Raw genomic sequence first — 57,008 nt, 5'->3', positions numbered from 1 at the left:
ATTTTGATAATTTATTCAGCCTCAGTGGTTTTCTTTTTCGGACGACGGCAGCGACGTTTGGGTTTGCCATCAGTTGATCCACTTTGTTTCTGACGTTTGTGATCATTAGCCGCAGTCATTTGCTGGCGTGCTTCCTCATCGGCATGTTGGAAAGTTGTCCACCAAGAAGCCATCTCTTTATCAACCTCGCCAACCTCGCTACGCAAAATCAGGAAATCATAAGCAGCTCGGAAACGGGCTTGTGATAGCAGACGATATGGGCGTGCGCCGCGCATATTGTCAAATTGCGGCTGAAATTGCCAGATTTCACGCATGGTTGCAGAAAATCGTTGCGGAATGCCCCAACCTTTCTCCACCGTATCGCGCATGGTGTTCATCGCATCCATCAACGCAGGGACAGGTTTTTGACCATGGCTTTGATTGCGTTGCCAAATGGCGTTTAGTGTCGGCCACAATACCGCCGCCAATACAAAACCGACGGAAACAGACTTATCCGCACGAAGGCGCTCATCGGTATTTTTCAAGGCCAACATAATCATACGGTTTTCAGCCGCTTCAGCAGTTTTCAAGGCATCTAAAAGCGGATGGATGCCTTCGGGAATACCCAACTCGTTTAGCCTTTTCAAACAGGCACGAGAATAACCGGAAAACAGAATTTTCAGAATTTCGTCAAAAAGACGAGCAACAGGCTCATTTTTCAGACGGCCTGCATATTCTGCAATCGGCAAAGCCGTTTGCTCTTCCACTTCAAAGCCCAATTTACCCGACAAACGGACGGCGCGAAGAATACGGACAGGATCTTCCTGATAGCGTTCGGCAGGATCGCCTATCATCACCAATTTTTTATCAGCAACATCAGCCACGCCCTGATGGAAGTCCCAAATCTCCTCTTTAATCGGGTCGTAATACAGCGCATTGCAAGTAAAGTCGCGACGCATGGCATCTTCTTCAATGCTGCCGTAAGTATTGTCCTTCATAATGCGGCCTTGCGCATTTTGCTGAACCTTATCGTCGCCGCGGAACGTTGTCACTTCAATGGTTTCAGGGCCGATCATCACATGAACGATTTGGAAGCGGCGGCCGATAATGCGGCTGCGGCGGAATATTTTACGGATTTGCTCCGGCGTGGCATCGGTTGCAATATCAAAATCTTTGGGCTCGACCCCGAGCAACAAATCCCGAACAGCACCGCCCACAACATAAGCCTGAAAACCGGCCTCATGCAGGCGTTTGGCAATTTTCTCCGCGGCAAAGCTCAACATATCCCCGCGGATACCGTGTTGCTCAAGCGGGATAATTTCCTTTTCGGGCAACGATTTGACGTGTTTTTTAGGCAACACTTTATGCAGCCATTTTTTTAACATAAGCAGCTCTTTTCACAATAAAAAAGGCCGTCTGAAACTTGTCCGGCTTAAGCCTTTGCACAATATTCTGCCGCAGAAGGGGCAAAACATTGAGCAAAGGCTTCAGACGGCCTAAAAAAGACGTGCCATTATACCTTATGGAAGTTCGATTAATTAGCGTATTGGCAAAAAATATCGGCTATAATGACGGTCTGACAACGATTCAGGCAGAGAACATCATGTACCACTACAAATCCGAAGCTACCCAATTCCTCGACAAACTCATGGAAGACAATCCCGAAATGGAAGCGCAACGCCTCGAAAACCGCCATTTGCTGTGGGATGTTACCCTCAATCCGGCCGAACAGGCTGAATTTGAAGCGGCCAAAGTCAACAAAAAACCTTACACCTATTATCAAGACTAACCCGTATCGGTATGACGACCAACACCCACAATACCGATCCGGCGTTACAGCAGTACCTCAACAGCATCGGTCAATCCGAACATCCCGTTTTGACCGCATTGCGCGAGCGTACCCAATCACATCGTCTGGGAAAGATGGCCATCGCACAAGAGCAGGCAACCATGTTGGCGTGGTTGGCCAAATTATTGAATGCCAAAAAATATTTGGAAGTTGGCGTCTTTACCGGTTACAGCAGCACCGCCATGGCGCTCGCCCTCCCCGAAGACGGCAAAATCACGGCTTGCGACATTAATGTAACCTTTACCGATATTGCCCGCGAAACATGGCAGGCAGCAGGCATAGCGCATAAAATCTCGCTTCATCTGCAGCCGGCTTTGCTGACTTTGGATGATTTGATTGTGCAAGGCGAATCGGAAAGCTACGACTTGGCGCTTATCGATGCCGACAAACCGCCTACGCCGAAATATTTTGAACGCTGTTTGCAACTGGTACGGAGTGGCGGCGTGATTGCCATCGACAATATCTTATTGGGCCGTCGCGTCATGAATGAAGCTGCCGAAAACGATCCGCCCAGCTTGGATATCCTGCGCCATTTCAACCAAAATCTGCCGCACGATACACGCATTATTCCCATTACCCTGCCTATCGGCGACGGTTTGACACTGCTACTAAAAAAATAAAACAACACAATCCGATGAAAACATTATCACGTTCCCTGTTTCTTTTACCGCTTACTCTATTGGCCGCATCATGCGCCGTTTCCCATCCCCATCAACCTGCCGACAATCCCAACTTTGTCCTGCCGGATATTCCACGCGAGCCTTTGCATGAAAAAAGTATCCCCTATCCACGCTTGGACGCACAAACCCAGATTGACCACTTGGGCATACAAATCGCCCGACTGGAACGTACGGTCGAAGAATTAAATCAACGCTTGCAAACACTAGAACAACAACGAAACAGCAAACGTCCGACTACTTCGGCCTCCAAACCCAAAGCCCAGCGATTGGACGACCGCAAGCTGAAAATGAATTATTTGGCCAATGGCGGCGGCGTGCCGTCTGAAACAGACTCAGATTCGCAAAACGAACTGCGCCTTTATAATCAGGCGCAAAAATACTACCAGCGCAACAACTTCTCTGCCGCAGTAGCCATTTTGAAAGAGGCAGACGGCGGCAACGGCAGCGAAATTGCCCGCCGCAATATGTACCTCCTCCTGCAAAGCCAACAACGTCTGGGGAACTGCGAATCCGTTATCGAAATCGGCAACCGCTACGCCAACCGATTCCGCAACAGCCCGCAAGCTCCCGATGCCATGTACAGTATCGGTCAGTGCCAATACAAACTGCAACAAAAAGACATCGCCCGCAGCACATGGCGTAAACTGATACAAAGCTTCCCCAACAGCGAAGCGGCAAAACGCGCTTCTATCAGTCTCAAACAAAGATAAACGTTCAGACGGCCTTGTCATCCCCAAGGCCGTCTAAATATTTTTTACCCTTAATCCATTCAAGCAAAAGGAACTCCTCATGATCCAAGTCGGCATTATTATGGGCAGCAACAGCGATTGGCCGGTGATGCAGCAGGCAGCACAATTTCTCAAAGAATTCGACATTGAATACGAAGCGCGTGTCGTCTCTGCACACCGTACGCCTGATTTGATGTTTGAATACGCCGAAACCGCACGCGAACGCGGCATCAAAGCCATCATTGCCGGAGCAGGCGGCGCAGCGCATTTGCCGGGCATGGTAGCTGCCAAAACCACGGTACCCGTCTTGGGCGTTCCCGTTCCCAGCAAATATCTGCGCGGCGAAGACTCCCTGCTTTCGATTGTGCAAATGCCCAAAGGCGTTCCTGTTGCCACATTTGCTATTGGCGAAGCCGGTGCGGCCAATGCAGCGCTGTTTGCCATTTCACTTTTAGCCAACGAAAATCCTGAATTGGCTGAAAAACTGGCCGCTTTCCGTGCCAAACAAGAGCAAACCGTTCTAGCCATGGAATTGCCTGAAGCATAACCATCGATGTCGTCGGGAAGGTCGTCTGAAAAGCAAATAGAAATCTTTGTATTCTGACGACCATACCAGCTTCGTTTTTTATATTGTGTGAGACAATTGCTGGGTATAACTGCTAATCTGCATCAGTCCCAAACCAAATATTTTTAATTATATCCAAATTAGAAGAAATTTTTTTATAGTCATCTTGAATTTTCGATACTAAAGAATTTAATTCTGCATATAACTCATTACTGAAATCTATATTTATATTTCGTTCTTTACCACCCAATACCTCCATATTCAGTATATTATTTTTCTTAAATTTTATATTTAATATATTATTTCTTTTACGTATCTTAGTAGTAAATGATTCAAAACTTAATTCATCTTGATTGTTATCTAAGATAAACTCTATAAAATCCAATAAATTGCCATAATCTTCTTCACCGGCAATATATAGAGACAGACTATTTCCTAAATTAATATAAAAACAAGAATCAATATAGATTTGACCATATTTGTTAAATTTTTCTAAATACAGAAAATTAAATTCCCAATTTATCTCAAAAAAGAAATTATATTGATTTAGCGAAAAATTATATATACTACTTAAATTCATTTTTTTCCTTTATCCTTTATAACCTAAAGATTTAACTATCTTTCTAAATTTATCTTCCATTATTTCGTTTAACTCATTTTCAGACAACTTTTTTAATCACTTAACCCCTGCAATGAACAAAACTTTTGCTTTCGTCCTACTCTCCACCCTGCTTTGCGCCTGCCAAAGCCCAAGCATTCCTACTCAATCAACTGCTATTCCATCTCAGCAACAAGCCCAAGATACTACCGGCAACCTGATTATCTTCTATGATGCCCAAACCGGTTCTGCGCCATTGCTAAAAGCAGTGAAAGCCTCCGGCGCAAGTTTGATTTATGAATACAAAAACCTGAACGGCATTGCTATTCGTCCGTCCTCCAAGACCAATATTGAAGATGCCATTGCCTATTTCAAAAAAGTAGACGGCGTATTGTCTGTCGAACAAGACCGACTGCTTAAACTTCAATAAACAAACTATTTTTTGACCAAATAAAAAAGGCCGTCTGAAACATATCACTACGATTTCAGACGGCCTTTACTTGTTCAAAAAATTAAATCATGCCGCAAATCAAATCATGCCTCTGCCTTGCGCTTTTGGCTTGGCTTGGCCGAATTCCAATTTACTCAGCGCAGACAAATAGGCTTTGGCAGTTGCCACCAATACGTCGGTATCCGCACCTTGGCCGTTGACCACACGGTCGCCACGTTGCAGGCGGACGGAAGTTTCGCCTTGGCTTTCTGTACCTTGAGTTACCGCATTGACAGAGTAAATCTGCAAGGTTGCGCCACTTTGTGCTACGCTTTCAATGGCTTTGAAGATGGCATCAACAGGGCCTGAGCCGCTAGCGGAAGCGTGTTTTTCTTCACCGCGAATACTGAACACAATATCGGCGCGCGGTTCTTCGCCGGTTTCAGTGCTGATTTTTTGGGAAATGAATTTGTAGCTTTCGGTATTCATATTGCCCATTTCGTCAGACACCAAAGCGTGCAGGTCTTCATCAAAGATTTCGCGTTTCTTATCCGCCAGCTCTTTGAAGCGTGCAAATGCCGCGTTCAACGCCTCTTCACTTTCCAATTCGATACCCAAATCTGCCAGCTTGGTTTTGAAAGCATTACGGCCGGAGAGTTTACCCAAAGTCAGGCGGTTGGTTGACCAGCCGACTGATTCGGCAGTCATGATTTCATAGGTTTCAGGGTGTTTCAACACGCCGTCCTGATGAATGCCTGATTCGTGTGCAAAGGCATTTGCACCAACTACTGCTTTATTTGGCTGAATCGGATAGCCGGTAATGGTGGACACAAGTTTGGATACCGGCACGATTTGCGTGGTATCGATGCCAGTTTCCAAGCCAAACAAATCATGACGCACTTTCAACGCCATCACGATTTCTTCAAGGCTGGCATTGCCCGCGCGTTCACCCAAACCGTTGATGGTACATTCCACCTGGCGCACACCTGCCTGAACAGCAGCCAATGAGTTGGCAACCGCCATACCCAAGTCATTATGGCAGTGGGTCGACCAAACTACTTTGTCGCCATTGGGAACGCTTTTGATGATGTTGCTGATACGCTCGTACCATACGGAAGGGATGGAGTAGCCGACAGTATCGGGAATGTTGATAGTAGTCGCCCCCGCTTCAATAACCGCTGTAAAGATTTTGGCAAGGAAGTCCAAATCCGAACGCACTGCGTCTTCGGCAGAAAATTCCACATCGTCAGTGTATTCTTTGGCAATTTTTACCGCTTTGACCGCCGCATCGATGACCTGCTGCGGCTTCATTTTCAGTTTGTGCTCCATGTGGATCGGGCTGGTGGCGATAAAAGTGTGAATACGTTTATTCGGCGCAGGGGAAACAGCTTCGCCTGCTTTGCGCACATCGTTTTCAACGGCACGAGCTAATGAGCAAACTGTAGATTTGGTAATGATTTTGGCAATCGCATTAACCGACTCGAAATCGCCCGGACTGGCGGCGGCAAAACCCGCCTCAATCACATCCACTCCCATTTTCTCCAACTGGCGGGCAATGCGGATTTTCTCCTCTTTGGTCATGGATGCGCCAGGCGACTGCTCGCCGTCGCGCATAGTGGTATCGAAAATGATAACGCGGTTGGTTTGTGTCATTTCTGTTCTCTCCAGAGATTCGTTTTTTTGTAAAAAAGCATTCAAATCAAGCGGTCTGCCTTGCGCTTCCGCCAAAGCGGTCAGTTTTTGCAACTGAGCCAAAGGCAGAGAACCGCGTGTACGCCATTTGTAGATAGCCGCAGTTGTCGCAGCATTTTCCGGGTCGTGCTGTTTCAGGGCTTCGGCCAGCGCGTTTACGCCGCCAAAATAGGCAACCAAACGGTCAATGTCTAATTGCATGATGTTCCTTGTCCAAATCTAATTAAGATTATTGTGTTCTGGTTTTGCATTATACTCATTTTAGACAAAACGACAATCTATTTTTATCAAAATATTGGTGCAAATTTTAAAAATAGAGAAATTTTTATACATTTTGTCTAATTTAGACTATTAATAGCCCCTCTCAAACCGAACACATCCTAAATATAGTAAACTAATCCCCTATTTCCCCGATTTGAAACACATTATGCCCCATACTATCCCTACCAACCGTTCCGACATCGAATGGCGCAACGAAAGCACACAAAAGCCGCCTAAGCAGGCGGTTTACATACAAGAAGTAGGCGCAGCAGAAATCTTAAAAAATGCCCACACGCAAACTGCAACTGTTTGGACTGGCGATTTTCACAATGCTAAGCAAGTCTTGGCCGCAATGAAAAAGCGTATCCGCAGGCCGTCTGAAAAAAAGAAAGGCGCACCCGCCGATATTCAGACGGCCTTCCACGCCCACCGTATGAAACAGGCTCAGCAAAGCCGTTTGCTCAATATGCTTGCCGTTGAAATCCAACCGAATTTTCAACTGGACAATGCACGCGCACCCGACATCTACGCCGCCCTTCGCGATGTTTACGGCACACCAAACGACAAACCGTTTCTCTTGCCGCTGAATCAACTGCTAGGCTTTATCGGTGCACACGAATGGCACAAAAAAGGTATAGGCATTCCGCAGCTAGACGGAAAAATCCATGTTCCTTTTGGCGTATTCTCTCCACTGCGTGGCGAATATTTGGGTTTAATCGCCCAAGCGCCACTCACTCCCAATATTCAGACGGCCTTTGACATCGGCACCGGTTCAGGTGTTATTGCCGCAATTTTGGCCAAACGAGGCATACCTAACATCATTGCCACAGACACCAACCCCAAAGCAATTGCCTGCGCCACAGCAAACCTTGAGCATCTAAGCCTGGATAAAGCTGTCAGCATTCAATCGATTGATTTATTTCCTGAAAGTTGCGCCGACCTTATCGTCTGCAATCCGCCTTGGCTGCCGGCAAAACCGACCTCCGCCATCGAGACTGCCCTTTACGACCCCAATCATGCCATGCTGACCGCGTTCCTCAATGGCGTACACCAGCACTTAAATCCAAACGGCGAAGCCTGGTTGATTATTTCCGACTTGGCAGAACACTTGCATTTGCGCGATAAAGACTTTCTAAACCAATGCTTTCAGACGGCCTCGCTCAATGTAGTCGATATTTTGAAAACCAAACCGCAACACAAAAAAGCAATAGATGAATCCGATCCTTTGGCGTTTGCCAGAAACAAGGAAACTACTTATCTATACCGTTTAAAAGCGATATAAAATCAAGGCCGTCTGAACATTCAGACGGCCTTTAAACATTTCCATAAAAGAAAACGGCATATCCGTAAAGATATGCCGTTGATGGGAGCAGGGACTGCTATATTTGGCAGTGGTTTGTGTTTTAGTCCTCTTGCGCCGCTGTTTGCAGGTAGTTTGGCAAACCAACTTTGCCAATCAATTCCTGCTGAGTTTCGAGCCAGTCAATGTGTTCTTCGTTGATGTCTTTTTGTTTTTCCAACAAATCACGGCTGACGTAGTCTTGTTGCTCTTCTGCAAGAGCGATGGCTGCAACCAGAGCATCATGTTTTTCATACTCTTTTTTCAGATCGCAAGCAATGATTTCTTCGGTAGATTCACCGATCAACAGTTTACCCAATTCTTGCAGATTAGGCAGACCTTCCAAGAACAAAATACGCTCGATTAAATCGTCTGCGGATTTCATTTCGCGGATGGATTGTTTGAAGAAGTGTTCGCCCAATTCTTCAAAGCCCCAGTTTTTCAAAATGCGGGCATGCAGGAAGTATTGGTTAATGGTAATCAGCAACAAACCTAAGTTTTTGTTCAGCTCGCGAATAACTAAGCGATCGCCTTTCATATTCAGCTCCTTATATGTTATAAGCTAGATTACAGTTGGCTTTGGTAGTAGTTGCCTTCGCCGACCAATTCGATCAGACGCAGTTGTTGTTCCAACCAGTGAGCGTGATCTTCTTCAGTGTCTTTCAGTTGGGCAACCATCAAATCGCGGGTAACGTAGTCTTGAGCTTCTTCGCACAATTTGATGCCTTTTTTCAACGCATCGCGTACTTCGTATTCAGTATTCAAGTCTGCTTTCAGACAAGAGACTACGTCAGTACCGATGTTCAGTTCGGCACGGGTCATTTTAGGCGTACCGCCCAACATCAGGATACGACGGATGAAGTCTTCGGCGTGAGTGGTTTCTTCTTCCATCTCGTGGCTCAAACGTTCGAACAATTTGGTGTAACCCCATTCAGAGTACATGCGAGAGTGGATAAAATATTGGTCGCGAGCAGCCAACTCACCAGACAATAATTCGTTCATGTAATCAATAACTGCTTGGTTGCCTTGCATAATTCTTTCTCTTTCTTTTAAAAGTTGATAATCACGAATGAAGATTCGTGTGTTGTTATGGAATGAGGTAATTGTATGCACAAGTAGCACTTTTGACAAATTTTCTATTTAAAATACAAACAATTATCAAAAAATTTAACCTGCCTAAAAGGCCGTCTGAAAAATTAATCCCCTGTTTTTAATAACAATTTTTTGACATTAATATTAAGAATCCATTGCATTATTCAAAAACATTTACATTCGTTAACCATAAATAAAAGCAAATAATCCAACACAAAATCAATCAAATTTAATTATGAATTATTCTCAACTGCTTTTGCCTTATTTTTTTGAATCTTCTACTCGGTCAATACTTAGGAATCGTGCTATAATTACCAGTTATCTTTTTTTTAAGCACCTAGCTGAAACACATAAATCATCATGAAACAAATCCGCAATATTGCCATCATCGCCCACGTCGACCATGGCAAAACCACATTAGTTGACCAATTGCTGCGTCAGTCCGGCACATTCCGTTCCAACCAGCAAGTCGAAGAACGCGTCATGGACAGCAACGATCTTGAAAAAGAACGCGGCATTACCATTCTCGCTAAAAATACCGCCATCGAATACGAAGGCTACCACATCAACATCGTAGATACCCCGGGACACGCCGATTTTGGTGGCGAAGTGGAACGTGTATTGGGCATGGTTGACTGCGTCGTACTGTTGGTTGACGCACAAGAAGGCCCTATGCCGCAAACCCGTTTCGTGACCAAAAAAGCCTTGGCTTTGGGTCTGAAACCTATCGTTGTTATCAACAAAATCGACAAACCGTCTGCCCGTCCAAGCTGGGTTATCGACCAAACATTCGAATTATTCGACAACTTGGGTGCAACTGACGAACAATTGGACTTCCCTATCGTCTATGCTTCCGGTCTGTCCGGCTTTGCCAAACTGGATGAAAACGACGAGAGCAGCGATATGCGTCCTCTGTTCGAGACCATTTTGAAACACACGCCTGCACCAAGCGGCAGCGCGGAAGAAACGCTGCAACTGCAAATTTCCCAACTGGACTACGACAACTACACCGGCCGACTCGGTATCGGTCGCATCCTGAACGGCCGCATCAAACCCGGCCAAGTCGTTGCCGTTATGAACCATGAAGAACAAGTTGCCCAAGGCCGTATCAACCAACTGTTGGGTTTCCAAGGCTTGGAACGCGTACCTTTGGAAGAAGCTGAAGCCGGCGACATCGTGATTATTTCCGGTATCGAAGACATCGGCATCGGCGTAACCATTACCGACAAAGACAATCCTAAAGGCTTGCCTATGTTGAGCGTGGACGAGCCGACCCTGACCATGGACTTTATGGTCAACACTTCTCCTTTGGCCGGTACTGAAGGCAAATTCGTGACTTCCCGCCAAATCCGCGACCGCCTGCAAAAAGAATTGCTGACCAACGTTGCCCTGCGTGTTGAAGATACTGCCGACGCTGATGTATTCCGCGTTTCCGGTCGTGGCGAATTGCACCTGACCATTTTGTTGGAAAACATGCGCCGCGAAGGCTTTGAATTGGCAGTCGGCAAACCGCGCGTGGTATTCCGTGAAATTAACGGTCAAAAATGCGAGCCTTACGAAAACCTGACTGTGGACGTACCTGATGACAACCAAGGCGCCGTTATGGAAGAGCTTGGCCGTCGCCGTGGCGAATTGACCAATATGGAAAGCGACGGTAATGGCCGTACCCGTCTGGAATACCACATTCCTGCACGTGGTCTGATCGGTTTCCAAGGCGAATTCCTGACTTTGACCCGCGGCACCGGCTTGATGAGCCACGTTTTTGACGACTATGCTCCGGTTAAACCTGATATGCCCGGCCGTCACAACGGCGTACTGGTTTCTCAAGAGCAAGGTGAAGCCGTTGCTTACGCCCTGTGGAACTTGGAAGACCGCGGCCGTATGTTCGTTTCTCCAAACGACAAAGTCTACGAAGGGATGATTATCGGTATCCACAGCCGTGACAACGACTTGGTGGTAAACCCTCTGAAAGGTAAAAAACTGACCAACGTCCGTGCCAGCGGTACAGATGAAGCCGTACGCCTGACTACGCCGATCAAATTGACTTTGGAAGGTGCAGTTGAGTTCATTGACGATGACGAACTGGTTGAAATTACGCCACAATCCATCCGCCTGCGCAAACGTTACCTGAGCGAGTTGGAACGCCGACGCCATTTCAAAAAACTGGACTAATCCTGTTTGATTGACATGCTTTAAAATCAAGGCCGTCTGAAAGTGTACTGGAAATTCTAGATTTCGTTTCACACTTTCAGACGGCCTTTTATGATTTGCTCAAATAAAATAAATCGGCATTTCTTCCGCCGGTTCCGCCGGTTCATCAGATCGGTCATTTTTACGATATTGCCCCGGCGATATCCCATATTGCTTTTTAAATGCCTTGCCAAAATGCGTTTCCGATTGAAAACCGACCGAAAGCGCAACCGATAAAACCGAATCGGCTGTCTGCTTTAACAATAACGCCCCCTGCTGCAAGCGGATACTGTTTACAAAAGCATGCGGGCTTGTTCCCGTCTGCTGTTTAAATACCCGCATCAATTGGGCGCGGGACAAATTGGCCATCGCAGTCATTTTCTCAATATTCCATTCTTCTTCCGGTTTTTCGACGACTGCCTGAAGCAAATTCCGCAAACGTTTATCCTGCCAACCATTCAGCAAACCGCTTAATTGCGCTTCCTCATTTTTCTCCAAACAGGCACGAAGCAGAAAGACCAGCAACACCGAAGCCAATGCATTCACAACTGCCACCGAGCCGGATAAAGCCTGATTGCTCTCATATTGCAATAAGGTCACCAAATACTGCAAAGACGGATGGTTAATGTTCAATAAAACGGTATCAGGCAGCCCCATCATCAAATCCGCCTGTGCTTCATATTCAAACCGTGCGCAAAAAAGATGCAAGGCAGCCTCTCCACCGGCATGACTTTGCTTGACTTTAAATGCACCATTCTCAGCCGTCAGCACGCGAACACCGAAATTTTCACAATTACTGTCGCTACTCAAAGTATGCCCAACGCTGCGGGGGAAGAAAATAATATCCCCCGCACTCAGCAGCCTGGCCTCTTGCTCCCCATCAATTCGGATATAGCCCGAACCGGCGGTTACGATATGCACCAAACCATGCGCACGCTTGGGCTCATGCCGCACATACCACTCCCCTTGAAACAGGCACTGAACATCCACACTGCCCTTTATCTGTGCCAATTCGACCAGTCTATCTAAAATATCCATAGTGTTTTTTACCAACAAATGAGATGTTTTGACGATTTAATTCGTCTGATTATTGCAATAATACACACACCAAACACAAACGGATAGGATTTTTTGATTCTTATCCGAATACATCAAGAAAGGAAATATCATGTTTAAAGATTGGCCTGAACATACAGCCTTGGTAAAAAAATCATTCGGTGAATTGGGCAAAAGCCATCCTAAAATGCTGCAAGCCTACGGCGCGCTGGAACAAGCAGCCGCTGCCGAAGCACTGGATGCCAAAACACGCGAACTGATTGCCATTGCCGTTGCCATTACCACACGTTGCGAAAGCTGCATCAGCGTGCACGCAGCCGCCGCTGCCAAAGCAGGGGCAACCGACAGCGAAATCGCCGGCGCATTGGCCACCGCTATTTCTCTAAACGCAGGTGCTGCTTATACCTACGCTTTGCGCGCCTTAGAAGCAGTAGAAACCCAACGCTAATCAGCTTGTAAAATCAGGCCGTCTGAAAGACGACTCCCCTTTCAGACGGCCTGATGAAATGCTAAACTGATATAGTTATTATATTATTTTCTATCTACCAGGAGATTGAATCATGAAGAAACTGCTGACCGCCGTACTTTTTGCCGCCGCTATCGCCACTCCTTTGGCCGCTTCCGCTGCCTCTATGCCTAAAGTTGAAAAAAGCGCGGCACAACCCGCAAAAGCAAAAGGCGTTTGGATTGATGTCCGCTCTGCCGAAGAATTCAAAGAAGGCCATTTGCAAGGTGCGCTCAATATTCCGCACGACCAAATCGTTGAACGCATCAAATCCGTCAGCCCGGATAAAAACGCACCGGTCAACCTCTACTGCCGCAGCGGCCGCCGAGCAGAAGCCGCGCTGACCGAACTGAAAAAAGCCGGTTACACCAACGTAACCAACCATGGCGGTTATGAAGATTTGGTGAAAAAAGGTTTGAAATAAATCTAGTTGATTTTAAAAAGGCCGTCTGAAATTTTTCAGACAGCCTTTATTACATTACAGACAGCAACTTCCAAATCTCAAACGTTTGCTGAGACCGGTTTCATGAATCAATTGTTTGATAACCAAAATATTGGTGTTATCGGCCAACGCGCGAATGCTGTGCGCCTCCATCGGCTCAAGACGGATAACTTGCAAGCTTTCGGTTTGCAAAACTTGATCCACCGTTTTGATTTCGGCCTTGCCGTTTAAAACCAAAAGCAAAATAATCGCATCCGTCTCATATGCCGGAATTTCATTATTCTTCTGCAGTGAAAGCTGAACAATCTCCTGATTGCCGTCTGAAGCAATCACGCCGCCCAATAAAGCTTTAGGGTCTAATTCATAATGTTTCATTATTATCCTTTCCGCCCAAACGTTGCCGATTCGTGGACAATCGCTCAAGCAAACCAGTACAATACCGCCCATTCTACCGATAGACACAATATTGTCACATGAACATATTAATCTCAAACGACGATGGTTATCTTGCGCCCGGTTTGGCAGTTTTGGCAAGAGTGTGTGCAGAATTTGCCAATGTCAGGGTGGTTGCGCCCGAACGCGATCGCAGCGGCGTCAGCAATTCCCTGACTTTAGACCGTCCTTTACAACTGAAACAGGCGGAAAACGGGTTTTACTATGTGAATGGCACGCCCACCGACTGCATTCATGTCGGCCAGCATGCCCTTGCCGATTTCAAACCTGACTTGGTCTTATCCGGCATTAACAACGGCGCAAACATGGGTGACGATACGCTTTATTCCGGTACGGTTGCCGCCGCAACGGAAGCCTTTCTGATGGGCATTCCCGCTATTGCCTTCTCTCTTGCCGATTCCAGCGGCCGTTATTGGGAAACCGCAGAAAAAGCCGCTTGGATGCTGCTTTCCTACTTTCTCAAACGCCCTATTTCCAAACCCATCTTATGGAACATCAATATTCCTGCCGTCGCACCTGAGGATATCCAAGGCATAAAAATAACACGGCTCGGCCGTCGCCATCATGAACAAAGCATTGTTCCCATGTATAATCCACGTGGCGAACAAATTTATTGGATTGGGCCGGTCGGCGATGTTTCCGACAGCGAAGAAGGTACCGACTTTGGCGAATGCGCGGCCGGCTTCATCACGATTACCCCCCTGCAAGTCGATTTGACTGCCTACGGACAAATGGAGCAAACCGCTTCCTTTTGGTCAGAAATCCCTGCGCCTTAACAGTCCCTAACAGCCGAACACTTGAGAAACAAGCATATTTTTATTATGATATGCCCCGACGAGAACAATTACCCGAATACGAAAGTCATTAACATGTTGAAAAAAAGTGTATCTTATGCCGGATCGGCAGCTTTGGTTTTATTACTTGCAGCCTGTGCCAGCCAACAACCGGCTCCTGTAGTCGTCGGCACACAAAGCGGTGGTTCAACAACAGGTTCTACCGCTGACAATCCTTACGGTGCAGCGCCTTACAATACCAACACCAGCCCAGCGGCAGATGCTCCATACACTCCGCCGGCAAGTACACCTGCGCCAACATACAACAGCGGCAGCACCGGCACTTACACGCCTTCTTATGCGCCTGTTGATATTAATGCAGCGACACATACCGTCGTTCGCGGTGATACCGTTTACAACATCTCCAAACGCTACAACATTACCCAAGACAATCTGCGTGCATGGAATAACTTGGCCGACAACACCATTAGCGTTGGCCAAACCCTGCGCGTAAAACCTGAAGGCTACGTTGCACCGGCAGCTTCTGCAAGCAAACCTTCTACGCCAACAACTACAACCACTGCTCCGGCTCCAAGCACGCCTGCCAATACACCGACCGTGTCTACCGGCAGCAGCCGCAACGTTAGCGGCATCACATGGCAGCGTCCGACTACCGGTAACGTTATTGCCAACTTCGGCGGCAGTAACAAAGGTGTAGATATCGCCGGTGCACAAGGTCAGCCTGTCGTTGCAGCGGCAGACGGTAAAGTTGTTTACGCAGGCTCAGGCTTGCGCGGTTACGGCAACTTGGTCATCATCCAACACAACTCCTCATTCTTGAGCGCATACGGCCACAACCAACGCCTGCTGGTTAATGAAAACCAAACCGTGAAACGCGGCCAAACCATTGCCCACATGGGTAATACCGATGCATCCCGCACCCAGTTGCACTTTGAAATCCGTCAAAACGGCAAACCGGTCAATCCGGCAAATTATGTTGCCTTCTAAGCTGATTCAAGCAACCTAATTTCAATTCAATCCCTGCCTAAATGTCATTTAGGTAGGGATTGTTTGTACCGGTTTCCCATGAAATTTCATCTTCCTCTTCTTTATTCCCTGCTATTGGGCGGTTGCGCCGCGTTTTTGCCATCACTGGACGAACGCACCCAAAGCAGTTATCTTGACATCCCTTCAACGCCACGACTGGACAGCACCTTAGGTATTCCTTCCGCCCCCTCAAAGGCCGATATTTCCCATATCTATCTGCTGAACGATGCCCATGAAGCCTTTGTCGCCCGAGCCGCCCTGATTGAATCCGCCGACCATACCCTTGATTTACAGTACTATATCTGGCACAACGACATCTCCGGCAAGCTTTTGTTCAACCTAATTCATCGCGCGGCCGAACGCGGCGTCCGTGTGCGTTTGCTTCTGGACGACAACAACACCAACGGCATGGATGATCTCCTGCTGGCACTCGACAATCATCCCAATATCGAAGTCCGTTTGTTTAATCCCTTTATTTTCAGAAAATGGCGTGCACTCGGCTATGTTGCCGACTTCCCGCGACTTAACCGCCGGATGCACAACAAATCGTTTACCGCCGACAACCGTGCCACCATTTTAGGCGGCCGCAATATCGGCGACGAATATTTCAAGGTTAACGACGATACCATCTTTGCCGACCTCGACATTCTTGCCACAGGCCGCGTAGTAACCGAAGTTTCCCAAGACTTCGACCGCTACTGGTCAAGCCATTCCGCCTATAACGCGACCAGTGTCATCAAACGGGGAAACCTGCAAAAAGGACTGGCCGAACTTAATTACACCGACCAAGATAAAAATCAAACGCTCATCCGCTATCGCCAAAGCATCGAGCATTCCAGTCTCTATCAAAAAATGCAGAGCAACCATATGGAATGGCAAAGCGTCAGCACACGCTTAATCAGCGACGATCCGGCCAAAGGCTTAGACCGTGACCGGCATAAACCGCCTATTTCCGAACGCCTGCAAGACGCCCTCAAGCAACCTGAAAAAAGCGTTTACCTTGTCTCGCCTTATTTTGTTCCCACAAAATCAGGTGTCAAAGCCATAGAAAAGCTGATACACAACGGCGTGGATGTTACCGTTTTGACCAATTCGCTCCAAGCAACCGACGTTGCCGCCGTCCATTCCGGTTACGTCAAATACCGCAAGCCCTTGCTCAAAGCCGGGGTCAAACTATACGAACTCCAACCCAATCATGCCGTTCCGACCACCAAAGACCGCGGCTTGACCGGTAGCTCCGCCACCAGCTTGCACGCCAAAACATTCATCGTGGATGAAAAACGCATTTTCATCGGTTCATTCAACCTTGACCCACGTTCCGCACGGCTCAATACCGAAATGGGTGTCGTCATCGAAAGTCCCGAAATCGCAGGCCAAATGCAGCGCACCCTCGTTACGACCACCCCAAACTACGCCTATCAGGTAACGCTTGGCAATTACAATAAACTATACTGGTATGACCCAAGTGAAAAACGAACTTACGCACAAGAACCAGAAGCCAAATTCTGGAAACGGGTTACTTCAAAAATCCTGTCCATCCTGCCCATAGAAGGATTATTATAGAGGCCGTCTGAAAACATAAATCATGCGGCCGGAGGAATTCATCATGTCTCGACTCATCTGCAAAACCCTATTTGTTTGTACCGCCGGCCTATTGTTGGCCTCTTGCGGCACCACCGGCAAACACAAAACCCACAAGCCGCAAACAACCGCCAGAAAAGTCCAACCTGTCCGCATTTCCCATATCGACCGCACACAAGGTTCGCAGGAATTAATGCTTCACAGCATGGGCCTGATCGGCACGCCCTACAAATGGGGCGGCAGTACCACAGCCACAGGCTTTGACTGCAGCGGCATGATCCAATTCGTCTATAAAAACGCCCTCAACGTCAACCTGCCACGCACCGCACGCGATATGGCCGCCGCCAGCCGTAAAATTTCCGATGACAAATTAAAAGCCGGCGATCTGGTCTTTTTCAATACCGGCGGCGCGCACAAATATTCCCATGTCGGCCTCTACATCGGCAACGGCGAATTCATCCATGCCCCCAGCAGCGGCAAAACCATCAAAACCGAAAAACTTTCCACCCCGTTTTACGCCAAAAACTATTTGGGCGCACATACCTTTTTTACTGAATAAATCAAGGCCGTCTGAAAGGTATCGCAACATCATCGATACCTTTTTAATCTATTGCTGATGAATGAAGCTTGGTTACAAGATAGGCCTGTGCAAAAATTTACCCATAACAAAACACCATCAAGGAAATATCATGCACACAGAATCCGTTCTAAACCTCCTCAAAACCCTGCAAAACCAAATCTGCGCCGCGTTGGAGCAAGAAGATGGCGAAGCCGAATTTGTGCATGAAGCATGGACGGGGAAACTGGGCATCGGCGAAACACGCGTATTGAAAAACGGCGCAGTATTCGAGCAGGCGGGCGTGAATTTTTCGCATGTGAAAGGCAGCAAAATGCCTGCTTCGGCGACGGCGCACCGTCCTGAATTGGCAGGCGCGGCATTTGAAGCTATGGGCGTGTCGCTGGTCATTCATCCGAAAAATCCTTATGTCCCGACCAGCCATGCTAATGTACGCTTTTTTATTGCCTATCCTGAAAATGCCGAGCCGGTTTGGTGGTTCGGCGGCGGCTTTGATTTGACGCCGTTTTATCCGTTTAAAGAAGATATTGTGCACTGGCACACCGTAGCGCGAGACGTATGCGCGCCATTTGGAGAATCGGTTTATTCTGAATTCAAACAATGGTGTGACGAATATTTCTACTTGAAACACCGTAACGAAACACGCGGCGTGGGCGGCCTGTTTTTTGACGATTTAAACCGCTGGAATTTCGATACCTGCCTGAATTTTATCAAGGCGGTCGGAGAAGGCTATATCACAGCGTATCTGCCGATTGTGGCCAAACGCAAAAACACGCCTTATGGAGAACGTGAACGCGACTTCCAACTCTACCGCCGCGGACGCTATGTCGAATTTAACTTGGTTTGGGACAGAGGCACGCTGTTCGGCCTGCAAAGCGGCGGACGCACGGAAAGCATTTTGATGTCCATGCCGCCTTTGGTGCGCTTTGAGTATCAATATGCGCCGGAAGAAGGTTCGCCCGAAGCACGCCTCAATCAATTCCTCATACCGCGCAACTGGCTGGAAGAAGTCGGCAGATAGTTTTACCTATCAAAGGCCACCTGAAAAGCGATTCTCACTGGTTGAGACTACCTTTTCAGACGGCCTTTGCTTCAATTGCTTTGAATTTGCATACCTTTGCCTATCATGCTGTTTCATCTCTATAGAGTTTTTGAGACAATGCGCCCATATAAAAATCACCTCACAAACCACACTAAAAAGGAATAATCGGTGAAACGCATTTTCTTGTTTATCGCAACCAATATCGCCGTTTTGGTTGTCATCCGTGTTGTTTTGGCCATCTTGGGCATCAACAGTACCGACCAAGTCGGCAGCCTGTTGGCGTATTCCGCAGTTGTCGGCTTCAGCGGCTCGATTGTCTCCCTGCTGATGTCGAAAACCATCGCCAAACATTCGGTCGGCGCCGTCGTCATCGACCAACCCCAAAGTGAAGAAGAAGCTTGGCTGTTGGCAACTGTTGAAGCGCAAGCCCGCCAATGGAATCTGAAAACGCCGGAAGTCGCCATTTACAACTCGCCCGAGCCTAACGCCTTCGCAACCGGTGCCACCAAAAACAGCTCGCTCGTCGCTGTCAGTACCGGCCTGCTCGACCACATGACCCGCGATGAAGTCGAAGCCGTTTTGGCGCATGAAATGGCACACGTCGGCAACGGCGATATGGTAACGCTGACGCTGATTCAAGGTATTGTGAATACTTTTGTCGTCTTCTTGGCGCGTATCATTTCCAGCATGGTGGCGCGCAACAATGACGGCAGCACTTCTCAAAGCACATATTTCATGGTCAGCATGGTCTTGCAGGTTGTATTCGGCTTCCTTGCCAGCATTATTGTGATGTGGTTCAGCCGCCAACGCGAATACCGCGCCGATGCAGGCGCTGCAAAACTGGTGGGCGCGCCGAAAATGATTGCTGCCCTGCAACGCTTGAAAGGCAACCCCAGCGACCTGCCGCAAACCATGACGGCAATGGGCATTGCCAGCGATGCCAAAGATTCTTGGTTCAGCACCCATCCTTCTTTGGACAACCGCATCAGCCGTTTGAAAAACCGCTAATCGAAAACATCAAGGCCGTCTGAAACATCAATTTCAGACGGCCTTTTTTTATTTCTTCATCAAAGCCCGTTTGATGATAATCATCCAGTCTTTCTTATCCAACAGCGGCCGCTGGTTAAACACGTCATATTTGCAACCGTCCAGTTTCTGCAAAATCAACTGGCCGCCGACAATAATCATGCGCAACTCAAAACCGATTCGTCCTTTGAGGGTTTTGCCCAACGGCGAACCGGCCTTCAGTATTTGAAAGGCACGTTGACACTCGTGTGCCATCAGTCGTTGAAAAGCAAAGTCGGCTTTGCCGGCCGCAATCTGTTCTTCGCTGACTTTGAACTTCTGCAAATCTTCCTGAGGGATGTACACGCGCCCTTTCTGCCAATCTGCCGCCACGTCCTGCCAGAAATTAATCAGCTGCAAGGCAGTGCAAATGCCGTCGCTTTGCGCTATGCTCACTTCATCGGTTTGCCCGTACAAATGCAACATAATGCGCCCCACCGGATTGGCGGACAAACGGCAATAGGCAATCAATTCGCCAAAATTTTCATAACGGTTTTTGACCACATCCTGACTGAACGCCGCCAACAAATCGTAAAACAGCTGCAACGGTAATTGAAACGGCTCAATCGCTTCGTTGTACAAACGCTGCATCAAAGCTGTTTGCGATTTCCCACCTTGTGTAATGCGGTCTAACTCTGCCTTCAGTTCGTCCAGTTGGCGCAGGCGTTCGACTGCTTCGGCATTGCCTTCGTCGGCAATATCGTCCGCCGTCCGCGCAAAAGCGTAAACGGCGTGAACCGGCTTGCGCAAACGGCGCGGCAGCACAATAGAGCCGACTGGGAAGTTTTCGTAATGATTGACTGACATGGGGAAATCCGAAAATTTAAAATAAAGTGTTTTTGCTGACAGGCCGTCTGAAATTCAGACGGCCTTACGTTTGGCCGCAAAGAAATCCTGCAATACGCTTTGGCATTCTTCTGCCAATATGCCGCCCAAAATTGCGGTATGCTTGTTCAGACGTTTGTCGGCAAACAAATCGACCACGCTGCCTGCCGCACCGGTTTTAGCTTCAGCCGCACCATAAATCACACGCCCGACCCGCGCCTGTATCAAGGCAGATGCGCACATGGAGCAAGGCTCTAAGGTAATGTACACGTCGCAGTCTTCCAAACGGTAGTTTTGCAAGGTCTTACCTGCGGCGGCAAGCGCGTTGATTTCGGCATGATGGCTGACATTGTGGTCGCCAATGCAGGTATTGTGTGTCGCTGCGATTGCCTCGCCTTGATATACGATGACCGCGCCAACCGGCACTTCGCCCAATACCGCCGATTGTTTGGCCTGTTCTATCGCCAACCGCATAAAGGTTTCCATATCGCTTTGCGAAGGGAAAACGGCAACAGGCGGATGTTTTTTCAAATCCTCGCACAGCTCCGTCTTTCTCTCCTCGGAAATACGCCGGGCATCCACACCTGAAACCAACGCAGCCAGTTGCCATAAGGTGCTTTTGGTTACGGTCAAACCCGACGCTTTCAGCAATAGAAATGCGTGGACTGCGCCGATTTCCTGTAAATCTTCCAGCGTACAAATACCCAATTCTTTTAGCGCGGTCAATGCTTTAGGGGCAAGTGGTGGCGTAGTCAGCATGGATTATTCCTGAAAATGCTGACGCGCCAAGGCTAAGGCCGTTTGAACATAATCGCTGTCTGCGTAAGGATCTAACGTGTGCGCCAAAGGAATTTTCCGCAACCAGGTCAACTGGCGTTTGGCAAGCTGGCGCGTGGCGATAATGCCTTTTTCGACAAAGGTGTCATAATCGGTTTCGCCTTCGAGATAATCCCAAGCCTGACGGTAGCCCACGCAGCGCATAGACGGCATATCGGCATGCAGTTGCGGATAATCGCGGCGTAAGGCGTGTATTTCATCTAGGAAACCGTGCTCCAGCATACTTAAAAAGCGTTTTTCGATTTGCTGGTGTAACAAATGGCGGTCTTCGGGGATAAGGGCAACCGTGCATAAATCCAATAAAGACGCAGCCTGCTTCTGCTCTGTGAAATGTTCGCTCAAAGGCTTGCCGGTCAGAAGATAGACTTCCAAAGCCCGCTCAATACGCTGGCTGTCATTGGCTTTCAGACGGCCTGCCGTAATCGGGTCAACTTCCTGCAAACGGCGATACAGGCCTGCCAAACCGTGTTCTTTTTTTTCCGCCTGAAGCTGTGCGCGCACCGCCGCATCCGCGCCGGGCAAATCGTTCAAACCTTCCGTCAGCGCATGGAAATACATCATCGTGCCGCCGACAATCAGCGGATAGCGACCGCGCGCATGTATTTCGTTCACCAAGCGCACGCAGTCGCCGACAAAATCCGCCGCGCTGTAACTTTCCAGCGGCGAGATAATATCAATCAAATGATGCGGTACGGCAACAAGCTCTTCGGCAGTCGGCTTGGCCGTACCGATGTCCATGCCGCAATACACCAGCGCGGAATCCAAACTGATGATTTCTACCGGCAACGATCGGGCAATATTTAAGGCCAGTGCGGTTTTACCGCCGGCGGTCGGGCCGAGTACGGCGAAGGCTTTGGGCGCGTTCATAAGAAAACGGAAAAATTAAAAATGCGATTATAGCAAACCCGGGCAAACCATATTTCAGGCCGTCTGAAACATTTGCTCTACATTATCAAAAGCGTTACACTTGCTGCGCCGTTTCAGACGGCCTTTTATATTGATTTCAAACCTGCTGCTGCCGTCATTGCGCCGGCGGTCAAGCCGTCAGCGACACTGCGTCGCTGTAAACACGAAAGAACACACTATGACCGTATCTCCCGTAGCCTTGCGCCGTCAAACCGAGCGCAAGCCGCATCCGACTGCGCGTTATTGGAAAAAATGCGATGTTGAGGCTTTGTTCGGACTGCCTTTCCTCGACCTCGTTTTCCAAGCTGCCGAAATCCACCGCCAAAACTTCAACCCGCGCGAAATCCAACTCTCCACCCTGCTCTCCATCAAAACCGGCGGTTGTCCCGAAGACTGCGCCTACTGCCCGCAATCGGCACACCACAACACCAATCTGGGCAAAGAGCAGATGATGGATGTGGACGAAATCGTTGAAAAAGCCAAAATTGCCCAATCGCGCGGTGCCAGCCGTTTCTGCATGGGCGCGGCATGGCGCGGCCCCAAACCCAAAGACGTAGCTGTCGTTTCCGAAATCATCAGCGCGGTGAAAGGCTTGGGCATGGAAGTGTGCGGCACCTTCGGCATGCTTGAAGACGGCATGGCTGAAGACTTCAAAAAAGCCGGTTTGGACTACTACAACCACAACCTCGACACCGACCCCGAACGCTACAACGACATCATCCACACCCGCAAACACGAAGACCGCATGGATACTTTGGGCAAAGTCCGCAACGCCGGTTTAAAAGTCTGCTGCGGCGGCATCGTCGGCATGAACGAAACCCGCGCCGAACGCGCAGGCCTGATTGCCAGCCTTGCCAACCTCGACCCTCAGCCCGAAAGCGTGCCGATCAACCAGTTGGTTAAAGTAGAAGGCACGCCGCTGGCCGATGCCGAAGATTTGGACTGGACGGAATTTGTCCGCACCATCGCCGTCGCGCGCATTACCATGCCGCACAGCTACGTCCGCCTGTCCGCAGGCCGCAGCAATATGCCGGAATCCATGCAGGCCATGTGTTTCATGGCTGGCGCAAACTCGATTTTCTACGGCGACAAGCTGCTGACTACGGGCAATCCGGACGAAGACGGCGACCGCCTGCTGATGGAAAAATTGAATTTGTATCCGCTGCGTTTTGAATTGGAAGAAGAATACAAAGCCGCTCAGGAAACGCCTAAAATCAAAGTTGATTATTAACCGCCATCATAAAAGGCCATCTGAAACTTTTTCAGACGGCCTTTTATCGTTATTCAACATTAAAACTTTCAATCTTCCTTATCCATTTTTCCTTTTCCGCCTCGCTCAAAAACGAAGCGCGGAACGAATTGGCGCACAAGGTTTTGATTTCTTCCGCACTCAAATCCAAAGCCTCGACAAGCGCTTCAAAATTGCGGTTCATATAGCCGCCGAAATATGCCGGATCATCAGAATTGACGGTTACCAACACGCCGCGTTGCAACATACGGCGCAAATTGTGTTTCGCCATTTCAGGGAACACTTTTAATTTCAAATTGCTCAACGGGCAAACGGTCAATGGCATTTGTTCTTTAATCAAACGCGCCATCAACGCCTCATCTTCTTCCGCCCGTACGCCATGATCGATACGGCGGATATGCAGCAAGTCCAAAGCCTCATAAACATATTCCGGCGGGCCTTCTTCTCCGGCATGTGCCACCGTCAACAAACCCTCCGCCCGCGCCTGCGCAAACACGCGCTCGAACTTGGACGGCGGATGCCCCTGCTCGCTCGAATCCAAGCCTACGCCGATGATGTGTTCTTTATAAGGCAAAGCCTGATTTAACGTTTCAAATGCGCTTTCTTCCGACAAATGCCGCAGGAAACACATAATTAAACGCGTGCTTATGCCCCATTGCTGCCCGGCTTCATGACAGGCGCGGACAATGCCGTTAATCACGGTTTCAAACGCCACACCCCGCGCAATATGGGTTTGCGGATCGAAAAATATTTCCGTATGCACGACATTGTCTTCACGGCAACGCTCAAGATACGCGCGGGTCAAATCGTAAAAATCCGCCTCGTGCAACAATACGCCGGCACCGGCATAATAAATATCCAAAAACGACTGCAGATTGTGAAAATCATAAGCCTGCCGTACCGCATCGACATTTTCATAAGGAATTGCTATATGGTTGCGCTTGGCGATTTCAAACATCAGCCCCGGCTCAAACGTCCCTTCGATATGAACGTGCAACTCGGCTTTGGGCAGGGCTTGGATAAATTGTTTGATATTCATATTTTCTCTGATTTTCTGTTTATATTTAATATTGAAGGCCGTCTGAAACTTTCAGACGGCCTTTGACCATTTATCTGTTAAAAACCATTTTCCATCATGATTTCGCCGGGGATGCGGTTGCGGTGCATAGCGTAGCCCAAATCCATCAAGGCTTGGAAAGTGTCTTTGACCATTGCCGGATTGCCACAGACCATAAAGCGCGTATCGGCCTTGGTGAACTTGAAGCCGACTTTTTCTTCCAAGCCGCCATTCTTCAGCAATTCGGGAATCCGTTTGCCACTCAATGCGCCTTCCGTTTCCTCACGCGTGGTGACCGGAACAAAAGTGAATTTATGGAAATATTCTTCAATCAGCGGATGCTCTTTCAAATCGGCAAGGCGCTGGTTGAAAATCAACTCGTCGGCGTAAGAGACGGAATGCGCCAAAACCAAACGGTCGAAACGCTGCCAAATTTCAGGCTGCTCAATAATAGAGAGGAAAGGCGCAATGCCTGAACCCGTGCAGAGCATAACCAAATCTTTGCCGTCGGGGAAACGCTCGGGCAAGAGGAAACCGGTAGCCGTTTTATCCAGCAAAATAGTATCGCCCTCTTTCATCGCAGCAAAACGCGCCGACATCGGGCCGCCTTCGATTAATACTGCGAAATACTCAAGCGTATCGGCGTATTCGGCAGACACGACAGAATACGCGCGCCAAATAAAGCCCTCGCCGTCACGGAAACCAAGGCGCGAAAACTGCCCTGCCGAAAAACGGTAGGACTCAGGGCGGCTGATGGCAAAAGTCATCAGCTTGGGCGTATAGTGTTTGATCCACAAGACTTTTTCTTCTGTAAACTTGGCTTCTGGAGAAGCTGCCATAATAGGTTTCCTTGATATTCGGTATCAGTTTCAAATAGGGCTTATTATAAAGATTCAAAAGGCCGTCTGAAATATTTATTTTCAGACGGCCTTTAAGATTATTCACGGCGCAAACGGATATTGATGCCTTTTTGTTCCAAAATCAAATCGTTACCATCAAAACGATAGTTCCACACGCTTTGTTTACGCAAAAACGCATCTTCCAGCTTCATGTCTTCACACAGCATCATACTTACCGCAATATGGCCAAAATCAATTTTGTCCGCTCCGATTACATTCGCTTGAAACATCATACCGTTGCAACCCATATTGCCATAAGCCTTAGGCATTTTGCTGAAATCCAAATAGGCGTTTTTATCTGCCAATTCTTTTTCAGTGAATTTATTGAAAGCGACAACACGCCATTTAGCGGCTAAAGTAGGCATTTTCATTTGCTTTGATTCAGATGATTTGCTAGAAGAAATATGTGGCTGACTTGATAAAGGCTTATCGGCAGGCGTAGAACAAGCAACCAATACAAATGCACCAATCATTGCTGAAATAAGGGTTTTCATGACTCATCCTTTTTTAGAAATCTTCTTTATCGTCTAACTGTACACCAAACGGACAACGGCTTTTTTACTATCCGCATCAAAAAATAGGTACAACTCATCGCAACCATATTCCTGAAATTTATATCCGCTCAAATAGCCGACATAAGAAAAAACTTTTCCATCATCTCGTTTGGGTGTATCCACTAAATTACCGTACTCTTCTTGGAACATTCCATCAATATGGTTAAAACCTTCTTCCAACATACCCTCTGATAATCCGCCGGCATCCTCAATCAAATCTCTATCCAACCCGTCATCCTGACATTGTGAATCTGCAGCTTCCTTCAATGCAACCAATTCTTCCAAAGTATATTTACTGTCCAGCTCAATGGGTACATATCCCTGAAGGAATTTTCCATATTTCAGATACAAATTTTTGATGGCATTAAAACAAAGATGATTGATTCTATATACGTTTTCTAATTCTTCCTGCGTATCCTGCCGATAAATATGCGGCGTTTTATACCAAGCTGCCTGATCAAAACTCATACCCTGTTTTTCCGCAATCTTTTGCGCCTGTTCCATTATTCTGGTTTTAATTTCAGACGGCATTTCCTTGTTTTCCAAAATAAAAAAATGCCAATCGCCATTAAATCGATATTTACCGTTCTCATCGACATCAAAACAAATACTGTCCTCAAAATTATAGCGGTCATGAAATGCCGATGTATGCTCACCTACGCAACCCGAATGAATTTCCGCAGGCTGGACGAAATGTATCCAAAACTCTTCACTATCAGGACGTATAAATTGAAGATTAAGCGAACAAATGGGTAAAAAATGTTTCGCGTGTCGCTCTATCTCTTCAGAAAAAACTTCTTCCGGAGAGGGGAATGGACGAATAAATTTTTCAGGGATATTCATCTTAATCACCATAATTTAAAGGCCGTCTGAAAAACTATCCACCTTCAGACGGCCTTTAAGCCTTATTTACAAAGTCGTATCCAATGCTTTGGAAATATCGTTCCAAATATCGTCCACATCTTCGATACCGACAGAGAAACGCAGCAGGCCGACTTTGATGCCCATTTCCATTTTCACATCATGCGGCACGCCGCTGTGGGATTGGGAATAGCAATGGTTGACCAAACTTTCCACTCCGCCAAGGCTAGAAGCCATTTTGACCAGTTTCATGTTTTTAATCACACTATTGGCCGCTTCACGCGTGTCGTTTTTGAGGTAAACCGTAACCACGCCACCGATGCCTTTGGGCATTTGTGCTTGGGCGAGTTCGTAATGTTCGTGAGACGGCAGGCCGGGATAGAACACTTTTTCAATGGCAGGATGGGCTTCCAAACGGCGCGCGATTTCGAGTGCGTTTTGGCAATGGGCGTTCATGCGTAGAGCCAGTGTTTTAATACCGCGCAACACCAGCCAACAATCCATCGGACCTGCAATCGCGCCGGTATGCACCATCATGTCGTGCAAAGGCTGCGCCAGCTCTTTGGTTTTGGCAACGACTACGCCCATCAGTACGTCCGAATGGCCGCACAAATATTTGGTAGCGGAATGGAACACAAAATCACAGCCCATATCCAACGGCTGTTGCAGATACGGCGTGGCAAAGGTGTTGTCGATGCCGACCAGCGCACCGGCTGCTTTGGCTTTCGCGGCAAGCGCTTTGATGTCCACCAAGCGCAAAAGCGGATTGGACGGCGTTTCCAGCCAAACCAGTTTGACATTGTGCGCTTTAAGCAGCTCGTCCAGATTATCCGGATTGCCCAAATCGGCAAAAACAACGTTCACACCCCATTTTTGATAAACATCGACCAATAAATCATAAGCGCCGCCGTAAATATCGGCGACTGCGACAATGGTATCGCCCGGGCGCAGGAAAGTACGCCATACGGCATCAATCCCCGCCATACCGCTGGAAAACGCAAAGCCGGCCACACCGTGCTCCAAATCGGCAACGGTATCTTCCAAGACCTGTCGGGTCGGGTTGCTCAGGCGCGAGTAGCGGTAAGGCACATTTTCGCCAATCTCGTGCAACGCGAACATACTGTTTTGATAAATCGGCGGCATCAGCGCACGGTTGTGTTCGTCGCAATCGTAGCTGGAATGGATGGCTTTCGTGGCGAATTTCATTGGGTCTCTGCCTATATAGATGTGAATAATTGAAGATTTTATCACTATCTGAAAAATAGAAACAATCAATGCAGGCGGATAAAGCAAGTGATATAATCTCGCATTTGCAAATCGGCCGACACGAGCCGACTCCCTCCACACGCATCTCAACAATCCTATCATGAAGGACATACCACGCATGAACGCCATTGCAGACGTGCAATCCAGCCGCGATTTACGCAACCTGCCGATTAATCAGGTCGGCATCAAAGACCTGCGCTTTCCAATCTCCCTCAAAAGCAAAGAAGGCGAACAATCCACCGTCGCCCGCCTGACCATGACGGTTTTCCTGCCTGCCGACCAAAAAGGCACGCATATGTCGCGCTTTGTCGCCCTGATGGAAAAACAAACCGATGCTTTGGATTTCGATACGCTGCACAAACTGACCGCCGATATGGTTGCCCTGTTGGATTCGCATTCTGGAAAAATCAGCGTTTCCTTCCCGTTTTTCCGCAAGAAAAGTGCGCCTGTCTCCGACATCCAATCGCTGCTCGACTATGATGTCACCCTGACCGGCGAAATCAAAAACGGTACATACAGCCACAATCTGAAAGTGATGGTTCCGGTTACTTCATTGTGTCCGTGTTCCAAAGAAATTTCCCAATACGGCGCGCACAACCAACGTTCGCATGTGACGGTCAGCCTGATTGCAAACGCGGATGTAGCCATCGAAGAAATCATCGATTACGTCGAAGCACAAGCAAGCTGCCAGCTCTACGGTTTGCTCAAACGCCCTGACGAGAAGTATGTAACGGAGAAAGCATACGAAAATCCGAAGTTTGTCGAAGACATGGTTCGTGATGTGGCCACTGCGCTGATTGCAGACAAACGCATCGAATCATTCGTCGTCGAAAGCGAAAACTTCGAATCGATACACAACCATTCCGCTTACGCTTATATCGCTTATCCTTAAAAGCCGAGCCGAATAGAAACAAAGGCCGTCTGAACATTTCAGACGGCCTTTGGCATAGATTGAACGATAACATGAGACTATCGGTCATATATGGGCAACCCTATTTCGATATAATTCAAAAGCATTAGATTTCTCTCGCAATATTTAACATAAATTAAGCCGATTGTTTTCCCCATCATTTATAATGACGGTTTCTCAACGGCATATCCGTGGATATTATGAAAAAATTCCTTTATTTCCTCATTGCATTTTTAGGCTTGAGCAGCTTCGCATTCGCAGTAGATGCCAATGATTTGCTGCCACCCGAGCAAGCCTTTGTGCCTCAAGTCAATGTAACCGATCAAGGCATCAGCGTGCAGTTCAAAATCGCTGACGGCTACTATATGTACCAGTCCAAAATCGTTGCAGCGACCAATCCTGACAAAGTCTTGGCCGAACCCAAATTCAGCAAAGGCGAAGAAAAAGAAGACGAATTCTTCGGCAAACAAACGGTTTACCACCATACCGCACAGGTTAACCTGCCTTACAAACAAGCCGTACCGCAATACAAACTGACACTGACTTATCAAGGCTGTGCCGAAGTGGGTGTGTGTTATCCGCCGGTGGACACCGAGTTTGACGTAAAAGGCAACGGAGTTTACCAACCGCAAAGCGATGAGCCGGTTTCTGCCAAAGACCGCTTTTTACAACCATCTGCCTCTTCAGACGGCCAAATGCCCACGCAGCCCGCTACAAACAATCCCGACAGCAGCCGCTTCAAGCTCTCTTGGGATACTTTAAACGCCAACCTGTTGGCGTTTTTTGTCGCAGGTTTGGGCTTAAGCTTTACCGCCTGTATGTATCCGCTCCTGCCGATTGTTTCCAGCATTGTCGTGGGTGATAAAAAAGCCGGCAAAGGCCGCGCGTTTACCTTGTCTATGGTGTATGTACAAGGCTTGGCATTGACCTATACCTTGGTCGGCGTGATTGCCGGTTTGACCGGTGCGCTGTTAACTGTATGGCTGCAACAGCCTTGGGTCGTACTTGCCGCCGCCGCGTTGATGGTGATACTGGCGCTGTCTATGTTCGGCCTCTTCAATATCCAGCTGCCAAACTCTGTCCAATCCTATTTCCAAAACCAAAGCAACAAACTCTCCGGCGGCAAAATCATTTCCGTCTTCATCATGGGTATTTTATCCGCCCTGATTGTCGGCCCTTGCGTTGCGCCTCCGCTGGCATTTGCTTTGGGCTATATCGGCCAGACAGGCGATGCCGTATTGGGCGGCCTTGCGCTTTATGTCTTAGCACTCGGCACCGGTGTACCGCTCATCATCATCGGTACATTCGGCGGCCATATCCTGCCTAAAGCAGGCGACTGGATGAACGGCATCAAATACGCATTCGGCTTCATTCTGCTGGCCGTTGCCGTATACCTTGCCACACCGCATCTGCCTTATTTCGCAGTAGTCGGCCTCTACACCTTGCTGATGATTGTTCCCGCCCTTATGCTTTTGGCGAAATCCGGCAAACAAAAAGGCCGTCTGAAAACAGTTGCCGCCGTATTGGGCTTTTTACTGCTGATTGGCGGCTCATGGTTTGGCTGGCAAAGCTTCAATAAACAAACCACCGCCCTGCACCACTTCTTAACGCTGGTTCCGCCATCCGAAGCCGGACAAGAAACCGACCACGGCAAAATGTTTACCGATGTCGGAGAACTCAAAGCCGCTATGGATGCTGCCTTGAAAGCCGATCCTAGCAAGCCCGTTCTGATTGATTTCTACGCCGACTGGTGCGTATCCTGCAAAGAAATGGCCGCCTACACGCTCAACCAACCGCAGGTACACGAAGCGGTCGATATGCAGCGCTTCTTCCAAATCGACGTAACTGCCAACACTCCCGACCATCAGGCCTTACTGAAAGAATACGGCCTCTTCGGCCCTCCGGGCGTGTTTGTTGTCCGCGCCGACGGCAGTCATAGCGAAGCCTTATTAGGCTTTGTCAAACCCGATGCCTTCATCGAATGGTATCGCAAAAACGAGAAATAGCCGTCTATAAAAAGGCCGTCTGAAACAGTTTTTCAGACGGCCTTTTCTTATGTTTAAAAATTAAAATTCATCTTGAGCCCAACGCGTAGAACGTAAAATGCTGGAATCCACATCTTGAATATTGCGGTGACCGGTAAACGCCATGGAAATATCCATTTCTTTATACAAGATTTCCAACGCACGGGTTACGCCTTCTTCACCATACGCACCCAAACCATACAGGAACGCACGACCTATCATCGTACCTTTCGCACCCAAAGCCCAAGCCTTCAAAATATCCTGACCGCTGCGAATGCCGCTGTCCATCCAAACCTCGATGTCGCTGCCCACTGCGCTGACCACATCAGGCAAAGCTTTAATGGCGGACACGGTATCGTCAAGCTGACGACCGCCATGATTGGAAACGACTAATGCGTCCGCGCCGCTTTTCGCTGCCTTTTCCGCGTCTTCGGGTTCCATAATGCCTTTGATGATCAACTTGCCACCCCACAAATCCTTAATGCGCGCCACATCATCCCAACTCAGGCGCGGGTCGAATTGTTCGGAAGTCCATGAAGACAGCGAAGACAAATCACCCACGTTTTTCGCATGACCGACAATATTGCGGAAGGTGCGGCGTTCCGTGTTCAGCATTTTCATGCACCATTCGGGCTTAGTCGCCAAATTGATCAAATTGGCGATGGTCGGTTTCGGCGGCGCAGACAGACCGTTTTTAATGTCTTTGTGGCGCTGACCCAAAACCTGCAAATCGGCTGTCAATACCAACGCCGAACATTTAGCATCCTTCGCACGCTTAATCAGGTTTTCCATAAACTCGCGGTCGCGCATCACATAAAGCTGAAACCAAAACGGCGAGCTGGTGTTTTCAGCCACATCTTCAATCGAACAAATAGACATGGTCGACAGCGTAAACGGAATACCAAATTTTTCCGCCGCCCGCGCCGCCAAGATTTCCCCATCAGCATGCGCCATACCTGTGAAACCTGTCGGCGCAATCGCCACCGGCATTTTCACATCCTGCCCAATCATTTTGGTTTCGAGACTGCGTCCCTCCATATTAACCAATACCTTTTGGCGGAAACGGATGTCTTTAAAATCCGAAGTGTTTTCACGATAAGTAGTTTCCGTCCAAGAGCCTGAGTCAATATAGTCATAAAACATACGCGGCATTTTACGTTTGGCAACAAGGCGCAAGTCTTCGATACAGGTTATTTTGCTTAAATCACATTTCATTGTCGATTGCCTCTGTTAAGGTAAAGATGGATGGTCAAGGCCGTCTGAACATTTCAAACACCTCATTATTTTACTCCATCAAAACAACTAAATTTTAAGAATAATTTTGATAATCTATATCAGTATCAATATTAAATCAAAACATTTTAACCCTGATATTTGTAGGGTTGATAGCCTTTTTTCAGACGCCCTCAAGTCCAAATTACAGAAAAATAAAGAAAATATTTTCCGATTTAAAAATCAACCCATGCCACCATTTAAACAAACAATCAAACCGAGCCACCACATACTTGACTGAAACACTCAGATATTAGACAATTCCCTCCACTAATAAAAACGCCCACACAGGCAACCACACCATGAGACTGACTACCAAAGGGCGATTTGCAGTAACCGCCATGATAGATTTGGCGATGAACGCGCAAACCGGTGCTGTCAAACTCAGTGCCATCAGCGAACGACAAAGCATATCGCTTTCCTACCTCGAACAATTATTCAGCAAACTGCGCCGTGCCGGATTGGTTGAAAGCCTACGCGGCCCCGGCGGAGGCTACATCCTTGCCGCACCCGCCGAGCAAATCAATATTGCACAAATCATCTCCGCAGCCGAAGACCGACTGGATGCCACACAATGCGGCAGCAAAGCAAACTGCCACCACGGCGCCCCCTGCCTGACCCATGACCTTTGGGAAAACTTAAACAAAACCATCAATGATTACCTCAGCGGCGTTACGCTGCAAAGCATCATTGAACAAAAAAACTGCAGCGACAGCAGTCATGTCGTTACCTTTACACACATTCATTAAACCGACTTGCGGCAAAGACCGCACGCAGATGACCAAACGAAAGAGCAAACCATGACCGTCAAAACCCCCGTATACCTCGACTACGCCGCCACCACTCCCGTTGACCGCCGCGTTGCCGAAAAAATGATTCCCTACCTGTCCGATATTTTCGGCAACCCAGCCTCTAACAGCCACAGCTTCGGTTGGGAAGCAGAAGAAGCAGTCGAAAAAGCACGTGCAGACATTGCTGCCCTGATTAATGCCGACCCTAAAGAAATCGTTTTCACCAGCGGCGCAACCGAATCCAACAACCTCGCCATTAAAGGCGCGGCGCACTTCTACAAATCTAAAGGCAACCACCTCATCACCGTAAAAACCGAGCATAAAGCCGTGCTCGATACCATGCGCGAACTCGAACGCCAAGGTTACGAAGTGACTTACCTGGACGTACAAGAAAACGGTTTGGTTGATTTAGACGTACTGAAAGCCGCCATCCGCGAAGACACCATCCTTGTTTCCGTAATGTGGGTAAACAACGAAATCGGCGTGGTTCAAGATATTCCTGCCATCGGCGAAATCTGTCGCGAACGCAAAATCATTTTCCACGTTGACGCAGCACAAGCCTGCGGCAAAGTGCCTGTTGACGTTGAAGCTGCCAAAGTTGATTTGTTGTCTATGTCCGGCCACAAAGTATACGGCCCTAAAGGCATCGGCGCCCTGTATGTACGCCGTAAACCACGCGTCCGCCTCGAAGCCCAAATGCACGGCGGCGGCCACGAACGCGGTTTCCGTTCCGGCACCTTGCCGACCCATCAAATCGTCGGCATGGGCGAAGCCTTCCGCATCGCCAAAGAAGAATTGGCACAAGACACTGCACACTACTTAAAACTGCGCGATATCTTCCTCAAAGGTATCGAAGGCATTGAAGAAGTCTATATCAACGGCGACCTCGAACACCGCGCTCCAAACAACCTAAACGTCAGCTTTAACTTCGTCGAAGGCGAAAGCCTGATTATGGCGGTTAAAGAACTCGCCGTATCCAGCGGCTCCGCCTGTACTTCTGCAAGCCTTGAGCCAAGCTACGTTTTACGCGCACTCGGCCGCAACGACGAATTGGCACATTCATCCCTGCGCATCACCTTCGGTCGCATGACCACCGAAGAAGAAGTCCAATTCGCAGCAGAACTGATTAAATCCAAAATCGGCAAACTGCGCGAACTGTCCCCGCTGTGGGAAATGTTTAAAGAGGGTATCGATTTGAACTCGATTGAATGGGCGGCGCATTGATCAAGAGAAAAGGTCGTCTGAAAAATCCCCAAGGCCTTTACCTTTTCAGACGACCTCATCAAGAAAAATACTAAAAATGACGATAATAAAAAATAAAATACGCCACTTACTTTCTTGTCTAATTCTATGCTCGGCCCCGCTGGTTTCAGCACAGACACAACCTGATTGGTCAACTATATTCAAATCATTTGAAAATGGCTGCCAATTCGATAAACATTTGGAAAACCTGTTGGAACCATTTAGTGATGTAAGCGATAACTGGAACGATAAAGACTCTAAATATCAAAACTTGCGTTTGAATCATCCCAATAGAGTCCAGCTGCCAAAGGCTTACCGTGATCTTGCACACCCGCCGATGACTTTGCACCGTGCGGAGTTTAGTGAAGATGGAGAACAGTTCATTCTTGATCAAACCCGTTTGAAACTCAGCGGTACTTACTATGGCTTGCCTGTGGTTCATATCAGCCAGACATTCCAATTAGAAACCGCAGGTTACAGCTACACCCGTTTGTTGTTGGATGTACCTTTGGAACAGGCATACAAGGTGTTAAAAGGAAAATATCGTCCTGTTCGAAAATACAGTTTGATTTTAGAAGAATACGAAACCCTGCAAGCAAAACTAAAACCGATTAATGTTAACGGAAAACCCCAAACAATTTTAGAATGTGCCTTTATAAATGGCTGATAAAACAACTGTAATAGGCAATCAACTTAGATATTAAAAGGACGTCTGAAACCTTAAAAACTTTTCAGACGACCTAAAAGCCACAACCTTCAAATTAAGGATACAAACCCATGGACGAACAAGATCTCGACCTCGACAATCTCGACAACCTACTCGAAGATTTTGACGGCGTTACCGTAGAAGGCGGCGTTGATTCAGAGAATGATGACGGCTGCGAAGGCGGCGCGTGTAAAATCTAAACTTCAGGCCGTCTGAATATTTGTAAACAAACCATTTACACCACTAAAAACACAAAGGAAACCACATCATGGCATACAGCGATAAAGTAATCGACCACTACGAAAATCCCCGCAACGTTGGTACTTTCGACAAAAATGACGAATCTGTCGGTACCGGCATGGTCGGTGCACCGGCCTGCGGTGACGTAATGCGTCTGCAAATCAAAGTAAACGATGAGGGTATCATTGAAGATGCAAAATTCAAAACTTACGGCTGCGGCTCCGCCATTGCTTCTTCCAGTTTGATTACCGAGTGGGTCAAAGGCAAAAGTCTGGATGACGCGCTGGCAATCAAAAACAGCGAAATCGCCGAAGAATTGGAACTGCCCCCAGTGAAAATCCACTGCTCCATCTTGGCTGAGGATGCGGTAAAGGCAGCTGTTGCCGACTATCGCAAACGTCAGGAAAACAAATAATCTTGTTTGCCAGATACTTAGTTTGTGGATATTAATGCCTAAATCGGCTTGATAAGTCCAACTTGCCATATAAGTGCGCCAGTACCTGCAAAATCAAAGAAGACGATATGCCTTTTACTGATGAAGAAATCCAATCCCTACTTGCTGTCAAAGGCATAGGTAAAACCATATTGCAGCGTTTGCAGCAAATGGGATTGGATGATATTGCCACTCTGGCGGTTGCGGATTTAGACGATATTTTGGAACAGGGCGCACAATTGACCGGCTCGACTTGTTGGAAAAACAGTCTGCAGGCAAAAGCTGCCATTGCCGCCGCAATAGAGTGGACAAAACAGCGTTTTCAGACGGCCTGATAGTTCAAGAGGCCGTCTGGAATAAAAAAACAGGCAAAACAGAAAATGATTGCGAAATGAGGAAAAAAGCATGATTACCATCACAGAAAACGCAGCCAAATACATCAATAACTACCTGACCAAACGCGGCAAAGGATTGGGCGTGCGCTTGGGTGTGAAAACCAGCGGCTGCTCAGGCATGGCATACAACCTTGAATTTGTCGATGAAGCGAACGAGGACGACCTGATTTTCGAAGAACACGGCGCGCGCATTTATATCGACCCGAAAAGCTTAGTTTATCTGGACGGCACACAAGTCGATTACACCAAAGAAGGTTTGCAGGAAGGTTTCAAATTTGAAAATCCGAATGTCAAAGACTCTTGCGGCTGCGGTGAGAGCTTCCACGTTTAAAATATAAAAAATGGCAGGAAAGTATCAAAACCATCCTGCCATTTTTTGGCTTCTTGTCTATTATAGCTACCCTTGCCTTTTCTTTTTCGTTCTACTTTGTGTCGGAACAAATCAGATTTGACTAAGGCTTTTAAGGCATTGTCTCGTATTTTGCCTTTATTGTGTTGTACCTTACCGGTCATATTGTTTTCCTTTCGTATAAACATTTTCCGGATTATATCGTAAAATAATCCTCTTCTTTAGATTTTTTCCTTTAATATCATGTCTCAATACTTCAACCTCTTCCAGCTTGAGCCATCTTTCAATATTGATACCGAAGCACTCGAACAGACCTATCGAGCTTTAGCTGCCCGATTTCATCCCGATAAATTTGCTTCTGCTTCAGCTTTTGAGCAGAAACAAGCCGTTATGATGTCTTCTACAATTAATGATGCCTACCGCACATTAAAAAGTCCTATTGATCGGGCTGCTTATCTCTTGAAAAGCCAAAATATCGATGCTGATGCACCTGAACACACTTCGTTTTCACCAGAATTCCTCATGCAGCAAATGGAATGGCGGGAAACATTGATGGATGCACAAATGGAACAAAACCATGATGCCATCCGGGCACTGGATCAAGAAATTCAAGAAGTACAAAGCAGCCTATATCAAGATTTACAACAAGCATTTGAACAGCAGGATTATGAATCAGCTGCACAATGGGTACGGCATGGACGCTTTCTTAATAAGCTTCGCAAAGAAATTGCTTCAATCTTATAAAACGTATCACTTTACGCTATACCCAAGTTTTATAGCAAATAACTTTATAAGATACTTTGGATTTATCTCCATTATTTGAATTTATCGCCGCTTACATCAAACAAAAACCGTATCAGATTTATCTGATACGGTTTTCTTATATTAACTAACTATTAGCGTTTTTTACCGGTAACAGTAGCAACAGCCAGGTTTTCGTTACGTTTCAGAGAAACGCTTTCAACACCTTCTGGCAATTTGATGTCTGACAAGTGCAGAATGTCGCCGGCAACTACTGATGCACAATCCAGCTCCAAGAAAGCAGGAATGTTTGCAGGCAAAGCAACTACTTCAATAGAAGTGTTCAACAGAGATACGCGACCACCTTGCAATTTAACAGCTTGAGAGTTTTCAGCGTTAACAATGTGCAGAGGAACACGGATGCGTACAGGTTGATCAGCTTTCACAGCTTGGAAGTCGATGTGTTGAACTTCACGACGGAATGGGTGCATTTGGAAGTCACGCACGATAACGTCTTTAGTTTCACCGTTCAAAGACAGTTTAATCAAAGCAGTATGGAAAGATTCTTTTTCCAATGCGTAGAATACAGTTTTGTGGTCTACAGCGATAGCAACAGGCTCTTGACCTTCACCGTACAGGATGCCAGGGATTTGGCCTTCGCGACGCAGGCGGCGGCTCGCACCAGTGCCTTGGGCTTCGCGAACAGAGGCTTGAATTTCGTAAGTCATGTTTAATACTCCAATTTAGATAAAATCGTCGTCATCGGCCGCGACCAGCTTAAGACGACATCGGGTTATGGCAGCAACATGCCGCCAGTCATCACATCTTCATTGAAAAGATATGAGACGGATTCTTCATTGCTGATACGGCGTACCGTTTCAGCCAGCAAACCGGCAATGGTAACTTGACGGATGCGTTCACATTTTTTAGCTGCTTCAGACAACGGAATCGTATCTGTCACAACTACTTGGTCAATTTCGGAAGAAGCAATTCGATTCACTGCTTCGCCTGAGAATACTGCATGGCTGGCGTATGCCAGTACACGATCTGCACCGCGCTCTTTCAGGGCAACAGCTGCTTTACACAAAGTATTTGCCGTATCGATCATATCATCTACGATCAAGCAAGTACGACCTTGAATATCGCCAATAATGTTCATCACTTCAGCCACGTTGGCTTTAGGACGGCGTTTATCGATAATGGCCAAATCAGCATTTAAAGATTTAGCAACAGCGCGCGCACGTACAACACCACCGATATCAGGGCTGACAACGGTCAAATTATCAATACGTTGCTGTTTAATGTCGTTCAACAAAATCGGGGTAGCGTAAATATTATCTACCGGAATATCAAAGAAACCTTGAATTTGGTCGGCATGCAAGTCAACAGTCAATACGCGGTCGATACCGGCTGAGTACAACATATTCGCTACCAATTTAGCGGAAATCGGTACACGAACAGAGCGAGGACGGCGATCTTGACGCGCATAGCCAAAGTAAGGAATCGCGGCAGTAATACGACCGGCAGAAGCACGTTTGAGTGCATCGGCCATAGTCAAAATTTCCATCAGGTTGTCATTGGTTGGCGCGCAGGTAGGTTGCAAAATAAACACATCGCGACCACGCACATTTTCCAACAATTCAATGGCTACTTCGCCATCAGAGAATTTGGAAACGGTGGCTTCACCGAGTGAAATATCCAAATGTTTGACAACACGTTGCGCCAATTCCGGATTTGCATTACCGGTAAACACCATTAAACTGTCATAAGCAGCCATATCTTCACCTGATTCAAGATTTGATTTACGCGCAGAAAACATTACGCTTCCCTCTGCCCCATGTCTAAGACACTAATTACGTGATTATACGCGTAAAGACGGGTAAAAAAAAGTTTTTCAGCGTTATTTTGCTCTTAGCGTAAAAAAGCGTGTAAGAAAACTTACACGCTTTTATTTGGCTGGGGAGGAAGGATTCGAACCTTCGCATGCTGGAATCAAAATCCAGTGTCTTAACCGCTTGACGACTCCCCAATAAAGGGTGTTGGCTGGGGAGGAAGGATTCGAACCTTCGCATGCTGGAATCAAAATCCAGTGTCTTAACCGCTTGACGACTCCCCAACAAAGGGTTTGGCTGGGGAGGAAGGATTCGAACCTTCGCATGCTGGAATCAAAATCCAGTGTCTTAACCGCTTGACGACTCCCCAACTTACTAAATCATATGATATAGCGGATGAATATCTAATCCTTCCACACAATAAGCTTCATATGATTGAGAAACCTGTTGGTAAATTGTATGTGCTTCTTGATGAGATTCACTTGCTATGAACAAACAAGCCCCAGAACCAGTCATTAATGCATGACCATATTGGGATAACTCAACATAAGCCTTCCAAACTTCAGGATATTCCTGAAACACAACCGCCTGCATATCATTTTGAAACGGCTGTAATGATTGGAAAGTCGGCATTATGCTGGGTTTGGAATCCCGTGTCAAGCCTTCATGTGCAAAAATTTTAACTGTTGCCACATGGACGGGGGGCTTAACGATAACATACCATTGTTTAGGGACATCTATTTCAGCCAGCTTCTCACCCACGCCTTTGGCAAAAGCACTTCTGCCAAAAATAAAAAAAGGAACATCTGCACCAAGACTTACGCCTAAATCAATCAGTTGCTGCCTACTCAAACCGCATTGCCACCATTGGTTTAAAACCATTAAAACCGTGGCTGCATCAGAGCTTCCGCCGCCCAATCCGCCTCCGGTTGGAATCACTTTATCCAACCAGATTTCGACACCGTGCGCTACGCTTGCATATGGCAGTAATAATTTAGCCGCCCGATAAGTCAAGTCTTGCTCAGATTCAAGCCCTTCGACCGGCGTATGCAGAATAATCTGCCCATCAGTACGGATTTTCAGATGAACGGTATCATATAAGCCGATCAAACAGAAAATACTTTCCAAATTATGATAACCATCGCTCCTGCGGCCGGTAATCCTCAAATCCAAATTTAATTTAGCCGGCGCAGGAAAGGCTTGGATTTCCTCTGAAACAGACATGGCATCCTCTATTTGCGTGCTGCGCATCGGGTTTGTCCATTCTTATCCAAAGAGTGGTTTACCGTGTCAAACACCAAGCGGATATTAAACTTGGCATTTTCAAGTTGAAGCGTTTTGGGCTGTCCTGAACTATTTAAAGTACGCGATATCGTCCAGTCAAACTGCTCCAGACGGCCATCAGTCAGAATTTTGTATGGCGCATTGGCAACGCGTTTACCATCAGCCCAAATATGCAGATATTGAACCGGCAAAGCAAAGCCTAAAAGCTGTCTGCTCAATTCTTCAGCCGTTTCCGCCTGATAAACCTTACCCTTACTGTCTACTGCCAATACACCTTCACTGTCTTGACACAGCTGGCCTACGGTATTACCCAATGGTGTATTCACATCAATGGTTTGAACCGCATTCTGATAAGTCCAGTCGAAATTAGCATAAGAGCCTTTTCCTTCCACTTTGACAGCCAATCGACCGTCTGCGCTAAAATCCTGTACCTGCTCTGCTGCTTGCCAACTGTTTTGCTGAGGTAAGTTTGGCTGCGCACAGGCAGCCAAAAGCAGTAAGGCTGCAACCGATGATAATTGTTTTAAATTCATTGATATTCCTTCATAGGCCGTCTGAAATCAAACACTTTTCAGACGGCCTTTTGGTTTTATTTGTGTTTTTGAGTATGCGGTTTGCTGGGCGTTATACCGAATTTGGACATTGTCTCTTTTAATACTCGGAGATTGCTTCCACGTTTCAAGCCGTCATTCCAGATTTCTTTGGCTTTATCTTGGTCGCCAAGCGTCCATAGGACTTCGCCCAAATGTGCGGCGACTTCGGCTTCAGGTTCTTTTTCATAGGCATATTGAATATACGGCAAAGCCATTTGGGCATCGCCTTTAAGATAATAAGCCCAGCCTACACTATCATTAATGGCTGCGCTTTCCGGCTCCATTTGATAGGCCGTCTGAACCATTTTGAATGCCTCCTCCAAATCCTTGCCGCTGGACAGCAAGGTATAGCCCAAAGCATTCCAACCATGCGGATTATCCGGATACAGCTCTACCACACGGCGCAAATCGGCAATCGCCTTGCCTGGCTGATTCAGCTTCTCATAAACCATCGAACGCTGATACAGCACATTGGCAAGCAGCTCTGGAGAAGCTTGGGTTTTCAAGGATTTTTCGGTGGTATTTACCAAGCTGTTCAAAGCGTTCAATGATTCTTGAAGATTGATATTTTTAGACAATACGAACAAAGCCGTACTCAACAAATCCTTAGCTTCAAAATAACGTCCTCTTTGCTCGGGCATTTTTTGTGCGCGTTGCACCAAAGCCCAAGCCTCTTTATGGTTGCCCTGTTTGGCTTCGATAGAAGCGGCCAAAATGGTTTTATCAAACGTATAAGCCGTTGCCGTTACCTTATCCAGCCATTGTTTGGCTTTGGCCAATTCTTCTACATCATTATAAGACACCGCACCAATCAACGCTGCACGGCTGCGCTGCTCTTCCGTACCGGCTTTATAAGCCTTTTCCAGATAACTGTTTACCGCAGAAATATTTTCCGTCTTGCTGGCGGACAATAAGGCGGCCTGAATATACAAATCAGGGTTTGGATTTTCTTCCAACAAAGTCTGCAAACGCTTAAAAGCCTTATCATTTTGGCCATGGGCGATCAAATTGGCGATATCCAATTCCTGCCAAATCGGAGATAAGGTTTTGGTGTCTGTCTCTTTGAAAAAGCCGTCCAGAATATCAGGATGCCGTTGCGCCATCAGACGCAGGGTAACAAAAGTCGGCGGCAGAATTTCGTTGTCCAACTTGGCCAATCGCTGCAATGCCGCAATGGCGTGTTTCTTTTGACCGTCTTTTGCACTAAAAATTGCATCCGCAATCGCCGCTTCTGGAAAGTCTTTATAATTCAATGCTGTTTTATGTACTTGCTTGACCGCATCGCTGGTCAGATTCGGCTGTTGGGCTGCGGTTTGTGCCAAAAGCAGGAACACGCGCTTTTGCTCGTCTTCACTACCGCCGGCAATCACCTTGTCCAATCCGCTCAAGTTCTTATCGGCTTTGCCCAGCAGCAAATTGCGCAACCAAGTCATGCGCTTTTGTGTTTCACCAGGCTCCGGCTCGATTTCGCGCCATTTTTGGTAAATGGCCTCAGCCTGTTCAAATGCGTTTAAAGAAACCGCCATCTCCAAAGCGCGTTCGGCCACTTCGGGAGATTTAGTGCGATGCAACGTCAAAATATAAGTAAACAGTGCAGAGGCGGCATCACCCTTTTGCAGAGCCAGTTCTGAATTTAACAAAGTGAAAACCTGCGAGGTGCGGTTTTGTATACCCAACAGACGTATCCGCTCCTGCTCACGCTCTTCGGGAGAAAAACGGTCGGCACGGCTTTTCTTTTTGATAATCTTAGCCGATTCAAAAACAACCTTTGAATCGCCGGGCGCGGCAAAAGTTTGTGCAGCGAACAACATCATGACAGCCGCAGCTGCTACTTGAATACGGGATGGGGAAAACAACATAACTATCCTTTTTGAGAACCTGCCGGCATTTTCAGACGGCCTAAGCACTTGCAGAACAGATGCAAAGCTTTATTTATCATTCAGGCATAACTGTAACACACGCACCCTATTTTGTTGACACGGTAACCGTAAACCTTGTGTAATCCTCATCTGCATAAAACGATCAGTGCCAAAAATGAATACCGACCACCTTATCCACTTCCTAACTCAAGCTTCACGCTTCAGCAGCCGTATGCAAACAGAGCGCAATCAATTAGTTACCGCCCAAACGGTCAAAGAAGCAGCCGTTTTGGTCGGCATTGCCTTGCATGAAGGAGCGTGGCAAATTTTACTGACCAAAAGGGCCGAGACCTTAAGGCAACACACCGGACAAATCGCCTTTGCCGGCGGCCGCAAAGATACCCAAGACGACAGCCTAACGGCAACGGCGTTAAGAGAAGCTTACGAAGAAACCGCCATTCCGATTGCCGCATGGCAGACTTTTGCGCCGCTACCCTTTTATGACACGCCTTCCGACTACCGTGTTACGCCTGTTCCGGCAATTTGCGTCCAGCCCGTCAACCCAAAAGCAAACCCCGATGAAGTAGCTGAAATTTTTTATCTGCCTTTGGATTTCGCCTTAAACCTGCAAAACTACTCATACCGTCATCTTCATCACAACAATCAAACCCTCGCCCTCCCCGTCCTACCTTTTCGGCACTACGACATCTGGGGGCTGACAGCAATCATCCTATATGGACTGGCAGAACGTTATCAGCAATATTGCCAAGCTTTTAAATAAGGCAAGGCCGTCTGAAAACCAATATTCAGACGGCCTTATTTGATCAATCCTCTTTACGCCGCTTCTTCATAGCATTCGACAAATTCTCCAAACCATTTCATCTCATCGCGCAGGGCAACCACTTCGCCAATCACCATTAAAGCCGGACGCTCTGCTTCGGCAGCCAACAAGCCCAAATCTTTCAGACGGCCTGTCCGCACGGTTTGATTGGGTAAAGTGCCATTAGAAATCACGGCAACGGGCGTAGAAGGCTGCCTGCCATAAGCCATTAGTTTTCCCGCAATTTCAGCCGCTTTAAGTGTACCCATATAAATCACCAGCGTTTGACGGCTTAACGCCAAAGTCTGCCAATCGGGCTGACTGCCTTCATGTTTGCTGTGGCCAGTTACAAATAAAGCACTTTGGGCACAATCGCGATGGGTTAACGGAATACCGGCATAAGCAGTAGCTCCAAGCGCGGCAGTAATACCCGGCACAATGCGGTAGGCAATCCCGGCCTGATGCAGGGTTTGCACTTCCTCCCCGCCGCGACCGAACACAAAAGGATCGCCGCCTTTCAACCTTACCACACGCTCGCCTTTTTGAGCGTGTTCAACCAATAGACGGTTGGTTTCTTCCTGCTGAACATGGTGCGCACCGGCACGTTTACCCACGCTGATTTTCACCGCATCTTTGCGCACCATCGCCAAAATCTCATCCGACACCAAAGCATCGTAAAACACCGTATCCGCAGCCTGTATCGCCTGCAAAGCATGTATGGTCAGCAAGCCCGGATCGCCCGGCCCTGCACCCACCAAAACCACTTCGCCTCCAAACGGCGTTTCCCGATTCAACTGCGTTATCAATTCGCGTTCTGCCGCCTCGATATTGTTTTGAGCCGCAAAAATACTGAAACGGCTGTCGAACAACTTTTCCCAAAAATAACGGCGTCGTTCGACATGATGAATCGTCTGTTTAACCTTTTCGCGCCATTTACCTGCAATACGCGCCATCGTGCCCGTATGCAACGGAATCAATGTTTCAATAATCTGCCGCCATTTCCGTGCCAATACAGGCGCAGTCCCAGCGCTGGATATGGCTATCTTCAACGACCCCCTATCCACCACGGCAGGCACAATAAACGAACACAAATCCGCCGTATCCACCGTATTGCACAATTTCGCCCGTCGTTCCGCCACTTCAAAAACACGGCGGTTAAACATGCCATTATCCGTCGCCGCAATAACGAAATACACCTCGTCCAACATGGCTTCTTCAAACAAGCCGCCCAGCCAAACTATTTTCCCTTCAGTCACCCACTGCTGAAACTGCGGATTCAGAGTTTCCGCAACAACGCGTACGCGCGCTCCGGCAGACAACAGGCTTTCCGCCTTGCGTTCGGCAACCTTACCCGCACCTGCCAGTAAAACTGGGCGGTCTCTCAAATCGGCAAACAAAGGATAATGTCTCATGGTCGTGCTCTTGCTTTATCAATGATTGTCCGCCGATATTAAAGGCCGTCTGAAAAAATAGGAAAGAATGGTTTCTGATTTTCTTATGGTGTTTGGTTATATGCCTGCCACAACAAAATAAGTTATAGTGGCAAACATAAAACTGAAGCAGAAAATTTCAAAATAAACGATTAGAAAATCGTGTACTGATATAAAAATTCATTTTTTCACAAATAAATTGCACCCTCTTCATTTTTCAGACGGCCTTTGCCTGCGTATAATATCGGTCTAATTTACAACTCAAATGAGCTTAGTCCAGCCATGACCGAATCCATCCGCCTGCCCGCTTCTACACTCAAGCCTTCGACCGTTGCCCTGCCCGGTTCCAAAAGCATCAGCAACCGCACGCTACTCTTGGCGGCACTCTCCGACAACGTTTGCGAAATCCATTCTTTGCTCAAATCCGACGATACCGACCGAATGCTTGAAGCACTCGATAAACTCGGTGTTCAAATTGAATCTTTACCTGAAGGCCGTCTGAAAGTTCATGGCACCGGCGGCCGCTTTCCCAACCAAACCGCCGATTTGTTTTTAGGCAACGCCGGTACGGCATTCCGTCCTTTGACTGCCGCGCTTGCCGTTTTGGGTGGCGACTATCATCTGCATGGCGTACCGCGTATGCACGAACGCCCCATCGGCGATTTGGTGGATGCGCTGCGGATTGCAGGCGCGGACGTACAATATCTGGGCAATGAAAACTATCCTCCGCTTCAGATCAGCAAACGCCAAGACAACGACGAGCGCGTTATTCCGATTAAAGGTAATGTTTCCAGCCAATTCCTGACCGCCCTGCTGATGGCTTTGCCCCTGACCGGACAAGCATTTGAAATCCACATGGTAGGCGAGTTGATTTCCAAACCTTATATCGACATCACGCTCAAGCTGATGGCGCAGTTCGGTGTGAACATCATCAATGAAGACTACCGTGTATTTAAAATCCCGGCCGGTGCCAAATATCATGCGCCCGAACATTTATATGTGGAAGGCGATGCCTCCAGCGCGTCTTATTTCTTGGGTGCAGGCCTGATTGCGGGTACACCCATCCGCGTAACCGGTATCGGCGCACACAGCATCCAAGGCGACGTTGCCTTTGCGCGTGAACTAGAGAAAATTGGCGCAGATGTAATTTGGGGCGAAAATTTTGTTGAAATTTCCCGCCCTGCCGAGCGCAAGATTCAGGCTTTTGATTTGGATGCCAACCATATTCCAGACGCGGCCATGACTCTGGCTATCGTCGCACTGGCCACCAAACAGCCCTGCACCCTGCGTAATATCGGCTCATGGCGCGTCAAAGAAACTGACCGTATCGCCGCCATGGCAACCGAACTGCGCAAACTGGGTGCAGAAGTCGTTGAAGAAGCCGAGGCCATTCATATTACGCCGCCCAAAACACTTACCCCCGATGCCGTCATCGATACTTACGACGACCACCGCATGGCCATGTGTTTCTCGCTGGCTTCGCTTTTGGGTGTCCCTGTCATCATCAACGACCCGAAATGTACGCATAAAACTTTCCCCGACTATTTCCAAGTTTTTGCATCATTGACCAACTAATTGATTATTCAAAGTTTCAGACGGCCTGTTGCATACAAAAAACACAGGCCGTCTGAAAAATAAAAATAAAACTATACTTTTTCTTAATTTATGCGATAATAGCTAAATAAATTCTTAGCTATTCATATTTCCTTTCGGAGAGAAAACATGTCAGACGAAAAAAGCAAAGCCTTAGCCGCCGCCCTTGCCCAAATCGAAAAAAACTTCGGCAAAGGCTCCATCATGAAAATGGACGGCAGCCAACAGGAAGAAAACCTTGATGTTATTTCCACCGGCTCCCTCGGCGTGGACTTGGCACTCGGCGTTGGCGGTCTGCCCCGCGGCCGCGTGGTTGAAATTTTCGGCCCGGAATCCTCCGGTAAAACCACACTCTGTCTCGAAGCCATTGCCCAATGCCAAAAAAATGGCGGCATCTGCGCATTCATCGATGCCGAGCATGCTTTTGACCCGATTTACGCCCGCAAACTCGGTGTAAAAGTCGAAGAACTCTATCTCTCCCAACCGGATACTGGCGAACAGGCATTGGAAATCTGCGATACATTGGTACGCTCAGGCGGTATCGATATGGTTGTTGTCGACTCCGTAGCCGCACTTGTACCTAAAGCCGAGATCGAAGGCGAAATGGGTGACAGCCACGTCGGCCTGCAAGCTCGCCTGATGAGCCAAGCCCTCCGCAAACTGACCGGCCACATCAAACGCACCAATACATTGGTTGTTTTCATTAACCAAATCCGTATGAAAATCGGCGTGATGTTCGGCAGCCCTGAAACCACGACCGGCGGTAACGCACTCAAATTCTACGCCTCCGTCCGCCTCGACATCCGCCGTACCGGTCAGATTAAAAAAGGCGATGACGTTATTGGTAACGAAACCAAAGTCAAAGTCATCAAAAACAAAGTTGCGCCTCCGTTCCGTCAAGCCGAATTCGATATTCTTTACGGCGAAGGCATCAGCTGGGAAGGCGAATTGATTGATCTGGGCGTCAAACATGACATCGTTGAAAAATCCGGTGCATGGTACAGCTACAACGGCGCAAAAATCGGCCAAGGTAAAGATAATGTACGCGTTTGGTTGAAAGAAAACCCTGATATCGCCAACGAAATCGATGCCAAAATCCGTGCGGCAGTCGGTATCAATGTCGATATTACCGAAGGCAGATTGGACGATACCGATGGCGAACGTCCTGAGGAATAAGTCTGTTTGAAATAAAAGGTAAAAAAGACCAAATAAAGGCCGTCTGAAATCCGACCATTAATCGGATTTCAGACGGCCTTTTATTCAATGCTACTTAAAGACCTAATGCCTGAGCGTGAAACTCAATATGCGAATCGATAAAGCTGGCAATAAAGAAATAGTCATGCCCATAGCCCGGGCGTACTTTATATTGGATATTGAAACCTTTTTCGCGTGCTGAGCGGACAAACGCTTCCGGTTGCAGGACTTCAGGATACAAAGCATCTTCACTGCCGACATCAATCAAAACAGGCAATTTATGCGAGGCCGTCTGAAGCAGTTCTGTACTGTCATAGCGTTTCCATGTTTCCACGTTTTGACCCAAATAAGCTGAAAACGCCTGCCTACCGCCTTCCGTATCTATAGGGTGACATAAAGGCGCAAAGGCAGAAACCGCAGCATATCGGCCGGGATAGTTCAAAGCCAAATGCAGCGCGCCATGCCCGCCCATGCTGAAACCTGCAATGCTGCGCTCTTTCGTTACCGGAAAATGATGCTCGATCAAATCAGGTAATTCTTGGCTGATATAGCTTTCCATTTGGTAATGCTGCGCCCAAGGCGCTTCAGTTGCATTGACATAAAATCCGGCACCTTGTCCAAGATAATGTTCCTCACTGTCGGCAACATGCTGACCGCGTGGCGAGGTATCTGGGAAAACCACAATAATATTCCATTGCGCCGCAAAACGCTGGATGCCGCTTTGCCGAACCAATTCAGAACCATCGCTATTTAAGCAGGAAAGGAAATATAAAACAGGCGCGGGATAACCTTTTAAGACTTGTGGAGGTAGATAGACATCAAATACCATATCCGTCCGGCAGGTTTGAGAAAAATGGCGGTACCGTTCCTGATGCCCGTTAAACATCTTTCTGCGTTCCAGCAAATGCAATTCTGAATTTTTCATTTTATTCCTTGTAAGGAAACAACAATAAACAGAATGTTAGCGCAAAACCTGCTCATCGTGTTGTTGCCCCATCTTTTTAAGGCAACCAAATCTGCTTTAAACAAGACTTGCCAAACATGCAAAATCATTACGCCGGCAGCATTTAAAATCTATACACAATCTCTGTGGATAAATCTGTTGATAAGCTTTGGGTAATCGTAAAATTTTCTTTAGGAACAAACCAAGTCTTAAATTGACTAAAATTTAATCAAATAAAACATAATAAAATCAAATAGTTATATTTATAAGATTTTACTATAATCATACAGTGAAAATTTATAGGTAAAACAAGGTTATGCGGCTTTGTGCATAAATTAGGGTTGACATCCCTAAAAATCGCCCCGAATCAAAAGCTGCTTGAAACAACGGCCGATTTCATCAGATGCCATTCAAAAGACTCGCGGCCACACATTTTGCGTTACAATACGCACTTATTTTTAAGAAAGAAAAATACGCCATGAAAGCCTCCCAGTTCTTCATTTCTACCCTTAAAGAAGCCCCTGCCGAAGCCGCACTTGCCAGCCACAAGCTGATGATTCGTGCCGGTTTAATCAAAGCCAACGCATCCGGTCTTTATACTTGGATGCCGATGGGTCTGCGCGTATTGCGCAAAGTTGAAAATATCGTGCGCGAAGAAATGGCCCGCGCAGGTAGCGTAGAGCTGCTGATGCCGGTGGTACAACCTGCCGAACTGTGGCAGGAATCCGGCCGCTGGGAGTTTTACGGTAAAGAACTGCTGCGCCTGAAAGACCGTCATGACCGCGATTTCTGCATGGGTCCGACTTGTGAAGAAGTCATTGCCGACATCGTGCGCAAAGAAGTCAACAGCTATAAACAACTGCCGAAAAACTTTTACCACATCCAAACCAAATTCCGCGATGAAGTACGTCCGCGCTTTGGCGTAATGCGCGCGCGCGAGTTCGTCATGAAAGACGCTTATTCCTTCCATGCCGACTATGCCTCGCTTCAGACGACCTATCAAGATATGTACGACGCTTACTGCCGTATCTTCACCCGTTTGGGTTTGGAATTCCGTCCTGTTGCCGCAGATACTGGCAGCATCGGCGGTACCGGCTCTCACGAATTCCAAGTATTGGCTGAAAGCGGCGAAGACGTTATTGCATATAGCGACACTTCTGATTACGCCGCCAATATCGAGTTGGCACCGACTTTGCCGCTTAAAGGCGAACGCGCTGCTGCTCAGGCTGAATTGACCAAAGTACATACACCAAACGTCAAAACTATAGAGTCTTTGGTTGAATTCCTGAATATTCCGGTTGAACAAACCCTCAAGTCCATCGTGGTCGAAGGCGAAAACGAAGGAGAACTCGTCCTGCTGCTGTTACGTGGCGACCATGAATTTAACGACATCAAGGCAGAAAAACTGGCCGGCGTGAAATCGCCACTGACCATGGCAAGCCCTGCGGCGATTGTTGAACAGTTCGGCGCAAACGGCGGCTCTCTCGGCCCTGTTAACTTCAAAGGTAAAGTCTATGCCGATTTCGCCACCGAAAAAGGCGCAGACTGGGTTATCGGCGCGAACGAAGACGACTACCACTATACCGGCTTCAACTTCGGCCGAGATGCTGACGAGCCTGAATTTGTCGATTTGCGCAATGTCATCGAAGGCGATATCAGCCCTGACGAACAAGGCCATCTGAAACTGGCGCGCGGTATTGAAGTCGGCCACGTTTTCCAATTGCGCGACAAATATACCCAAGCCATGAATGTTAGCTTCTTGGACAATAACGGCAAATCCCAAATCATGGAAATGGGCTGCTACGGTATCGGTATTACCCGCGTTGTTGCCGCCGCCATCGAGCAAAACAATGATGAAAAAGGCATTGTTTGGACCAAAGCAATGGCACCGTTTGAAGTCGTTATCGTGCCGATGAACTACAAAAAATCTGAAGCCGTACGCGAAGCCGCTGACAAAATCTATGCCGAGCTTTTGGCTGCCGGTGCAGATGTATTGTTGGATGACCGCGACGAACGTGCAGGTGTATTGTTGAATGACTCCGAGCTGTTGGGTATTCCTCACCGCATCGTGATAGGCGATCGCGCCTTAAAAGAAGGCAATGTCGAATATGCCGAACGCCGTGACAATCAGGCTCAAGCCGTTGCAGTATCAGAAATTGTCGCCAAGGTTTTGGCCGCATTGAACGCTTAAGTTTTTTTCAATAGTTTAAAGGCCGTCTGAAACTGATTATTTCGTTTCAGACGGCCTTTTTCTGTTTTAATAAATAATGTTTTTTCCGTAGCTCTCTAATATTTCTTTGATTTTCAAAATGGTTTCTTTAGGCGGCGGATGTACCCCTTTTAACTTGTATTCATCGCCGCACAAAGCCCATTTATGTGCGCCCAATTCGTGATACGGCAAAAGCTCGACCATTTCGACATTATCCATATCACCGATAAACTCGCCCAATAAATGCGCTGACCGCTCATCATCGGTATAACCGGGAACAACCACATAGCGCACCCGCGTCGGCTGATTGCGTTCGGCAAGATAGCGCGCAAATTTCAGCGTTTTGGTATTTGGAATACCGACAAGCACTTTATGAATTTCAGGATCGATTTGTTTTAAGTCGAGCATGACCAAATTGGTATGATCTAGCAAATCATCCAAAATCGAATCATAGTGCAAAGCATAGCCATTACTGTCGAGACAGGTATGGATATCGTGTTCCCGGCAGGCCGTAAACCAATCGCGTACAAACTCATATTGCAATAACGGCTCGCCGCCGGTTGCCGTTACACCTCCGCCTGTCGCACGCAGATAATGACGATAGGTCATGACCTGCTTCATCACGGTTGCCACATCCAATTCCTGCGCCTGCTCGGTATGCAAATCCCAAGTATCGCGATTATGACAATACAGGCAGCGCATCAGGCAACCTTGCAAAAAGAGCACGTAGCGCAAACCCGGACCATCGACAGCACCGCAAGATTCAATCGAATGAATAATACCTTTGCCGTTATAGTGACGGTGGCCAAGGTCTTTCAGTTCCGGCTCGGGGGTAATGGCAAAAGTCGTGGACATAGTGTTCGGCTCAAAAATGTTTTTGCTTATATGGATTGTACGATAATAAAGGCCGTCTGAACATTTCAGACGGCCTTGGAGCTTTGTTTCAAAACAAACCAAATGCAAATTTAGCTTCTGGTTTGTTTCGCCACCCGATTACATGGTTTCTGTGAATGTACGGGTAATCACGTCAAGCTGTTGTTCGCGGGTCAGCGAGTTGAAGCGAACCGCATAACCGGAAACACGAATGGTCAACTGCGGATATTTCTCCGGATTGTGCATCGCATCTTCCAAAGTCTCGCGATTCAATACGTTGACGTTCAAGTGTTGACCGCCTTCCAAAATACCGTCTTCATGGTGGAAATAACCGTCCATCAAACCGGCAAGGTTGCGCTCGCGAGAATGCTCGTCTTTACCCAAAGCGCCAGGAATAATGGAGAAGGTATAGGAAATACCGTCTTTGGCAAACTCAAATGGCAGTTTGGCTACGGAAGTCAATGAAGCGACTGCACCGTTGACGTCACGGCCGTGCATTGGGTTTGCACCCGGACCAAACGGAGCGCCTGCACGGCGGCCGTCTGGAGTATTACCGGTTTTCTTACCGTAAACAACGTTGGAAGTAATGGTCAGTACGGACTGAGTCGGAGTGGCGTTGCGGTAAGTTTTGTGGGTTGCCACTTTTTTCATGAAGCGTTCAACCAAATCGCAGGCGATATCGTCAACGCGGTCGTCGTTATTACCAAATTGTGGGTATTCGCCTTCGATTTCAAAGTCAACGGCAATGCCGTTTTCGTCGCGAATCGGTTTCACTTTGGCATATTTAATGGCGGACAATGAGTCGGCAGCCACAGACAAACCGGCGATACCACATGCCATCGTACGTTTCACGTCACGGTCATGCAACGCCATCAACGCGGCTTCGTAGCTGTATTTGTCGTGCATGTAGTGAATAATGTTCAGCGCGGTAACGTATTGGGTTGCCAACCAATCCATGAATTTGTCCATGCGCTCAAAGACAGTGTCGTAGTCCAAAACTTCGTCCATAATCGGCTCGGTTTTCGGACCAACTTGCTCTTTAGATTTTTCATCCACGCCGCCGTTGATTGCGTACAGCAGAGTTTTAGCCAAGTTAGCACGTGCGCCGAAGAACTGCATTTGTTTGCCGACCACCATCGGGCTGACGCAGCAGGCAATGGCGTAGTCGTCGCTATTGAAGTCAGGGCGCATCAAATCGTCGTTTTCGTATTGGATGGACGAAGTATCGATGGATACTTTGGCGCAGAATTCTTTAAAGCCTTGCGGCAGTTGTTCTGACCACAATACAGTGATGTTTGGCTCAGGAGACGGGCCCATGTTATACAGGGTATGCAGCACGCGGAAGTTGGTGCGGGTTACCAAGGTACGGCCATCCAAGCCCATACCGCCGATGGATTCGGTTGCCCAAATCGGGTCGCCGGAGAAGAGTTGGTCGTATTCGGGCGTACGCAGGAAACGGACCATACGCAGTTTCATCACCAAGTGGTCAATGAATTCTTGAGCTTGGGTTTCGGTAATCACACCGTTTTTCAGGTCGCGTTCGATGTAAATATCCAAGAATGAAGATACACGGCCGAAGGACATCGCTGCGCCGTTTTGAGATTTAACGGCAGCGAGGTAGGCGAAGTAAGTCCATTGGATCGCTTCTTGTGCATTTTTTGCAGGGCCGGAAATATCGTAGCCGTAAGAAGCCGCCATTTCTTTCATTTGGTTCAATGCTTTATATTGCTCATTGATTTCTTCGCGGCGGCGGATCACTTCTTCCAAGTCTACACCGTTTTCCAAATCGGCTTGCAGTGAGTTGAACTGGTTGAGTTTGTCTTTCATCAAGAAGTCGATACCGTACAATGCCACACGGCGGTAGTCACCGATAATACGGCCACGGCCATAAGCATCCGGCAGACCGGTAATCACGCCTGATTTACGGCAACGGCGGATGTCGGGAGTGTAAACGTCAAACACGCCTTGGTTGTGGGTTTTGCGGTATTTGGTGAAAATTTCGCTGACTTCGGGATTCAATTCAACGTTGTACACTTTGCACGCGTCTTGCACCATTTTCAAACCGCCAAACGGCATGATAGAGCGTTTCAAAGGCTCGTCTGTTTGCAGGCCGACGATGGTTTCCAAATCTTTGTCGATATAGCCTGGAGCATGGCTGGTAATACCGGATACGATTTGCGCGTCAATTTTATACGGCTCGTGCGTACGGTTTTCAACCTTGATGCCTTCCATCACTTCCGCCCACAGCTTGGTTGTGGCTTCGGTTGCTGGTGCCAAGAAAGAGGCATCACCTTCATATGGCGTGTAGTTTTTTTGAATAAAATCGCGGACATCTACGTTGGTTTCCCAGTTGCCACCGACAAAACCTTCCCAAGCGGCAGGACGTTGCTGAACATCATTTGACATATCAAGCTCCTAATTTTATTGAAAATATAGACTGTAAATTTTCTGAAAGGATAACATCAATACCCATTTATTTACAGGGGTTTTCTTGAAATAAAATTACAGACTAGCCTTTTCTTGATTTACGTCAATGAGAATAATTGTTACTTGGCACTACATCTCACTTTCCAAACATTCGTACTTAAAAACAGCGTAAAATACAAAATTCAGCCCTGAAGACAGGTATTCTTCAGGGCTGAATTTTTATTGCATTTCATATAAAAGGCCGTCTGAAAATTCAGACGGCCTTTTATTCACTTAATCAATTAAGCAAACGGATGATGCAAAACAATGGTTTCTTCACGGTCAGGACCGGTTGAAACAATGGCCACGGGCGCACCGCACACTTCTTCAATACGTTTCAGATAAGCTTTAGCGTTTTCAGGCAGCTTGTCGTACTCTTTCACGCCAAAAGTAGACTCGCTCCAACCAGGCATGGTTTCATAAATCGGTTTGCAGGTTTCTACCGCATCGGAGCCGCAAGGCAGAATGTCGGTTTTGCTGCCATCAGGCAATTCATAGCCTACGCAGATATTGATGTTTTCAATACCGTCCATCACATCCAGCTTGGTAATGCACATGCCGGAAATGCCATTAACTTGAATAGAGCGTTTCAGAGCAGCCGCGTCAAACCAGCCACAACGACGCGCACGACCGGTTACGGAGCCGAATTCATGGCCGCGTTCAGCCAAACCTGCGCCCACTTCGTCAAACAATTCAGTCGGGAATGGGCCGGAACCCACGCGGGTGGTATAGGCTTTAACGATACCCAAAACGTAATCCAGCATTTGCGGACCTACGCCTGCACCGGCAGAAGCGGCACCTGCCAAGCAGTTGGAGGAAGTTACAAACGGATAAGTACCGTAGTCGATATCCAGCAACGTACCTTGTGCGCCTTCAAACAACAGGCTTTCGCCTTTGCGGTTTTTCTCGTTCAAAACACGGGAAACATCGGTAATCATCGGCGTAATGCGCGGTGCAACTTTTTCAATGACCACCATCACGTCTTCAACTTTTACCGACTCGGCATTGTGCAGGTGTTGTAACTGAACATTGTAATAAGCCAAAACAGCTTCCAGTTTTTCAACCAGTTTTTCAGGGTGCAACAAGTCCACCACGCGAATCGCACGACGGGCAACTTTATCTTCATAAGCCGGGCCGATGCCGCGGCCGGTTGTACCAATTTTGCTTTTACCGCGGGAAGCTTCGCGAGCTTGATCAAGCGCAATATGGTAAGGCAGAATCAATGGGCAGGTCGGCGCAATTTTCAGACGGCCTTCGACGTTTTTCACACCGGCAGCATTCAATTCGTCGATTTCACCCAACAATGCTTCAGGAGAAACTACAACACCTGAGCCGATGAAGCAGTCCAAAGTCTCATGCAAAATGCCGCTTGGAATCAGGCGCAAAATGGTTTTTTTACCACCGACGACCAATGTATGGCCGGCATTGTGGCCGCCTTGGAAACGTACAACACCGCTGGTTTCTTCTGCCAGCCAGTCAACAATCTTACCTTTGCCTTCATCACCCCATTGGGCACCGATTACGACAACATTTTTAGCCATAGCTATCTAACCTTATTTCAGATACAAAATTTCAAAATAAAACTCAATCGTTCAAATCGATTACTTTCCAAACGCCGTCCACTTGTTTCAGACGGCCTGTAACCTCTTCCGAACCGTTATAGCCGATACCGTAATCGATAACGACACATTGTCCTTGTTCGCGCAAAGCATCTACCGCTTCTTGAGCCGCAGGCATGTCTTTTACATCGACAGCCACCACGGATTCCCGTCCGATAGCAGGAAGGCGGCCGATGAAGCTGCGCAAATCAAAACTGAATCCGGCTGCAGGACGCGCTCGTCCGAAGTATCCGCCCAATCCGTCATAACGGCCGCCGCGTGCCACGGCATCATGACGGTTTGAACCATAAGCCGCGTAAAGCAAACCGGTATGGTAATTGTCAACGCGCAGTTCCGACAAATCGATATGCACTTTTTGATTTGGGAACGCGTCGCATACTGCCTGTAATTCATCCAAAGCCGCACTGACTGCAGACAATTCCGGTAATTTCTCTCTAGCCACAGTCAGCACTTCACGACCGCCGTACAGTCGGGGCAACAGTGAAAACGCTTTTGCCCACATGCCGTCAAGTTTCCACTCTTTGACCAACTGGCTGACAGCCTCGGCATCTTTGTCCTGCATCGATGACAGCAGGATTGCCGATTGCTGCTCATCCAAATGCGCGGCATTTGCTAAAGCACGGAATACGCCGATATGTCCCAACGAGAGCAAAACTTCGCCCATGTCGGCGATTTTCATACTTTTCAGCATCAAATCAATCAATTCAATATCCGCTTCAATGCCTTCCAAGCCGTACATTTCCGCACCCGCCTGCAAAGGTTCGCGCATATTGAGCAATCCGTCAGGCCGCG

At 47.7% G+C, this 57,008-nt stretch carries 57 protein-coding genes, 3 tRNA genes and 1 pseudogene (1 of these 61 running past the window's edge); 30 read left to right on the top strand and 31 right to left on the bottom strand.

The window, feature by feature from the left end:
- Positions 1 to 11: 11 nt before the first annotated feature.
- Positions 12 to 1,364, bottom strand: a complete 1,353-nt coding sequence (locus tag CYJ98_RS03140; RefSeq protein WP_101804490.1) for a polynucleotide adenylyltransferase PcnB — start codon at positions 1,362 to 1,364, stop codon at positions 12 to 14.
- 218 nt (positions 1,365 to 1,582) lie between these two features.
- Between CYJ98_RS03140 and CYJ98_RS03135 the strand changes: the two genes are divergently transcribed.
- The 4 genes from CYJ98_RS03135 (at position 1,583) to purE (ending at position 3,783) form a co-directional block, all read left to right on the top strand.
- A complete protein-coding gene (locus CYJ98_RS03135) occupies positions 1,583 to 1,768 on the top strand; it encodes a DUF3460 family protein (RefSeq protein ID WP_070461836.1) in 186 nt (61 codons plus the stop codon).
- A gap of 11 nt (positions 1,769 to 1,779) precedes the next feature.
- Positions 1,780 to 2,448 (top strand): class I SAM-dependent methyltransferase, encoded by a 669-nt coding sequence (locus tag CYJ98_RS03130; protein ID WP_101755238.1) that lies wholly within the window; start codon positions 1,780 to 1,782, stop codon positions 2,446 to 2,448.
- 14 nt (positions 2,449 to 2,462) lie between these two features.
- Complete coding sequence (locus CYJ98_RS03125; protein ID WP_101755237.1) at positions 2,463 to 3,218, top strand: tetratricopeptide repeat protein; 756 nt, start codon at positions 2,463 to 2,465, stop codon at positions 3,216 to 3,218.
- A 79-nt stretch (positions 3,219 to 3,297) separates the two neighbouring features.
- The gene (gene purE / locus CYJ98_RS03120) at positions 3,298 to 3,783 is read left to right on the top strand and encodes a 5-(carboxyamino)imidazole ribonucleotide mutase (RefSeq protein ID WP_101755236.1); all 486 of its coding nucleotides are present in this window, start codon (positions 3,298 to 3,300) and stop codon (positions 3,781 to 3,783) included.
- Between the two features lie 112 nt (positions 3,784 to 3,895).
- Here the strand turns inward: purE and CYJ98_RS03115 are convergent, their stop codons facing one another.
- Positions 3,896 to 4,381 (bottom strand): hypothetical protein, encoded by a 486-nt coding sequence (locus CYJ98_RS03115; protein ID WP_101755235.1) that lies wholly within the window; start codon positions 4,379 to 4,381, stop codon positions 3,896 to 3,898.
- A 112-nt stretch (positions 4,382 to 4,493) separates the two neighbouring features.
- On the opposite strand from CYJ98_RS03115, the gene CYJ98_RS03110 reads away from it, so the two are divergent.
- Positions 4,494 to 4,829, top strand: coding sequence for a hypothetical protein (locus CYJ98_RS03110; protein ID WP_101755234.1), 336 nt, complete (start codon positions 4,494 to 4,496; stop codon positions 4,827 to 4,829).
- 99 nt (positions 4,830 to 4,928) lie between these two features.
- Here the strand turns inward: CYJ98_RS03110 and CYJ98_RS03105 are convergent, their stop codons facing one another.
- On the bottom strand, positions 4,929 to 6,722 hold the full coding sequence (locus tag CYJ98_RS03105) for a 2-isopropylmalate synthase (RefSeq protein ID WP_101755233.1): 1,794 nt from the start codon (positions 6,720 to 6,722) through the stop codon (positions 4,929 to 4,931).
- 226 nt (positions 6,723 to 6,948) lie between these two features.
- On the opposite strand from CYJ98_RS03105, the gene CYJ98_RS03100 reads away from it, so the two are divergent.
- The gene (locus CYJ98_RS03100; protein ID WP_101755232.1) at positions 6,949 to 8,064 is read left to right on the top strand and encodes a methyltransferase; all 1,116 of its coding nucleotides are present in this window, start codon (positions 6,949 to 6,951) and stop codon (positions 8,062 to 8,064) included.
- 121 nt (positions 8,065 to 8,185) lie between these two features.
- Here the strand turns inward: CYJ98_RS03100 and bfr (CYJ98_RS03095) are convergent, their stop codons facing one another.
- Together bfr (CYJ98_RS03095) and bfr (CYJ98_RS03090) are read right to left on the bottom strand one after the other, a co-directional pair.
- Positions 8,186 to 8,659: a bacterioferritin gene (gene bfr / locus CYJ98_RS03095; protein WP_003680736.1), complete on the bottom strand. Its 474-nt coding sequence runs from the start codon at positions 8,657 to 8,659 to the stop codon at positions 8,186 to 8,188.
- A gap of 29 nt (positions 8,660 to 8,688) precedes the next feature.
- Positions 8,689 to 9,153 carry a bacterioferritin gene (bfr, locus tag CYJ98_RS03090; protein WP_101755231.1) on the bottom strand — a complete coding sequence of 155 codons (465 nt, stop codon included), beginning with the start codon at positions 9,151 to 9,153 and terminating at the stop codon, positions 8,689 to 8,691.
- A 420-nt stretch (positions 9,154 to 9,573) separates the two neighbouring features.
- Here bfr (CYJ98_RS03090) and typA point away from each other — a divergent pair, with 420 nt between their 5' ends.
- A complete protein-coding gene (typA, locus tag CYJ98_RS03085) occupies positions 9,574 to 11,385 on the top strand; it encodes a translational GTPase TypA (RefSeq protein WP_101755230.1) in 1,812 nt (603 codons plus the stop codon).
- Positions 11,386 to 11,484: 99 nt separating this feature from the next.
- Here the strand turns inward: typA and CYJ98_RS03080 are convergent, their stop codons facing one another.
- Positions 11,485 to 12,441 (bottom strand): cupin domain-containing protein, encoded by a 957-nt coding sequence (locus tag CYJ98_RS03080; protein ID WP_101755229.1) that lies wholly within the window; start codon positions 12,439 to 12,441, stop codon positions 11,485 to 11,487.
- Positions 12,442 to 12,571: 130 nt separating this feature from the next.
- Between CYJ98_RS03080 and CYJ98_RS03075 the strand changes: the two genes are divergently transcribed.
- On the top strand, positions 12,572 to 12,907 hold the full coding sequence (locus CYJ98_RS03075; RefSeq protein WP_036491029.1) for a carboxymuconolactone decarboxylase family protein: 336 nt from the start codon (positions 12,572 to 12,574) through the stop codon (positions 12,905 to 12,907).
- A 112-nt stretch (positions 12,908 to 13,019) separates the two neighbouring features.
- Entirely contained in the window at positions 13,020 to 13,388 is a 369-nt protein-coding gene (locus CYJ98_RS03070) for a rhodanese-like domain-containing protein (protein WP_003746517.1), read from the top strand.
- A 54-nt stretch (positions 13,389 to 13,442) separates the two neighbouring features.
- On the opposite strand, the gene CYJ98_RS03065 is transcribed toward CYJ98_RS03070, so the two are convergent.
- Positions 13,443 to 13,781 carry a hypothetical protein gene (locus tag CYJ98_RS03065; RefSeq protein WP_101755228.1) on the bottom strand — a complete coding sequence of 113 codons (339 nt, stop codon included), beginning with the start codon at positions 13,779 to 13,781 and terminating at the stop codon, positions 13,443 to 13,445.
- A 98-nt stretch (positions 13,782 to 13,879) separates the two neighbouring features.
- On the opposite strand from CYJ98_RS03065, the gene surE reads away from it, so the two are divergent.
- From surE to htpX, 6 genes are all read left to right on the top strand, one after another.
- On the top strand, positions 13,880 to 14,635 hold the full coding sequence (surE, locus tag CYJ98_RS03060; RefSeq protein WP_101755227.1) for a 5'/3'-nucleotidase SurE: 756 nt from the start codon (positions 13,880 to 13,882) through the stop codon (positions 14,633 to 14,635).
- A gap of 93 nt (positions 14,636 to 14,728) precedes the next feature.
- Positions 14,729 to 15,640 (top strand): peptidoglycan DD-metalloendopeptidase family protein, encoded by a 912-nt coding sequence (locus CYJ98_RS03055; RefSeq protein WP_101755226.1) that lies wholly within the window; start codon positions 14,729 to 14,731, stop codon positions 15,638 to 15,640.
- Between the two features lie 78 nt (positions 15,641 to 15,718).
- Positions 15,719 to 17,242, top strand: a complete 1,524-nt coding sequence (locus tag CYJ98_RS03050; RefSeq protein WP_070849901.1) for a phospholipase D family protein — start codon at positions 15,719 to 15,721, stop codon at positions 17,240 to 17,242.
- Between the two features lie 43 nt (positions 17,243 to 17,285).
- Positions 17,286 to 17,819, top strand: coding sequence for a C40 family peptidase (locus CYJ98_RS03045; RefSeq protein WP_049349635.1), 534 nt, complete (start codon positions 17,286 to 17,288; stop codon positions 17,817 to 17,819).
- A 130-nt stretch (positions 17,820 to 17,949) separates the two neighbouring features.
- The gene (gene hemF / locus CYJ98_RS03040; protein WP_101755225.1) at positions 17,950 to 18,858 is read left to right on the top strand and encodes an oxygen-dependent coproporphyrinogen oxidase; all 909 of its coding nucleotides are present in this window, start codon (positions 17,950 to 17,952) and stop codon (positions 18,856 to 18,858) included.
- Positions 18,859 to 19,047: 189 nt separating this feature from the next.
- Positions 19,048 to 19,887, top strand: a complete 840-nt coding sequence (gene htpX, locus CYJ98_RS03035; RefSeq protein WP_101755224.1) for a protease HtpX — start codon at positions 19,048 to 19,050, stop codon at positions 19,885 to 19,887.
- A 48-nt stretch (positions 19,888 to 19,935) separates the two neighbouring features.
- Here the strand turns inward: htpX and hpnC are convergent, their stop codons facing one another.
- Genes hpnC through miaA form a run of 3 tightly spaced genes read right to left on the bottom strand, consistent with a single transcriptional unit; the run spans position 19,936 to position 22,473 of the window.
- Positions 19,936 to 20,751, bottom strand: a complete 816-nt coding sequence (hpnC, locus tag CYJ98_RS03030; protein WP_004519881.1) for a squalene synthase HpnC — start codon at positions 20,749 to 20,751, stop codon at positions 19,936 to 19,938.
- 54 nt (positions 20,752 to 20,805) lie between these two features.
- A complete protein-coding gene (gene tadA, locus CYJ98_RS03025) occupies positions 20,806 to 21,528 on the bottom strand; it encodes a tRNA adenosine(34) deaminase TadA (protein WP_004519882.1) in 723 nt (240 codons plus the stop codon).
- Positions 21,529 to 21,531: 3 nt separating this feature from the next.
- Complete coding sequence (gene miaA / locus CYJ98_RS03020) at positions 21,532 to 22,473, bottom strand: tRNA (adenosine(37)-N6)-dimethylallyltransferase MiaA (protein ID WP_101755223.1); 942 nt, start codon at positions 22,471 to 22,473, stop codon at positions 21,532 to 21,534.
- A gap of 217 nt (positions 22,474 to 22,690) precedes the next feature.
- Between miaA and bioB the strand changes: the two genes are divergently transcribed.
- Entirely contained in the window at positions 22,691 to 23,743 is a 1,053-nt protein-coding gene (gene bioB / locus CYJ98_RS03015; protein WP_004519884.1) for a biotin synthase BioB, read from the top strand.
- 49 nt (positions 23,744 to 23,792) lie between these two features.
- Here the strand turns inward: bioB and CYJ98_RS03010 are convergent, their stop codons facing one another.
- The 5 genes from CYJ98_RS03010 to CYJ98_RS02990 form a co-directional block, all read right to left on the bottom strand.
- Positions 23,793 to 24,800: an adenosine deaminase gene (locus CYJ98_RS03010; protein ID WP_101755222.1), complete on the bottom strand. Its 1,008-nt coding sequence runs from the start codon at positions 24,798 to 24,800 to the stop codon at positions 23,793 to 23,795.
- A 77-nt stretch (positions 24,801 to 24,877) separates the two neighbouring features.
- Positions 24,878 to 25,657 (bottom strand): ferredoxin--NADP reductase, encoded by a 780-nt coding sequence (locus tag CYJ98_RS03005; protein ID WP_004519886.1) that lies wholly within the window; start codon positions 25,655 to 25,657, stop codon positions 24,878 to 24,880.
- A gap of 98 nt (positions 25,658 to 25,755) precedes the next feature.
- A complete protein-coding gene (locus tag CYJ98_RS03000) occupies positions 25,756 to 26,211 on the bottom strand; it encodes an META domain-containing protein (RefSeq protein WP_039862177.1) in 456 nt (151 codons plus the stop codon).
- A 33-nt stretch (positions 26,212 to 26,244) separates the two neighbouring features.
- On the bottom strand, positions 26,245 to 27,114 hold the full coding sequence (locus tag CYJ98_RS02995) for a hypothetical protein (protein ID WP_141744538.1): 870 nt from the start codon (positions 27,112 to 27,114) through the stop codon (positions 26,245 to 26,247).
- Between the two features lie 66 nt (positions 27,115 to 27,180).
- Complete coding sequence (locus tag CYJ98_RS02990; RefSeq protein ID WP_039862178.1) at positions 27,181 to 28,338, bottom strand: trans-sulfuration enzyme family protein; 1,158 nt, start codon at positions 28,336 to 28,338, stop codon at positions 27,181 to 27,183.
- Positions 28,339 to 28,516: 178 nt separating this feature from the next.
- Here CYJ98_RS02990 and folE2 point away from each other — a divergent pair, with 178 nt between their 5' ends.
- The gene (gene folE2, locus CYJ98_RS02985; protein WP_101755221.1) at positions 28,517 to 29,290 is read left to right on the top strand and encodes a GTP cyclohydrolase FolE2; all 774 of its coding nucleotides are present in this window, start codon (positions 28,517 to 28,519) and stop codon (positions 29,288 to 29,290) included.
- Positions 29,291 to 29,508: 218 nt separating this feature from the next.
- A complete protein-coding gene (gene dsbD / locus CYJ98_RS02980; RefSeq protein ID WP_101755220.1) occupies positions 29,509 to 31,314 on the top strand; it encodes a protein-disulfide reductase DsbD in 1,806 nt (601 codons plus the stop codon).
- Positions 31,315 to 31,374: 60 nt separating this feature from the next.
- On the opposite strand, the gene CYJ98_RS02975 is transcribed toward dsbD, so the two are convergent.
- Positions 31,375 to 32,547, bottom strand: a complete 1,173-nt coding sequence (locus CYJ98_RS02975) for an alpha-hydroxy acid oxidase (protein WP_070608875.1) — start codon at positions 32,545 to 32,547, stop codon at positions 31,375 to 31,377.
- Positions 32,548 to 32,906: 359 nt separating this feature from the next.
- On the opposite strand from CYJ98_RS02975, the gene iscR reads away from it, so the two are divergent.
- From iscR to iscA, 7 genes are all read left to right on the top strand, one after another.
- Positions 32,907 to 33,353, top strand: a complete 447-nt coding sequence (gene iscR, locus CYJ98_RS02970; protein WP_003746476.1) for a Fe-S cluster assembly transcriptional regulator IscR — start codon at positions 32,907 to 32,909, stop codon at positions 33,351 to 33,353.
- Positions 33,354 to 33,404: 51 nt separating this feature from the next.
- Positions 33,405 to 34,619: an IscS subfamily cysteine desulfurase gene (locus CYJ98_RS02965; protein ID WP_101755219.1), complete on the top strand. Its 1,215-nt coding sequence runs from the start codon at positions 33,405 to 33,407 to the stop codon at positions 34,617 to 34,619.
- A 76-nt stretch (positions 34,620 to 34,695) separates the two neighbouring features.
- Entirely contained in the window at positions 34,696 to 35,304 is a 609-nt protein-coding gene (locus CYJ98_RS02960; RefSeq protein ID WP_101755218.1) for a hypothetical protein, read from the top strand.
- 110 nt (positions 35,305 to 35,414) lie between these two features.
- Positions 35,415 to 35,543: a hypothetical protein gene (locus CYJ98_RS02955; RefSeq protein ID WP_016687545.1), complete on the top strand. Its 129-nt coding sequence runs from the start codon at positions 35,415 to 35,417 to the stop codon at positions 35,541 to 35,543.
- A gap of 68 nt (positions 35,544 to 35,611) precedes the next feature.
- On the top strand, positions 35,612 to 35,998 hold the full coding sequence (gene iscU, locus CYJ98_RS02950; protein ID WP_003674559.1) for a Fe-S cluster assembly scaffold IscU: 387 nt from the start codon (positions 35,612 to 35,614) through the stop codon (positions 35,996 to 35,998).
- Between the two features lie 107 nt (positions 35,999 to 36,105).
- Positions 36,106 to 36,351, top strand: coding sequence for a recombinase RecA (locus CYJ98_RS02945; RefSeq protein ID WP_101755217.1), 246 nt, complete (start codon positions 36,106 to 36,108; stop codon positions 36,349 to 36,351).
- 70 nt (positions 36,352 to 36,421) lie between these two features.
- Positions 36,422 to 36,742, top strand: coding sequence for an iron-sulfur cluster assembly protein IscA (gene iscA / locus CYJ98_RS02940; protein ID WP_003680782.1), 321 nt, complete (start codon positions 36,422 to 36,424; stop codon positions 36,740 to 36,742).
- Here iscA and CYJ98_RS02935 read toward each other — a convergent pair.
- Positions 36,702 to 36,924 (bottom strand): annotated as a pseudogene (locus CYJ98_RS02935) (alternative ribosome-rescue factor A). The gene iscA and the pseudogene CYJ98_RS02935 overlap by 41 nt on opposite strands.
- Before the next feature lie 79 nt (positions 36,925 to 37,003).
- Between CYJ98_RS02935 and hscB the strand changes: the two are divergent.
- A complete protein-coding gene (gene hscB, locus CYJ98_RS02930; RefSeq protein WP_101755215.1) occupies positions 37,004 to 37,504 on the top strand; it encodes a Fe-S protein assembly co-chaperone HscB in 501 nt (166 codons plus the stop codon).
- A 152-nt stretch (positions 37,505 to 37,656) separates the two neighbouring features.
- On the opposite strand, the gene CYJ98_RS02925 is transcribed toward hscB, so the two are convergent.
- From CYJ98_RS02925 to CYJ98_RS02890, 8 genes are all read right to left on the bottom strand, one after another.
- The gene (locus CYJ98_RS02925; protein ID WP_101755214.1) at positions 37,657 to 38,229 is read right to left on the bottom strand and encodes a 50S ribosomal protein L25/general stress protein Ctc; all 573 of its coding nucleotides are present in this window, start codon (positions 38,227 to 38,229) and stop codon (positions 37,657 to 37,659) included.
- A 65-nt stretch (positions 38,230 to 38,294) separates the two neighbouring features.
- Positions 38,295 to 39,278: a ribose-phosphate pyrophosphokinase gene (locus CYJ98_RS02920; RefSeq protein WP_101755247.1), complete on the bottom strand. Its 984-nt coding sequence runs from the start codon at positions 39,276 to 39,278 to the stop codon at positions 38,295 to 38,297.
- 176 nt (positions 39,279 to 39,454) lie between these two features.
- Positions 39,455 to 39,530, bottom strand: a tRNA-Gln gene (locus CYJ98_RS02915).
- 11 nt (positions 39,531 to 39,541) lie between these two features.
- Positions 39,542 to 39,617, bottom strand: a tRNA-Gln gene (locus CYJ98_RS02910).
- A gap of 10 nt (positions 39,618 to 39,627) precedes the next feature.
- Positions 39,628 to 39,703, bottom strand: a tRNA-Gln gene (locus tag CYJ98_RS02905).
- Between the two features lie 5 nt (positions 39,704 to 39,708).
- On the bottom strand, positions 39,709 to 40,557 hold the full coding sequence (gene ispE, locus CYJ98_RS02900) for a 4-(cytidine 5'-diphospho)-2-C-methyl-D-erythritol kinase (RefSeq protein WP_101755246.1): 849 nt from the start codon (positions 40,555 to 40,557) through the stop codon (positions 39,709 to 39,711).
- Positions 40,558 to 40,565: 8 nt separating this feature from the next.
- Entirely contained in the window at positions 40,566 to 41,150 is a 585-nt protein-coding gene (lolB, locus tag CYJ98_RS02895; RefSeq protein ID WP_101755213.1) for a lipoprotein insertase outer membrane protein LolB, read from the bottom strand.
- 56 nt (positions 41,151 to 41,206) lie between these two features.
- Positions 41,207 to 43,069: a tetratricopeptide repeat protein gene (locus tag CYJ98_RS02890; protein WP_101755212.1), complete on the bottom strand. Its 1,863-nt coding sequence runs from the start codon at positions 43,067 to 43,069 to the stop codon at positions 41,207 to 41,209.
- Positions 43,070 to 43,244: 175 nt separating this feature from the next.
- Here CYJ98_RS02890 and CYJ98_RS02885 point away from each other — a divergent pair, with 175 nt between their 5' ends.
- A complete protein-coding gene (locus tag CYJ98_RS02885; protein WP_101755211.1) occupies positions 43,245 to 43,850 on the top strand; it encodes a CoA pyrophosphatase in 606 nt (201 codons plus the stop codon).
- 53 nt (positions 43,851 to 43,903) lie between these two features.
- Here the strand turns inward: CYJ98_RS02885 and cysG are convergent, their stop codons facing one another.
- On the bottom strand, positions 43,904 to 45,301 hold the full coding sequence (gene cysG / locus CYJ98_RS02880; RefSeq protein ID WP_101755210.1) for a siroheme synthase CysG: 1,398 nt from the start codon (positions 45,299 to 45,301) through the stop codon (positions 43,904 to 43,906).
- 300 nt (positions 45,302 to 45,601) lie between these two features.
- On the opposite strand from cysG, the gene aroA reads away from it, so the two are divergent.
- Complete coding sequence (gene aroA, locus CYJ98_RS02875; protein ID WP_101755209.1) at positions 45,602 to 46,894, top strand: 3-phosphoshikimate 1-carboxyvinyltransferase; 1,293 nt, start codon at positions 45,602 to 45,604, stop codon at positions 46,892 to 46,894.
- A 147-nt stretch (positions 46,895 to 47,041) separates the two neighbouring features.
- The gene (recA, locus tag CYJ98_RS02870; RefSeq protein ID WP_101755208.1) at positions 47,042 to 48,088 is read left to right on the top strand and encodes a recombinase RecA; all 1,047 of its coding nucleotides are present in this window, start codon (positions 47,042 to 47,044) and stop codon (positions 48,086 to 48,088) included.
- Between the two features lie 94 nt (positions 48,089 to 48,182).
- On the opposite strand, the gene fghA is transcribed toward recA, so the two are convergent.
- Positions 48,183 to 49,031: an S-formylglutathione hydrolase gene (fghA, locus tag CYJ98_RS02865; protein ID WP_101755207.1), complete on the bottom strand. Its 849-nt coding sequence runs from the start codon at positions 49,029 to 49,031 to the stop codon at positions 48,183 to 48,185.
- A gap of 496 nt (positions 49,032 to 49,527) precedes the next feature.
- On the opposite strand from fghA, the gene CYJ98_RS02860 reads away from it, so the two are divergent.
- On the top strand, positions 49,528 to 51,240 hold the full coding sequence (locus tag CYJ98_RS02860) for a proline--tRNA ligase (protein ID WP_101755245.1): 1,713 nt from the start codon (positions 49,528 to 49,530) through the stop codon (positions 51,238 to 51,240).
- A 66-nt stretch (positions 51,241 to 51,306) separates the two neighbouring features.
- On the opposite strand, the gene pflA is transcribed toward CYJ98_RS02860, so the two are convergent.
- From pflA to CYJ98_RS02840, 4 genes are all read right to left on the bottom strand, one after another.
- Positions 51,307 to 52,113, bottom strand: a complete 807-nt coding sequence (gene pflA, locus CYJ98_RS02855; RefSeq protein WP_039864035.1) for a pyruvate formate lyase 1-activating protein — start codon at positions 52,111 to 52,113, stop codon at positions 51,307 to 51,309.
- A 138-nt stretch (positions 52,114 to 52,251) separates the two neighbouring features.
- Positions 52,252 to 54,537, bottom strand: a complete 2,286-nt coding sequence (gene pflB / locus CYJ98_RS02850) for a formate C-acetyltransferase (protein ID WP_101755206.1) — start codon at positions 54,535 to 54,537, stop codon at positions 52,252 to 52,254.
- 302 nt (positions 54,538 to 54,839) lie between these two features.
- A complete protein-coding gene (locus tag CYJ98_RS02845; RefSeq protein WP_162817328.1) occupies positions 54,840 to 56,138 on the bottom strand; it encodes an adenylosuccinate synthase in 1,299 nt (432 codons plus the stop codon).
- A 43-nt stretch (positions 56,139 to 56,181) separates the two neighbouring features.
- Positions 56,182 to 57,008, bottom strand: the 3' portion of a protein-coding gene (locus CYJ98_RS02840; RefSeq protein WP_101755204.1) for an ATP phosphoribosyltransferase regulatory subunit. Its footprint extends 331 nt past the window's final position; only the last 827 of its 1,158 coding nucleotides appear in the window; its start codon lies off the right edge, out of view; its stop codon occupies positions 56,182 to 56,184.

The sequence above is a fragment of the Neisseria perflava genome, from assembly GCF_002863305.2.
GTDB lineage: Bacteria > Pseudomonadota > Gammaproteobacteria > Burkholderiales > Neisseriaceae > Neisseria > Neisseria perflava_A.
This window is presented reverse-complemented; position numbering and strand designations above follow the sequence as displayed.

Bases quoted from the DNA above. Each gene is read 5' to 3' on its own strand.
- CYJ98_RS03140 (WP_101804490.1), bottom strand. From the start codon at position 1,364: ATGTTAAAAAAATGGCTGCATAAAGTGTTGCCTAAAAAACACGTCAAA.
- CYJ98_RS03135 (WP_070461836.1), top strand. From the start codon at position 1,583: ATGTACCACTACAAATCCGAAGCTACCCAATTCCTCGACAAACTCATG.
- CYJ98_RS03130 (WP_101755238.1), top strand. From the start codon at position 1,780: ATGACGACCAACACCCACAATACCGATCCGGCGTTACAGCAGTACCTC.
- CYJ98_RS03125 (WP_101755237.1), top strand. From the start codon at position 2,463: ATGAAAACATTATCACGTTCCCTGTTTCTTTTACCGCTTACTCTATTG.
- purE (WP_101755236.1), top strand. From the start codon at position 3,298: ATGATCCAAGTCGGCATTATTATGGGCAGCAACAGCGATTGGCCGGTG.
- CYJ98_RS03115 (WP_101755235.1), bottom strand. From the start codon at position 4,381: ATGAATTTAAGTAGTATATATAATTTTTCGCTAAATCAATATAATTTC.
- CYJ98_RS03110 (WP_101755234.1), top strand. From the start codon at position 4,494: ATGAACAAAACTTTTGCTTTCGTCCTACTCTCCACCCTGCTTTGCGCC.
- CYJ98_RS03105 (WP_101755233.1), bottom strand. From the start codon at position 6,722: ATGCAATTAGACATTGACCGTTTGGTTGCCTATTTTGGCGGCGTAAAC.
- CYJ98_RS03100 (WP_101755232.1), top strand. From the start codon at position 6,949: ATGCCCCATACTATCCCTACCAACCGTTCCGACATCGAATGGCGCAAC.
- bfr (WP_003680736.1), bottom strand. From the start codon at position 8,659: ATGAAAGGCGATCGCTTAGTTATTCGCGAGCTGAACAAAAACTTAGGT.
- bfr (WP_101755231.1), bottom strand. From the start codon at position 9,153: ATGCAAGGCAACCAAGCAGTTATTGATTACATGAACGAATTATTGTCT.
- typA (WP_101755230.1), top strand. From the start codon at position 9,574: ATGAAACAAATCCGCAATATTGCCATCATCGCCCACGTCGACCATGGC.
- CYJ98_RS03080 (WP_101755229.1), bottom strand. From the start codon at position 12,441: ATGGATATTTTAGATAGACTGGTCGAATTGGCACAGATAAAGGGCAGT.
- CYJ98_RS03075 (WP_036491029.1), top strand. From the start codon at position 12,572: ATGTTTAAAGATTGGCCTGAACATACAGCCTTGGTAAAAAAATCATTC.
- CYJ98_RS03070 (WP_003746517.1), top strand. From the start codon at position 13,020: ATGAAGAAACTGCTGACCGCCGTACTTTTTGCCGCCGCTATCGCCACT.
- CYJ98_RS03065 (WP_101755228.1), bottom strand. From the start codon at position 13,781: ATGAAACATTATGAATTAGACCCTAAAGCTTTATTGGGCGGCGTGATT.
- surE (WP_101755227.1), top strand. From the start codon at position 13,880: ATGAACATATTAATCTCAAACGACGATGGTTATCTTGCGCCCGGTTTG.
- CYJ98_RS03055 (WP_101755226.1), top strand. From the start codon at position 14,729: ATGTTGAAAAAAAGTGTATCTTATGCCGGATCGGCAGCTTTGGTTTTA.
- CYJ98_RS03050 (WP_070849901.1), top strand. From the start codon at position 15,719: ATGAAATTTCATCTTCCTCTTCTTTATTCCCTGCTATTGGGCGGTTGC.
- CYJ98_RS03045 (WP_049349635.1), top strand. From the start codon at position 17,286: ATGTCTCGACTCATCTGCAAAACCCTATTTGTTTGTACCGCCGGCCTA.
- hemF (WP_101755225.1), top strand. From the start codon at position 17,950: ATGCACACAGAATCCGTTCTAAACCTCCTCAAAACCCTGCAAAACCAA.
- hpnC (WP_004519881.1), bottom strand. From the start codon at position 20,751: ATGTCAGTCAATCATTACGAAAACTTCCCAGTCGGCTCTATTGTGCTG.
- tadA (WP_004519882.1), bottom strand. From the start codon at position 21,528: ATGCTGACTACGCCACCACTTGCCCCTAAAGCATTGACCGCGCTAAAA.
- miaA (WP_101755223.1), bottom strand. From the start codon at position 22,473: ATGAACGCGCCCAAAGCCTTCGCCGTACTCGGCCCGACCGCCGGCGGT.
- bioB (WP_004519884.1), top strand. From the start codon at position 22,691: ATGACCGTATCTCCCGTAGCCTTGCGCCGTCAAACCGAGCGCAAGCCG.
- CYJ98_RS03010 (WP_101755222.1), bottom strand. From the start codon at position 24,800: ATGAATATCAAACAATTTATCCAAGCCCTGCCCAAAGCCGAGTTGCAC.
- CYJ98_RS03005 (WP_004519886.1), bottom strand. From the start codon at position 25,657: ATGGCAGCTTCTCCAGAAGCCAAGTTTACAGAAGAAAAAGTCTTGTGG.
- CYJ98_RS03000 (WP_039862177.1), bottom strand. From the start codon at position 26,211: ATGAAAACCCTTATTTCAGCAATGATTGGTGCATTTGTATTGGTTGCT.
- CYJ98_RS02995 (WP_141744538.1), bottom strand. From the start codon at position 27,114: ATGAATATCCCTGAAAAATTTATTCGTCCATTCCCCTCTCCGGAAGAA.
- CYJ98_RS02990 (WP_039862178.1), bottom strand. From the start codon at position 28,338: ATGAAATTCGCCACGAAAGCCATCCATTCCAGCTACGATTGCGACGAA.
- folE2 (WP_101755221.1), top strand. From the start codon at position 28,517: ATGAACGCCATTGCAGACGTGCAATCCAGCCGCGATTTACGCAACCTG.
- dsbD (WP_101755220.1), top strand. From the start codon at position 29,509: ATGAAAAAATTCCTTTATTTCCTCATTGCATTTTTAGGCTTGAGCAGC.
- CYJ98_RS02975 (WP_070608875.1), bottom strand. From the start codon at position 32,547: ATGAAATGTGATTTAAGCAAAATAACCTGTATCGAAGACTTGCGCCTT.
- iscR (WP_003746476.1), top strand. From the start codon at position 32,907: ATGAGACTGACTACCAAAGGGCGATTTGCAGTAACCGCCATGATAGAT.
- CYJ98_RS02965 (WP_101755219.1), top strand. From the start codon at position 33,405: ATGACCGTCAAAACCCCCGTATACCTCGACTACGCCGCCACCACTCCC.
- CYJ98_RS02960 (WP_101755218.1), top strand. From the start codon at position 34,696: ATGACGATAATAAAAAATAAAATACGCCACTTACTTTCTTGTCTAATT.
- CYJ98_RS02955 (WP_016687545.1), top strand. From the start codon at position 35,415: ATGGACGAACAAGATCTCGACCTCGACAATCTCGACAACCTACTCGAA.
- iscU (WP_003674559.1), top strand. From the start codon at position 35,612: ATGGCATACAGCGATAAAGTAATCGACCACTACGAAAATCCCCGCAAC.
- CYJ98_RS02945 (WP_101755217.1), top strand. From the start codon at position 36,106: ATGCCTTTTACTGATGAAGAAATCCAATCCCTACTTGCTGTCAAAGGC.
- iscA (WP_003680782.1), top strand. From the start codon at position 36,422: ATGATTACCATCACAGAAAACGCAGCCAAATACATCAATAACTACCTG.
- hscB (WP_101755215.1), top strand. From the start codon at position 37,004: ATGTCTCAATACTTCAACCTCTTCCAGCTTGAGCCATCTTTCAATATT.
- CYJ98_RS02925 (WP_101755214.1), bottom strand. From the start codon at position 38,229: ATGACTTACGAAATTCAAGCCTCTGTTCGCGAAGCCCAAGGCACTGGT.
- CYJ98_RS02920 (WP_101755247.1), bottom strand. From the start codon at position 39,278: ATGGCTGCTTATGACAGTTTAATGGTGTTTACCGGTAATGCAAATCCG.
- ispE (WP_101755246.1), bottom strand. From the start codon at position 40,557: ATGTCTGTTTCAGAGGAAATCCAAGCCTTTCCTGCGCCGGCTAAATTA.
- lolB (WP_101755213.1), bottom strand. From the start codon at position 41,150: ATGAATTTAAAACAATTATCATCGGTTGCAGCCTTACTGCTTTTGGCT.
- CYJ98_RS02890 (WP_101755212.1), bottom strand. From the start codon at position 43,069: ATGTTGTTTTCCCCATCCCGTATTCAAGTAGCAGCTGCGGCTGTCATG.
- CYJ98_RS02885 (WP_101755211.1), top strand. From the start codon at position 43,245: ATGAATACCGACCACCTTATCCACTTCCTAACTCAAGCTTCACGCTTC.
- cysG (WP_101755210.1), bottom strand. From the start codon at position 45,301: ATGAGACATTATCCTTTGTTTGCCGATTTGAGAGACCGCCCAGTTTTA.
- aroA (WP_101755209.1), top strand. From the start codon at position 45,602: ATGACCGAATCCATCCGCCTGCCCGCTTCTACACTCAAGCCTTCGACC.
- recA (WP_101755208.1), top strand. From the start codon at position 47,042: ATGTCAGACGAAAAAAGCAAAGCCTTAGCCGCCGCCCTTGCCCAAATC.
- fghA (WP_101755207.1), bottom strand. From the start codon at position 49,031: ATGAAAAATTCAGAATTGCATTTGCTGGAACGCAGAAAGATGTTTAAC.
- CYJ98_RS02860 (WP_101755245.1), top strand. From the start codon at position 49,528: ATGAAAGCCTCCCAGTTCTTCATTTCTACCCTTAAAGAAGCCCCTGCC.
- pflA (WP_039864035.1), bottom strand. From the start codon at position 52,113: ATGTCCACGACTTTTGCCATTACCCCCGAGCCGGAACTGAAAGACCTT.
- pflB (WP_101755206.1), bottom strand. From the start codon at position 54,537: ATGTCAAATGATGTTCAGCAACGTCCTGCCGCTTGGGAAGGTTTTGTC.
- CYJ98_RS02845 (WP_162817328.1), bottom strand. From the start codon at position 56,138: ATGGCTAAAAATGTTGTCGTAATCGGTGCCCAATGGGGTGATGAAGGC.